Raw genomic sequence first — 56,174 nt, forward strand, 5'->3', positions numbered from 1 at the left:
CATTCCGGCCAGAAAGTGCAAATACTTGGTGATTACTTGCCGATTGAATTGCAGGGAATCGTAGATCGCAAAGGCTTGCAAGTGCGACGGCAGAATGTTATTAACACAGATCCCGTCAGCAATATCGACAACAGAGTAGTAGAAGTCCATATCCGGCTAGATGAAACCTCCAGCCGAAAAGCTGCCACCTTAACCAATATGCAAGTTAAGGCAGTAATTGAATTGTAAAAAATCAGCGATTAGGGACTGGGGACTAGGAAAAAGTTTTCCAATCCCCAATCCCCAATCCCCATTCCCCAGTACCTAATTATGGGATTGATTAAACAACTGTTACGGCGAACACCTCTTGGATGGCTGCAACTCAATCATGAAAAAAGCCGTCTCTTGGTAGCATTATCAGGCATTGCTTTTGCGGATCTTCTCATGTTTATGCAGTTGGGCTTTCAAACTGCGCTGTACGACAGCAACACCAGATTACACCGCAGTTTGCAAGCAGATATTGTTTTAACCAGTCCCCAAGCCCGTAACTTGCCAAGCTTGTCTACATTTTCTCGGCGGCGACTTTACCAAGCAATGGATATACCAGGGGTGAAGTCAGCAGAACCAATGTATTTCAATAACACAATCTGGAAAAATCCCCAAACACACCGTGAGACGGGGGTGTTAGTTATCGGCTTCAACCCAGACAAGCCAGCTTTTGATTTACCAGATGTTAACCAGCAATTGCAGACAATTAAGCTACCAGATACCGTCTTATTCGACCGTGGTGCAAGAGGAGATTATCAAAAAGCGATCGCTCAAATTGACCAAGGTAAAACCCTAACGACTGAAATAGAACGGCGCACAATTACCATTAGTGGCTTATTTCAAGTCGGGGCTTCTTTTGGTTCTGATGGCAATTTGATTACCAGCGATCAAAACTTTTTGCGGCTATTTTCTGGGCGACAGTCCAGCAGTGTCAGTCTAGGTTTGATTGTTCTTAAACCAGGCTATGACCCGAAAAAAGTAGCAGCAATGCTTAAAGCCTATCTGAGAGATGATGTCAAAGTCTTAACCCACGCCGAATTTATTGAATTTGAAAACAACTTTTGGAGAACAAATTCCCCAATTGGGTTTATTTTCAGCCTGGGTGTATCGATGGGCTTTGTGGTAGGCGTGATTATCGTCTATCAAGTCCTTTCCACTGATGTTAATGCCCATGTTCGAGAATACGCCACCTTCAAAGCAATGGGATATCGCAATTATTACCTGCTAGGTGTGGTACTTGAAGAATCGTTGATCTTGGCAGCACTGGGTTTCTTCCCCGGATTGGGAGTATCCTTAGCACTTTACCAACTGACTCGCAGCGTCACAAATTTACCCATGTACATGACTGCGATTCGGGCATTGCAGGTATTAGTACTGACTATCATTATGTGTACAATTTCTGGTGCGATCGCTACCCGCAAACTCCAAGCCACCGATCCTGCTGATATGTTCTAAATTTGTCATTTGTCATTTGTGATTGGCAAATGACAATTGTTATGAGTAATCGAGCTATTTATGACTAGTCAAACTGTCATCTCTATTAAAAATCTCGACCACCATTTTGGTCATAGTTCACTCCGTAAACAAGTTCTATTTAATATCAACTTAGAGATTAACGCTGGTGAAATTATTATTATGAGCGGGCCATCTGGTTCTGGAAAGACTACTTTACTAACCTTAGTGGGTGGATTGCGTTCTGCTCAATCTGGTAGTTTGCAGGTGTTGGGGCGAGAACTTTGTGGCGCTAGTGCTGAACAATTAGTGCAGGCGCGACGGCATAACGGTTATATTTTCCAAGCACATAACTTGCATGGTAGTTTAACGGCACTCCAAAACGTCAAAATGGCTTTGGAATTGCACAAATATCTTGGGTTAAAAAACATGCTAGTGAGGTCAGCCCAGATGCTAGAGCAGGTAGGATTAGGAAATCATTTGGATTACTATCCTGATAAACTATCTGGGGGACAAAAACAAAGAGTAGCGATCGCTCGTGCCTTAGTCAGTCATCCTCAAATAATCTTAGCAGATGAACCCACCGCCGCTCTTGACAGCCAATCGGGACGAGATGTAGTTAATCTCATGCAAAAACTGGCAAAAGAACAAGGCTGTACAATCTTGATGGTGACTCATGACAACCGCATCCTAGACATTGCCGATCGCATCGTTCAGATGGAAGATGGCAAACTCAAGTCAAAATTAAAACTATCAGCTTAGAGTTGATGCTTTGTACTAGCTCAACCAAAACGAACTTACCTCAAGAATAAGCCCCATGTATCAACTGCTAAGATTATAAACCAGAAAAAGCTGCACTAATTGAGAATTTGACCAAAGAGGCAGGGGAGCAGGGAGTAAGGGAGAAAGATACTGGAGTTCCCCTGCTACAAGGGTTTCAAGCCCCTAAATTTATTTATGCTCAAAGTAAAAACATTTATTTCGAGACGCGAAGCGCGAGAAATAATACGTCCTTGTTCCAAGCTCCTAAATTTATTTATGGGGTTCTCCCCCCTGCCCCTTCTCTTCGCTGACACTGTTAGGACTTAAGCAAAACTACACGCGGTAGGGGCAATTCATGAATTGCCCCTACATGAAAATTAGGGTTTCGACTAAAGTTTTGCGTACTGTTACTACAGCTTTTAAGCTATTGAACAGTAGAGGGGCAAGTGCAGCGCCCTTTGGACTACCTGCAACGCTGTGCCTTCCAGAGATTGTGGAATTAGCCCGGATTTCTCACACAGACTGAGAAAAAAGGGGTCAAAAACTGCTAAAAGCTATAGAAGCTTTACGGAAATATATTGATCTAAATCTAAATAAATCAGTAATTTTCATGAAGCTTCAAAGATAAACTTTAACTATAATCTCCTGTAAATACGCTCAAGCTTTTATTTAGATTAAGCAACTTTTTAGTTACCGATCAATTGTTTATAATCAATTGTTGGTTAACATCACTTTATCTACTGATGAACAAACTGAATAACCAAATACTAAATCTTCATCGGTTGCGTCTGTTTCCATACATAGCAATTGGTTGCCTAATTTTTTATTTCAATTCCAACCTAGATTTTAACTACATAATCAAAGGATACTTAGTCTTAATGGAATCTCAGTTATGTATAATTATTATTTATTTTGTAACAACAAAAATCACTAGAAAATCACATAAATAATTAGAGAAAAAAACAATTGTTTGTATTGTATGCCAATAGATATTTATTAGAGTTAATTAAGGAAGGAAATGTCATGAAGACTAAATCTACAGCTATTATACTTTGCTTTTTTGGCGGGTGGCTGGGAGTTCACAAATTTTATCTAGGACAAAATCTTGAAGGTGTTTTGTACTTATTGTTTTTCTGGACTTGTATCCCATCTTTAATAGCCTTTGTTGAGTTCTTTGTACTAGTTCTCATGTCAGATACCGAATTCAATACAAAGTATAATCAAAGTATTGCAAGCGCAAGTGGGCCAATATCTGCTAAAGATGCAACTAGTGCGCTAGCTGATTTGAAAAATCTTTTTGATTCTGGTGTAATTACCGCAGAAGAGTATGAAGAAAAGCGGCAAAATCTTCTGAAATCTTTGTAAATCTAAATCATTGGTTGATTTCCTGTGTCACAATCTAAATCTTGGTTTCAACAAACTCCTGTTTGGGTGTGGTTATCATTAATTCCGACATTTGGGGGATTTGCTATTGCCTATGCAGGTTATAAATCCAAGACTAATACTTGGATTGTATTAGGGATTAGCATCTCTATTTTAGCTTTAGCTTTATCTGCAAACGGTTTAGCTGTTGTGATTTGGATGGCTCAGATTGGCATTGCTTTGTACCTCAAAAAAGCTTTCTTAGTCAAAATTTATCCGAAGAGTTTACCAATTCCTGAAGAACAAGAGTTAGCAAACTTAGTTGCCAATACTCGTGATAAAATAGATATTAATGAATGCTCTAAAAATGAACTAGTTAACTATTTAGGGCTGCCCATAGTTTATGCAAATAACATTGAATCTCTGATGAATGAGGGATATGTTTTCACTCATGTTGAAGAATTAATAGAAATAGCCGGAATTCCAGAAAAGCAGGTAGCTCGGATTACACCGCTAATTACTTTTAGCTACAACTATAAAAAAGAAGCTGACTATTCTTGGAAACGATTAAACACATATTCAACTCCAGAATTAATTACTTGTGGACTTGATGGAGCGATCGCAGAACAAATCGTTGCAGAAAGGCAACAACGAGGTGAGTATAAATCCTTAATTGATGTCAAACAGCGCACTGGATTACCGTTTGCTACTTATCGTCACATAGCTTAGATATCGTCAGGGCAATAAATTAATAATTAATTCTCACTTTCTCCTCTCAAACCTTTTTCCACGGAAGTTTGACTGTAAATCGACTACCTTTGCCTAACTGACTTTCGGCGTGGACAGTCCCACCGTGCAACTCAACAATTTTTTGCACCATTACTAATCCCAAACCAGTACCTGTGGAACGACGATTAGAAGCATTTTCAACCTGCATAAAAGGTTGAAATAACTGAAAAAGATCATCGGAAAGCATACCAATACCTGTATCTACCACACTAAAAAAGATATACTCATTTGTAGAAGTTGGCTGAACTTCAATCCAAACTTTTCCTCCGTCGTGAGTAAACTTGATAGCATTGTTCAACAGGTTGATAAATACTTGACGAATGCGACGCTCATCAACTTCGATAGGTTCGAGTTCTTCAGGGATTTGTACACTCAGTTGGATATTTTTCTGTAACGCTAAATTCTTCACAAAACTAAGACTAGAGTCACATAATCCTGGAATGGAAGTTGCAGCTAATTGCAGTTCTATTTTGCTAGATTCTATGTCGGTAAGTTCAAGGATTTGGTTAATTAATTCTAGTAAATTCTTACCGCTAGATTCGAGGGTATTTAGGAACTGGCGTTGTTCTGCGGTTAGAGTCCCGTACACTTCATTTTGGAGTGCTTCTGCGATCGCAAGAATAGAACTTAAGGGAGTCGTCAGTTCATGGCTCATATTTCCTAAAAAGGTTTTTTTGGCACGATTTGCGACTTCGGCAGCTTCTTCAGCCTCACGCAGGGCGGATTCTGCACTTTTGCAATCGCACACTTCTATACTCAAAGTGACAAATTCCGCGATTGAGGTAACAAAGTTTTGCTCGCTCAATTCCCATATCCGAGGAATATCAATCTGTTCGTACAAAACTGTTCCCACCACTTCGCCCCCAACCCAAATGGAGGTATTAATTAGGGATACAATATTCTTTGCTTCTAGCAGTTCATCCCATAATTCTTGTATCCGTAAATCGGTGCGAGTATCGGTGACAGCGATGATGCGGGCAGATGTCAGGGATTTAAAGTAGATGGGATAATCTGCGCGATCGCGTTCTACACCCGCCGAATGTTTCTGATTGCTACGTTCGTAGAGGCTTATACATTGTAGTTTGGTGCGTTCTCTATTAAATAACCACACACCCACTCGCTCTACTTCTAAAGCATTTGCGGTTTTCTCGGTGATGACTTTAAATGCTGTTTCTAGATTTCCTTCTGAAATTGCCTTGTGATTTGCCAGTTCCGCCAAGGCTTGATTATGCTGAACTAGCTTTTGCTCACTGTTAATACTTTTTTGAATCTCTTGCTGCAACTCTTGAGTTTGCTGTTTAACTTGCAATTCTAACTCTTCATTTTTAGTAATCAGTGCAGTAAAGGTTTTACGTAACTGCTGCATCATCTCGTTAAAAGATTCACCCAGCACCTCTACCTCTTTAATGCCTTGGATCGCCATTGAGTTTTCGCTGTTGGTGAAATCGGCTAAATATTTTGTCGCCGTGCTGAAGTAGAGAATTGGCTGAGTTATCCAACGAGCGGTAACAATTCCTAGTAAAGTAGCTAGGATGAATGCCCCCAGACAGAGAAAAATTGTAGTTTGAGTGTTGCGATCGATTTGTCCCATAAAGTCTGCTTCTGGGACAGCTACTACAATTAACCAGTTGACATTTTGTTCGCCTTGTAACGGTCTAATTTCTAAAAATTGTCGTTTGCCGTCAAAAGAGAAATCTAGTTGCTGTAAACTCTGAATCTTGTCAAAGTTACTAAATTTAGTTTCTAAATATTTAGCGCTGGCTTGAGTGAAAGCATTCCCGCTTTGGGAAGCTGCTAACCGAATCGGTTTACTATTTTGGAGGCGGAATGGTTCTTCCGTTGTGGAACTTGCGACCAATAGCCCCGATCGCTCGATAATAAAAACTTGCCCAGACTTGCCAACTTTAATATTTTGTAGCAAATCCCCAATTTGTGATAAATGAGTTAGAGTGCTGTTGACTCCGAGTAACTCACCTTGGGAGTCATATATAGGTTGAGATGCACTAATTAGAAGCGTTGGTTCGGTGATGGAAGTAAAAATTGGACTAAAGCTGAATTTTTTGGCAGTAACAGCTGCTTGATAATTAGGACGCGATCGCGCATCATAGTTTTTGATTACCTCTGGTAGTTGAGTCCGTTGACCTTTAGAGTCAATTTGGTAGGTGTAGAGGTCGTAACCAGTTGACTTATCGGCTTTTCTGAGTAAATATTGGCGATCGTTGAGCTTTTCTACCCCTAAGTGTTCTTGCTGTTCGTTAGTTGCCGTTAAAACAACAGCATCAGGAAAAATCTCTAACTGCTTGATTAAATATGACTCCCAAGTTGCCAGATTCTCCATCTTCAGCAACCCGATGTCAATAACATTTTGATTACCGCGCAGTACTTGACGCGACGTTGAGAGATAAGCCTGTAAATTTTGCTCTACTCGATTAGCGACTTCATAACGCAACTCGCTAGCTACCTCATTGACAGCGTTCTGCCCATTGCGGATTGATAAGTATGCAGTAAATCCCACAGCTAGGAAGATTTGCAGCACAAACAACACTACGAGGATGCGACGTAGGGGTACACCTTTAAACAGAGAAAAAACACCACTTTGCCCAGTATTTTTGTTCATAAGCCCACTCTCCCTTCCTGTCCTTTAGTAAACTGGGGTCGGTTTGACTTTGTGCGTCTACTAACGATTTAATATCCGCCAGTAAGTTGGGTAATTTTGCTTCAACTCCTTTGCGTCCACTACGTTCAAAACCATCAATCCTAACTCCTGCACAGACGCGATTAATCGCGTCTGTATTCCTAATTCAGCACTATCCTATTCCCAAACGCCCAGCCAAGCCGGGAGTTAAGGGTAGAAGTGTGGTAATCATCAAGAATAGAGCCAAAAGACCCAAAGCGGCTCTAGCATCATCAGGTTCAGTGACTTCATTCAAGCTGGGGCGTTCTTGATCCCGTTGCAAGAAGAAAATCACGATCGCCCAGTACATGGCAATCATATTACCGAGAGACACTACTGCCAGTAAAATTAAAGTTGTGATCGTTGCCCGCCCTGCGGTTTTGCGTCCATAAATCGCCTGAACAATCCGCCCACCATCTAGTTGTCCTGCGGGCATTAAGTTCAAAGCGGTGATAATTAACCCCAACCAACCAATTACCACTAGGGGATGAATACTTACCAAAGGCGATTGCAACGCCGAACCAAGGACAACTCGCGCCAAACTTCCCACCAAAATTGACCCTTGGAAAAACTGGTTGGGCAATTGGAATAAACTACCTGGTTGGGAAAGTAGTAAGCCTGTCACCAGCATTAGCAAAGAGACAATACCACCTGCGGCTGGCCCTGCCAAGGCAATATCAAATAATACCTTGCGGTTGGGTAACAGAGATTCAAAGCGGGTAATTGCCCCAAAGGAACCAATTTGCACAGCAGGCAAAAAGAAGGGCCAGCTAAGGCGAATTTGGTGACGCTGTGCAAGTAACCAATGACCGATTTCGTGAGATACTAAAATCGAAAATATTCCAGCACCTATGGGCAAAGCTTCTTGAAACCGCCCTGGGTTGCCAAAAAAATCAAAATTCAGCAATAAGCCCGCAGCTTCTAAATTAGTCGCAATGGTTGCGATCAACAGAATACCTGCAAAAGCCTTTTGCGATCGCAACATCGGCTTAGGATCGTTGCGACTTGGCAGGACAATCACCACTGGTCTACCGTCTGTATTTTCCACTAAAAACAGACGATAGCGATCGCTAAGGCGTTGCTGTAAACTTGCAGTTAGACGGTTGTGAGTCTCTTCTGGTTCTCCCCGTAAATTACCTTTGAAAATAGCTCCATCTTGGTAAGCGATGGTTTCTGTGGCAAAAAATGTATCGATACCAAAAATGCCTTTAATTGCATTCAAGTCATCTTCCGGTATTGGTGGGATTTCCGCTTTCAGTTCTGCGACTGCTAATTGTGGGGAATTTGCTTCAAGAGAGGAAGCAGCTGCGAGTCTTTCGGTTGCGCGTTGTTTGAGGATGGCATCTTGCCCAGCTGCGCGTAACTGTCTGCCCAAATAAACATACAATCCGGCGGAAGTCACTACTAAGAACAATATACCCGCTATATTGATATAAATACCTACGGCAAACAATCCAAAAAACAGCAGCCAGGGAGTCATCAACACCACCGACTGTAACCAGGCTAAGATTCCCAGCTTACCAAAAGGTCTGGCGCGATAAAAGCCCCAGCCCAAAATGCCTAAAGCTACCAGTAGGATTGCCGCCAGGATAGAAGTTTCTGATAAAGTAAACATCTCCAAACCTTTGCTATTGAGACTAAGCCAGAACAAGTCCGGTATTGCAGATACACTTATTAATGTATAACGCCGCCTGTAATCTGCCCAAATTATCCGGCTTCGAGTGGGCTAGGAAAAAGCGTAGGTATTGTACGTTGTGTTCTCACCATAAATAGTTACATTTAGCTGTTGATGGCTTAGTAGTTGCTCTAATCATCCGAACCCTAAACAAAGACAAGTAAATTATCTGTTTTTTACGCCTCTGCTAACAAGCGTTCGTCAAAGACGTTGGCGTAGCCATCGCTTGTTTTTTCTGTTTTCTATGCACTTATTATCCTTTTTGTCAATTCGTAAGTTCTAGTGGGTTAAGTGGGAAAGGTGGGGAATTTGGTATAACAAGTTGACTAGGCTGTTAATAAGTTGTAAGCTAGCGCGTGTTAGATGCTTTATGCAAAATTACGCGTTTTTTAAAACCAATGAAAACAACATTACTATCAGGGTTAGCTGTAGCGATAACTGCTGCATCTGCTGCCCCCAATCCTCATCTAGGGCAGCAGGTGTAAACAGTACCCGTTCAGGTATCCACAATCTTGGCGATTTTGTTTGTGTATCTGATACTGAAACTTGGTCTGTAGTTGTATTCAGCAATATCTTTCTCCGTTATTTCGTTTGCTGATTTCTGCAATTAATTTTCAAGGACTTGCTTAATTCGTCGCTCTAACAAATCAAGATCCAAACTGCCTTCATCACGATTAATTCGGCGCACAGTCGAATTAACATTAGCTAAATTAACCAATAAATCTTGAAGAATTTCCTGCTGCTGTCGGGCTTGAGTAACTTCGCGTGGTTCCTGTACCAAATCACGCACGATGGTATCTTCAGCGCGAGAGGCGATAATTGGATCGCTTTGCCCTTGAATGTGAACAAAGGTTCGTCGGCCTGGGCCTCGCTCCTCTTCTATTGGTATAACTGCTGTTACTTGGTCAGAACGCACATATTTGCCAAATCCTAAATGGACTAGCTCTGATGAGAGTATTTTCATATAATTGAAGCGTTATTTTTAAGTCTTACTTATATTGTAAAATATAGAAAAGTGGCTGAAAACCATAGACTATACGGGTTATACCCAATTGAAAGTAGTAGTTTCCTTTCGCAATTGCTGCTTAATATCTCTATGTCAGTCACACTATTTCTACCAGCTTTTGGGCTTGTTCTGGGGTTTCACTAAGCTCAATAAACTCAAGTTTTAGGTTGCACTTTTAACCTTGGCTTGTTAAGTAGGTTGTACTATTTATATCCAATAGATACTAAGTAATTGCGTTGATGCAACATCATCTTTTGTAGTGACTTCTTCAAAAACACCTCTGGAAATTCCAACTCCCAATCAAACGGACGCAACTTTTCAAAATCAGGTAAAGCCTTACCCATCCCATCAGGAATATCTGCACCATACCGAAAAGTAGTTAACAAAGTCTTCCTTAAACCTTCCCTTTCCTTCTTTGACCAATCATTAAAATAACTCCCAACCAATAAATCGCAACCTCTGCGTAAATCAAAACTTCTCGCATTCGTTCCGTCAATAAATACACCTTGCGATTTTGGTCTTCCCTCGTCAACACCGGAAGCGATGCAATCTCTCGCCGTAACTCAATCACCTTATCAACTTCCCGCCGAATCTCCTCAGCAAATAACTCCGGTGTGCCAGTTGTGTCTAAATTCCAATTTTGGCAAAATTTAAAATCTAAAATTCGTTGGTGAGAAAATCAAATAACTGATGGGCCATTTCTAATTTAGAACAAGGTGCGATCGCTACTTGCCGTCCTTGATTATCTAAAAATATCGCTTGATTATTATCGCTCCCAAAACCACTATCAGGTTGATCGATAGGATTGGCAACAATAGCATCAAGTTTTTTATTCTGTAATTTTTCTAATGCAGGATTGACAATATCACCAGTTTGTGCTGCAAATCCAATTAATATCTGATGCGGCTGCTTAAGTTGTGCTAATTGGGTGACTATATCCGGTACTGGTTCCAGGGGTAAAGCTTGGGGGAGCGATCGCTTGGGCAATTTCTCTGTACTATAATATTTTGGCTTCACATCTGCCACGGCTGCTGACATGACAATTACATCAGCGTTGGGTAAACATTCCACCATGACGTGCTGCATTTGCTCGGCACTAATGACAGGAATCCCTTGCACTCCTAATGGTACATCCCAATTCGCAGGGCCATGTACTAGGGTGACACTTGCCCCTCGGTGAAGTGCGGCTTGTGCTAAAGCTAATCCCATTTTACCTGTGGAAGGATTGCCAATAAACCTAACTGGGTCAAGATACTCTCGCGTTCCCCCAGCGCTAATTAAGACTTGTTTACCTGCTAAATCTCGTTTACCTTGAGTGTGTAATAACGATTGGATGTGAGCGAATATTTCTGGAGGTTCTGCTAATCTACCAGCACCGATGCGATCGCACGCCAATAATCCTGATGCTGTATTCATCCCATGATATCGGCTATCGATCAATAGCTGTTGCCAATTTCGCTGCACTGATAGCTGTTCCCACATATCCGTATTCATTGCGGGTGCTAACAACACAGGATTTGTAGAAGCTAGCACAGTATTTGTGAGTAAATTATCAGCCATCCCGTAGGCTAACTTGGCTAATGTATTAGCTGTCAAGGGGGCAATTACCATGACATCTGCCCATTCACCCAAATCAATATGCAACGGGCGAGAGTGAGTAGCTTGCCAAAAATCATCATCTGTGTAGGCTCGATGACGAGATAGGGTGGCTATTGTCAGAGGCGTGATAAATTCTTGCGCCGAACGGGTGAGGATAACTCGCACTTCCACCCCAGTTTTAAACAGCGTCGAAACCAACTCACAAATTTTGTAGGCGGCGATACCGCCGCCTACACCTATTAGAACCCTGTTTAATGTTGGATTAGTCATGGTAAAAAGTTAGGAGTAAGTAGTAATTTAGGAGCAAGTAGTTACTAATATTAATTTCCAACTCCTAACTCCTAGCTCCTAACTCTCAACTATGCTTCATCGTAAGGTTCCAAGTCTAAGAGGTAGATATAGGGTTCAACTAACTCTGGACGCTGAAATGCGATCGCTCGCAATAGATGCCAATCATTTAAACCATCAAAAGCATTATTGTAATTATCCAGATCCAGACGTGTAGCCAGTTCTTCTACTTCTGCCGCAGTTATGGCAGCAATTTCTTTTCTGGAAATGCTTAGAGTTGTCATAATGCTAGCCCCTCCCTTATGCAGCACTGCCTTCAGCATGGGTTAAGTTGCGCCGAACGCAGCCACCCTATATATATTACTCATTAGAAGACATAGATTTCGTGAAAATTTTCAGCATTTATACCAGAATTTATAAAAAATTCGTAATTCTGACTAGCCAATTACATTTACAACGAATTTCCGTAGCACTTTTAACGTTTCTGGATTTATTTCATGCCCCATATCAAATTCGTGATATTCTACCGGCACTCCCAGAGACTCTAAAGTTTTGTGTGCCTTCAAAGCGGCTTGTAGTGGCACAACTTCATCATATCTCCCGTGGCTGATTAAGGTCGGCGGAATCCCTTTTTGATCTGCCCTTAATGCATCAGGATGTAAATACCCACTCATGACAGCTAAACCTGCTAGGGGCAATTTTGAGCCGACATCTAAAGTCATTGCCCCGCCTTGAGAAAATCCACTTAAGATGGTGCGTGACAAAGGTACACCAGTGCTACTTTCTAAAGATTGTAAAAAATCTATTAGCAGTTGCCGACTTTCGGCCAATCCTTCATACATATTCTCCACCCGCAAGTCATACCATGCCCTCCCTGTAGGGGAATAGGGATAAGGATAAGGTGCATTGGGTAATATAAATTGGTAATCAGGTAAGTTGAGCAAGGGTAACAAAGATGCTACATCCTCAGCATTAGCACCCCAACCATGCAAAGTAACAATTAAGCCTGCGGCGGGTTGAGAAGTTCTAGGGGGAACGGTAATAAATTGTAAAGACAGAGGTTTACTCCTAAAATTTAACTTTTCTAATAGATCCTATCTGATACTTTTAACCCCGACATTTTCCGACATCTAAGATATCTTGAATATCCAGGACAATATTACCAATTCTGTTGGTAATATTGTCCCTTGAGAGAGAACTAACCCTGATATGGATTACCGATTCTGTCTACGGAGACGTTGGAGGAGAATGGTAAACGACCTGGATTTAAACGTGGTTCGGCTGCATAGCCAACAGGAACAACAACAGCGATCGCTAAATCTGGATTATCCCCAGCACCAATCACTTCCTTGACCTTATCCTCAATCCAACCATTCATAAAACAAGTGGATAATCCCAAACTTTCTGCTGCTAACACCAAATGGGTAGCGGCGATGATGGCATCTTTGATGGCATATTCGCGTCGTTTGTCGCCTAATCCAGCTTGAAATTGCGGGATGGCGGTTTTAAAGTAATTTACCGTGCCTTCATTCCATGCTCCAGCTTGGGCTGCCTGCTCTATAATTGGGGTCAAGTTTTGTTCGCTTGCGTTAGGATCGGCAGCAAACACAAAGGTTACAGGTGCTTGGACAATTTGCTGTTGATTCCACGAGGCTGCTGATAATGCTGCTTTTTGCGCTTCATCTTGTACAAGAATAATTTGCCAGGACTGGATGTTATAGCTGCTGGGCGCTGCTACGGTCAACTCTACCAGTTGCTTGAGTAGTTCTGGGGTAATGGGGTCTAGTTTAAAAGTTTTGATTGAACGGCGTTGAGCGATCGCACTGGGTACATCTAAAGGTTGGGTTTGGATGATGGAACTCATGAGTTTCTCCTGATGGTTGGGTTATGACGCTGCTGTAACGATTTTTAGGATTGGACGAAATACTCTAGTAGTGTGAAAAGTTGCTTGACAGACCACTAGCAAAATTATGCCTTAGCTACCGGCTCATTAGCAGCCGACCAAAATGGATAGTCTGTATATCCCTTTTCGTCGCCGCCATAAAAGCTTGCTTGATCTGCTTCATTTAGTGGTGCATTCAAAGCCAAGCGTCGGGGTAAATCGGGATTTGATATAAATAATGTGCCAAAGGCAACTAAATCTGCTGCTTTCTTTGCCAGTACAGCATCGCCTTTTTCACGAGTATAACCACCATTGACGATGAGAGTACCTCTAAAGCGATCGCGGATATGACTGGTGGGTACAATTATCCCGCCATGTCTAATATCTGCCTCTGTTGCCTCATAAATATGCAGATATGCCAAATTAAATCGGTTCAACGCTTGAGCCGCGTAACCGAATGTTTCCAGGGGATTGGAATCACCTATATCATTAAAAGTCCCACTAGGAGAAAAACGTACCCCAACTCGGTTAGAATCCCATACACTAGTTACCGCCTCAGTCACCTCCAACAGGAATCGGGCGCGATTTTCAATGGAACCGCCATATTTATCTGTCCGTTGATTGGTGCGATCGCGGAGAAATTGATCTATTAAATAACCATTAGCTGAGTGAATTTCTACCCCATCAAACCCAGCCGCTAGAGCATTTGCCGCTCCCTGACGGTACTGTTCTATTATTTGTGGTATTTCTGAAGTTTCTAAAGCACGGGGAGTAACATAGGGTTTTGGCCCCTCATAAGTTGCAGCCTCACCTTTAGGAGCAATGGCAGAAGGTGCCACAGGTAAAGCTCCATTTGGTTGTAAGTCAGGATGGGAAATTCTGCCTACATGCCATAGTTGCAGAAAAATTCTTCCTCCCGCCTGATGTACAGCATCGGTTACTAACTTCCATCCTTCTACCTGTTCTGACGAATGAATTCCTGGTGTCGCGGGATAACCCTGTCCTTCAGGAGTTACCTGTGTTGCTTCAGTAATAATCAGTCCGGCGGAAGCACGTTGGACGTAGTAGGTAACATTCAGTTGGTATGGTACATTTCCCTCACCTGCCCGGTTTCGGGTTAAGGGAGCCATCACTATCCGGTTAGGTAGTTCCAGATTTCCTAATTGGTAAGGAGAAAATAAGTTGATATCAGTAGTCATGTCGTTTTACTCCAATTCAAAATGACGCTCTCTACGTTCGCGCAGTGTGTCGCAGACAGACGCTAAAAGAGTAGCTTGCAACTCTTACAGAGTATGCGGACTCGCTAACAAAATTTGGAACCCCACATCTGCGAGATCGGGAGAACAAGGAAAGAGTTTTCCCCATACCCAATTTTGCGTGCAGCGCATTACAGCTATTTCAAGTAAATAGACTATGCAATTGTGGTTCAAATACTAAACAATCGACCGAATAACGCCACCATCTACCCGCACAGCTGCACCATTAGTTGCTGAAGCTACGGGACTAGAAAGATAAACTACGATCGCTGCTACTTCTTCATTAGTTGCAAAGCGTTTGATTAAGGAACTTGGGCGGACATTTTCAAAAAACTCCGCCTCAACTCGATCGGGACTAATACCACGTTCCTGTGCCAGGTTGGTGATAAATTCTTCAACTCCCTCTGAACGAGTTGGCCCTGGGAGGACGGAGTTTACTGTAACTCCAGTCCCCACAGTCATTTCTGCTAAACCTCTGGCAATAGCTAGCTGCGCCGTCTTAGTTGTGCCGTAGTGAATCATTTCCACTGGGATCTGAATAGCAGATTCGCTGGAGATAAAAATTATCCGCCCCCAGTTTTGCTCTAGCTGCTTTTGCAGATATTGCCGACTCAAACGGACTCCACTGAGAACGTTAACCTCAAATATTTTTAACCAGTCATCATCTGTAATATCAAAGAAGGTTTTTGGCTCATAAATACCCACATTGTTTATGAGTATATCAACATGAGGAACCTCTTGAAAGAGCTTCTCTAACCCTGATGCAGTGCCTGCGTCAGCAACAACACCAGAAACTTTCGCGTCCGGTGTAGAATGCTTAATTTTAGCGATCGCTTGAGCTACTCGTTCTTCAGACCGACCGTTGACAATCACTGATGCACCTTCTTGAGCTAGCCCAAGAGCGATCGCCAAACCGATACCTGCGGTTGAGCCACTCACCAGCGCGGATTTACCATGCAATTTCAAGTCCATTTCGCTATTTCCCCGTTAGTTGAAACAGAATGCTCTGGGATTGGTGACTGGGGACTGGAGATTAGGAACTGGAGAGCAGGGGAGCAGAGGGGAAATAACCAATGTCCGATGCCCCATGCCCCATGCCCCATGCCCAATCCCCAATGCCCAATTCCCCATACCCTTAACTTAGATTAAAGATGCTGTGCTAAGGTTTTATTCAAGGTAGTTTTTGGAACTGCCCCTACAACAGTATCGACCTGCCTACCTCCCTTAAAAACCATCAGCGTCGGAATGCTGCGAATTCCATAATGGCTAGCTACAGTAGGATTCTGATCTGTGTTCAGTTTCACAAACTTCACCTGTCCTTCGTATTCCGCAGCAACTTCATCGACTACTGGGCCTACCATCCGGCAAGGGCCGCACCAAGGTGCCCAAAAGTCTACTAAGACCGGAATTTCACTTTCTAAAACTTCTTGCTTGAATGTGGCTTCCGTGACATTTGTAATGGATGACATAAATTGCCTTCCTAATTAATTCTATAATTCGATAATATCGAATAATCAAAATATATGCCACTTGATGAGATAATGCAACTATGAGATTTCTTTATCATCCAGATAGAAAAAATATTTCTTTACCAGGAGTATTGTATGCATTGGGCGATCCAGTGCGGCTAGAGATTGTGCGGCTGCTGGCGACTGAGGGGGAACAATGCTGTGCCCAGTTTGATTTTGCGATCGCTAAGTCTACGATGTCAAATCATTTTAAGATTTTGCGGGAGTCTGGGATAGTCTTTACACGGAAAGAAGGGACACATCACATTAATATTCTGCGGCGTGAAGATTTAGAGATGCTGTTTCCAGGGTTGCTGGATGCGGTATTGAAAGCGGCTCAACCATTGCCTGTTAGTCCTGCTACTAAACAAACAGCTTCAAGGATTTAGGGGGAATGGGTACTTGTTTAAGAATCTTCTCGTTTTTCAAATTGTGTTTCTAAATCGGCAAAGATATCATGTTGTTCTCGAAAAGTCCTTGGCGTGGGAGATAAACCTAAATCTGTAGAGAGCAAATCAATCCCATCGATAATTTTGGGTATCTGATATCGATCGACTTGTAGGCTAAGAAAGCATTTCTCTCTGTAATCTGGTCTTTGTTGGAATAGTGCGATCGCTCTTTCTAAAGGGCGCATAACCTGATATGCTGCTTCAGCCTTCTCAATTGATGCTTGAGGGATTGGAGATTGCAACCTGAGAATTGCTAGATCGATTAAATCTCTTGCCTCAACACTGTCATCCGCATAACGGTCAGAATTTGACAGCAGCTTAGAGGTAAAACAATCATTGAAGCTTAAGCAGGGAACAAGCGACCACTTTGGATATCTTGGTGGATCTAGTTGAAAACGAGTTTCGGCAATGATTTCTGTTTTAATCGGCATATCATCCACAAAAACTATCATCCGAATTCCATATTGGTCAGTTGTGCTACGTCCAACTTGGATTTTACTTAAATCCCGAAATAATGCTTCATGCCCACCCTCAAATACCACTGTACGTAAATATTTATAGCCTTCTGTACCAACAGAAGAAATAAAATCAACATCCTTACTCCAGCGATATTCTTCAAACTCAAATGCCAGAAGGGTTCCGCCACCGAAGTAAGCAGAACCCTTTCTAAGTATGTCAGAATCTAAGGATTCAAGAACTGTGAGAATTTTATTATGGTGTTCAAACCTGGAATTCATAAACAAACTTGCAACCAGGATTTATAACGTTTGGCGAGTTCCCGAAGAAAATTGAGTTCTTCACCTTCAAGATTATTAAATAGGTTGCGATATTGCCAACCACGCTCGTAGCGACTGAGCATTTGTTCTAAAGTAAACCGATATACATCGGCAGTTTGCCAACAAATTGATTCCAGAAAAGGCAGCTTTTTAGGGACAATAACAGGATTAGTTGTTGATGTTGCGGTTGTCATAATTTTTTTATCCCAATTATCCCAATTATAAATTATCCGAACTGGGATAAACTCTTCCTTTCCAAGCACCGCCGCGTCCTTGCCAGTGACGGAGTGCTGAGTCTAGAGTCATTAGGGTATAGAGAAACGCGATCGCAGGTAAACTAAAGGCTAACCAGGGAGAACATTTATAAAAGCGGATCGTCGGGTAGTAAGCGAAACTCATTAACAGCCATCCTAATAAACCTGTAAGTGCGATCGCCCAACTACTCCAAACCGTACCTAGAATTACACATACAGGTGGAACTAGATAAATCAGAGGCATTCCTACCAAAGTGCCTAATAGTAGTAATGGAGAATAATTCAGTTGAGTATAAGCACTACGAGCAACCATATCCCAAATCGTCGCTAGCGAATCATAAGGACGAATGCTCCGAGTCAAGCTACTCAATCCTAACCAGATACGCCCTTGGCTAGGGATTGGGTATAGATCATTGTTTATCCCCCTTGTCTCCCTGTCCCCTTGTCCCCCATTCTTAACAGCCTGAGCAAGGGCACAATCATCAATTAAAGCTTGGCGAATCACTTGAATACCTCCGATTCGCTCTAAAGCTTCACGGGCGATCAGAATAGATCCCCCGGCTGCTGCGGCTGTGGGATTGTTGGGATTATTAACCCAGCGAAAGGGATAGAGTTTTTGGAAGAAAAAGACGAAAGCCGGAATCAAAAGTTTTTCCCAAAAGCTCTCACACCTAAGTCGCACCATTACCGAAACCATGTCTAAATCTTCTTGGACGGCTTTAGCAACGAGGCGGCGAAGATTACCAGGATCGTGTTCGATATCTGCGTCAGTCAGTAAAAAATAGTCAGGTGCGAATTTACTAGCGCTTTTTATACCTTGTTCAACTGCCCAAAGTTTACCCGACCAACCAGAAGGCAGTAATTCGCCTGAGATAATATGTAATTGTTGAGGTTTCCCGACAGCGTGTGCAACTCCTTCGGCAAAATTTGCTGTCCTGTCTGTACTGCGATCGTCTACCAAAAACACGTTGAAAGAACCAGGATAATCTTGGAGTAGGAGCGATCGCAAGGTAGTTGGTAGTAATTCAGCTTCGTTACGGGCTGGAACTACTGCACAAACCACAGGTAAAGATTGTAGCTGAATTTCTGTAACCTCTAATTGCTGGTCTGTCCGCCAAAATTGTCCCCAAAAACACAGTAATCCTAACCAAATTGTCAAGGATAACAGCATCAATCCTAATACAATTACATCCATGATCTATTGCAAATTCTCAGTGACTCAGACACAATACTATGTCTACCAATAAAGGAAAAATTTTTTCATCGTATTACCGTATTCATAACTAGTGTTGAGTGTGAGGTTAGATAGGATTTGATGCAAACACAAGACAGGGTAAAAGTCAATCAAATTGCCGAAGCGATCGCAGCCAGCCAAGAATATCTGCTTTCGATTCAAAATCCGGCAGGTTACTGGTGGGCAGAGTTAGAATCTAATGTCACCATCACTGCTGAAGCCGTTCTTTTGCATAAGATTTGGGGAACAGACCAAACCAGACCTTTACACAAAATTGCAGCATATCTGCGTCAAGAGCAACGACAGCATGGCGGCTGGGAACTTTTCTACGGTGATGGCGGAGAACTTAGCACTTCAGTTGAAGCTTACATGGCGCTGAGGCTGCTAGGTGTACCAGCAAACGATCCGGCGATGATTCGGGCGCAAGCTTTTATTCTCAAACGGGGCGGTGTTAGCAAAACTCGAATTTTTACTAAGTTGCACCTAGCTTTGATTGGCTGCTACAACTGGCGCGGTATTCCCTCGCTACCGCCTTGGATCATGCTGTTGCCCGAAGCTTTCCCAGTTAATATCTACGAGATGTCTAGTTGGGCACGTTCCAGTACAGTACCGTTGTTGATTGTATGCGATCGCAAACCTGTTTTTATCACTAACCCAACTATCAACCTAGATGAGCTATACGCTGAAGGTGTCGATCGCGTCCGGTGGGAATTACCCGAAAGTGGCGATTGGACAGATTTATTCCTCACCCTAGATCGTGGTTTCAAGTTTGCAGAAAGCCTAAATTTAGTACCTTTTCGTGAAGAAGGCATCAAAGCCGCCGAAAAATGGATTTTAGAACGCCAAGAAGCTACAGGCGACTGGGGGGGCATTATTCCGGCGATGTTAAATTCAATGCTAGCTTTGCGCTGTCTGGATTATGACCGAAGCGACCCGATTGTGGAACGAGGTTTGCAAGCAATTGATAACTTTGCCATTGAAACAGAAAATAGCTATCGGGTACAGCCTTGTATTTCACCAGTTTGGGATACAGCTTGGGCGATGCGTGCTTTGGTAGAATCTGGCTTTGCACCAGATGATCCGGCTGTGGTAAAGGCGGGTGAATGGTTGTTGCAAAAACAAATTTTGGATTATGGCGATTGGGCTGTAAAAAATCGTCAGGGAAAACCAGGGGCTTGGGCTTTTGAGTTTGAGAATCGCTTTTATCCCGATGTAGACGACTCGGCGGTGGTGGTGATGGCACTACATTTAGCGAAACTTCCCAACGAAAAAATCAAACAGGCTGCGATCGCACGGGCGGTAAACTGGATTGCATCTATGCAATGTAAACCGGGTGGTTGGGCTGCCTTTGATTTGGATAACGATCGAGATTGGCTCAACTCTATTCCTTATGGCGACTTGAAAGCCATGATCGATCCAAACACCGCAGATGTTACGGCTAGAGTCATAGAAATGCTTGGTGCTTGTGACTTGACAATTGATAGTGATAATTTGGAGCGATCGCTAACTTATCTTTTGGGCGAACAAGAAACCGAAGGCTGTTGGTTTGGTCGTTGGGGTGTAAATTATATTTACGGTACGAGTAGCGTTTTGTCAGCCTTAGCGTTAATTGATCCTCAAAGGCATAAACTCAGTATAGAACGGGGAGCAGCTTGGTTAGTGGGATGTCAAAACCCCGATGGTGGTTGGGGTGAGACTTGCCGCAGCTATGACGATCCCAGTCTCAAAGGAAAAGGAAATAGTACTGCATCTCAAACAGCTTGGGCTTTAATTGGCCTCTTGGCAGCAGATGAAGCAACTGGTAAATTAGCTCTTGAGGCTATTGAGAAGGGAATTAACTATCTAGTTGCAACTCAACAGCCTGATGGTACTTGGTTTGAGGCTGATTTTACTGGGACTGGCTTTCCTTGCCATTTCTATCTCAAATATCATCTGTATCAACAATACTTTCCTTTAATCGCTCTTGGTCGCTATCAAGCAGCGATCGGTTCGACGAACCTCCCCCAATCTTGAACTTGAGATAGATGTTAACTTTCTTTAGATAGTAGGTAGAGAACTTTTTAAAAGTGATGGTGATGGCTAAATTAGATCCTCTTACAGCGAATTTTAATCAAACGTGCCACAGTTAAAAGTACTAAAACCAATATTGGACTTTGTTTTAGGATTTATTTTTGTGGTGGGTTTGATAAAAAACTGCTGTAAATCCTCCTTTTTAAGGAGGATTTTAAGAAGTAATTATTATCGCCGAGCTTGATAATCTTCTGAAGACTTTGGATCTAACTCCCAGCGATCGCCATCACGATCCTCTAAAATATCATTGGTATGGAGAAACTCAGAGTCATCCATTTCTAGCCCCACTGCTGCTTCTAGCTCTTCAGTTACATTATGATCGGGAGTGGCGGTGCTACCACCAACAGCTTCATCTCCAACTGCATCTGCATCTTGCCTATAAACATCAACATCACCAGTCATTTCAGGACTAGTTTCTGTATACTCACCTCTTTCTTCTTTCATTGAGCGCCCAGCAATATTGTATCCTGGCAATTCTTTCACACCAGTACCGTAGGATTCGGTAATTTCCTGTGGCAAATCATTGGTTTGAATTTCGTCATTATGATTATGATTTTTTTTTGCCATGATAATAGCCTTTTTCTGCATTATCACAATAACGTTTTCCGACCGAGAAGTTATCTTGCTAGAGATGTATAGCTTTAGAAATAAAAGAATCTATCCCCTTGGAACGAAGCTAAAGGAGCGATCGCACCAGTAAGATTGGAAATATGAAATCATGGTCAAGCAACTTGTAGTTGAAATTTTTAGTTATGAGTTAGGAGTTTTAAACCGAAATTATTCATTAGTTAACTTCTCACTCATAGCTATTTTTTATTAGGAAAAAAACAGAATTTGAGTGGTTCTATTCCGTTAAAAACCCAGACACTTTAACTGTCCTTGATGAATATTGTAGCTAGTTAAAAACTAGAAATAAACAGGCAATGCAATCTATGACTGACTATAACAATCATTCCGAGAATAAAAAAGTTGCCATCCTCATTGAACAGGCAGTAGAGGATGCCGAATTTACAGTTCCTTATAATGGACTAAAACAAGCTGGAATAGAGGTAGTAGTCCTTGGTTCCCGAATGAATGAAAAATATAAGGGTAAACACGGCAAACTTAGTATTCAAGCTGATGGTACTACAACAGAAGCGATCGCAGCCCAATTTGATGCGGTGATAATTCCTGGTGGGATGGCTCCCGATAAAATGCGGCGGAATACCAATACAGTACGTTTTGTCCAAGAAGCTGTACAACAAGGAAAATTAGTAGCTGCGGTTTGTCATGGCCCACAAGTTTTGATTGATGGCGATTTACTCAAAGGCAAACAAGCCACTGGTTTTAGTGCTATTGCCAAGGATATGATTAACGCTGGCGCAAATTATCTAGATGAGCCGGTGGTAGTTGACGGGAATTTGATTACATCTCGTGAACCTGGAGATTTGCCAATTTTCACCACAGCTATATTAAGCCGTTTGGGTTATGGTGGCAAAGATGCGGCATTACCAGATGAGAAAGACACAAGTGCTGAATGGTGGAAACTAGCTGATGCTTGGGGTGGCTCAACTAAAGGTGATATCAGCAGAGGTTTAAATAATGCCCTTGCTGGTGAACGTTATTCTCTAGAAGCATTTGAGAAATACTTAGAAAAGGAATCAGATAACGAAGTAAACTCAGTCTTTCAAGAAATAATTGCTAATAAACAGCGCCACATTGAAAAACTGGAAATCTATCTTCATCATTTGGGTGAAAAACCTTCTTTAGGGGCAAACATTGCTAATCAGTATGCCAAGGTGAAAACTGCCTTGACAGGAAGTGATGACATATATCAGTTACGTTCTGCTTTAGGGGATGTGCAAACTGGTATAGGCGATATTGGTAATTTGTGTGCAATGTTAACTGACCCAGTAGCGACTGCTATTTTCAAAGAAATTTACCACGATTTATTGAAATCCGAACAGCGATTAGCAGAACTATATCGGGCGCGGATAGCTGTTCAAGTTCAAGCTCCTAAGCCGACTACAGGGGTGGCGGTGTCAATATAATTCCTAATTCGTAATGACGTTCTCTACGAGACGCTAAAAGCGAACGCAAACTCGCTACCGGGGGTTGTGCCCATAGGAGCCAGCCACACATACAACATCTTGGAACCATTCACAGATGTTGAAGCAACTAGTCCACCGGCTCAAGTCCACGGGTGTGATGAAAATTAAACCATAGAGAACAAGCTGTTTTCAATTGCGTGTAGTTTAGGGGCGCACAGCTAGCTGTGCGCCCCTACCGCGTATTGCTTTGAGAATTGCACAATAAAAATGTGAGGCGATCGCCTTTCACCAATTTCTCAATAAACCTCGCCAGCATTTCCTATTGCATCGATCGCAGCCTCTAAGGCGATCGCTACATGAGTCCAATGAGTTCCCCCCTGGCAATAAACCACATAAGGCGATCGCATTGGCCCATCAGCCGATAATTCCAAAGTACTCCCCTCAATAAATGTCCCTCCAGCCATGACTACTTTGCTCTCATACCCCGGCATTTCATCTGGGATAGGATCTAAGTAAGAACCAATGGGAGAATGCTGTTGGATGGCTTTACAGAAAGCAATTAGCTTTTCGGCTGAACCAAGTTTAATTGCTTGAATTACATCACCACGGGGAGCCAAGGGTGCGGGATTCACTGGATAACCGAGTTTATCAAATACATAACCAGTTAAATATGTCCCTTTCATAGCCTCCCCGACCATTTGCGGCGCTAGAAATAAACCTTGGAACAGCAGGCGATTTTGGTCAAAAGTAGCACCACCATAACTACCGATACCGGGAGCAGTGAGGCGACAAGCTGATGCTTCTACTAAGTCGGCGCGACCGGCGACATAACCACCAGCGCTGACAATGGTTCCACCAGGATTTTTAATTAGCGATCCCGCCATTAAATCAGCACCTACACCTGTAGGTTCCTTTGTTTCAATAAATTCGCCGTAGCAGTTATCCACAAAGCAAACGGTGTTCGGGTTTTGCTGTTTGACTAAGTGGACAATTTTTTCAATATCGGCAATTGATAAACTAGGTCGCCAAGAATAGCCACAAGAGCGCTGAATTAACACTAAACGAGTATTTTCAGTCACATTAGTACTTAAAGCTGGCCAATCTATAGTTCCTTCGGGGGTTAGCTCCAATTGGCGGTAATTTATGCCAAACTCGATCAGGGAGCCTTGACCTTGACCCCGTAAACCAATGACTTCTTCAAGCGTATCGTAGGGAGAACCGACCACTGCTAACATTTCATCTCCGGGACGGAGAACACCAAACAAAGCACAGGCAATCGCATGAGTTCCAGAAACGAACTGCACCCGCACAGCCGCAGCTTCAGCACCCATAACTTCGGCAAAAACTTTATCTAAAGTTTCTCGTCCTAAATCATCGTGACCATAGCCACTTACACCAGCAAAGTGGTGTGCGCCCACACGGTGATTACGAAAGGCATCCAGCACTCGTTTTAGATTATGCTTGACCTGAGTGTCAATTCCAGAAAAAATTTCTAATAGTGCCTGTTCTGCTTGCCGCAGCTGTTCTAAGCTGTTCATCAGTTCCTCGTTCAAAAAAAATTAAATTATAGATATGCGGATTTTAAAATCGCACAGACTAGGCAGGAAAATTCAAATTCAGGTTATCGCATGACAATTGCTACTTCAACCAAACCTCAAATTAACTGGGTTAACACCCTGTTTTTCATTGGACTGCACATCGGCGCTTTATTTGCCTTTGTTCCTGGTAACTTTAGCTGGACGGCAGTTGGTGTGGGTTTCTTGCTGTACTGGGTGACTGGCGGTTTAGGCGTTACTCTAGGATTTCACCGCCTTGTTACCCACCGCAGTTTTCAAACTCCCAAGTGGCTAGAATATCTTCTGGTTTTCTTTGGGACACTCTCCTGTCAAGGAGGCCCAATTGAGTGGATCGGGACACATCGGATTCATCATTTAAATTCTGATACGGATACCGATCCCCATGATTCTAATAAAGGCTTTTGGTGGAGCCACATGGGTTGGCTGACTCATTATTGTCCCGCTCACGCTGATGTTCCTCGTTTCACCAAAGATATTGCCGAAGACCCAGTTTATCAGTTTTTAGAAAAATATTTCATTTTGATCCAGATTGCCTTGGGTGTATTGCTTTTGCTTCTGGGTGGCTGGCCCTTTGTTATTTGGGGAGTTTTTGTTCGCATTGTCTGGGTTTATCACTGCACTTGGTTGGTAAACAGTGCGACTCATAAATTTGGCTATCAGAGCTATGATTCTGGCGATCGCTCGACTAATTGCTGGTGGGTAGCTGTACTGGTATTCGGTGAAGGCTGGCACAATAACCATCATGCCTTTCAATACTCGGCTCGTCATGGGCTGGAATGGTGGGAAATCGATTTAACTTGGATGACAGTTCAATTGCTACAAGCGGTTGGCCTGGCTAGTAATGTGAAGTTGGCCCCAACAAAGCAGTAAGTCAATTTTGGATTTTGGATTGCCCATAGCGTAGTGTAAAGCCTGCGTCTTTTGAATTGAAAGAGACCACAAGGATACTTGGCATCGGGACATGAACCGAAATAATCTAAAATCCAAAATCTAAAATTATTAGTCAAAATTCTGTACTTTTGACTCCTGACTAATAATACTTACTGGTGCGCTTGTGTCTATTAGGTTGCTATAATCCGAAGCGCTAATGTGAAGAATTTGTGCGACAAGTTGCTTTTTTGTGACTTGGTGGAGGAGTTTTTTGTTTTTCAGGTGTTCATGACTACATCAATAATTAACAGCCAAAAACTAAGTGACGAGCCTGGTAATTCCGACTTCCGGCTCAAAGATATTATCAAAACCCTGCCACGGGAATGTTTTCAGCAGAACCGTCGCAAAGCTTGGACACAAGTAATACTAAGTGTCTTGGCAGTTGCCTTGGGTTATTACAGCCTGATTATCACTCCTTGGTTTCTTTTGCCCCTAGCTTGGATTTTTACGGGTACTGCTTTAACAGGTTTTTTTGTAATTGGTCATGATTGTGGTCATAGGTCTTTTGCCAAACGCCGTTGGGTAAATGATTTGGTGGGGCATTTCTTCATGATGCCTTTAATTTATCCTTTTCATAGTTGGCGCATTAAGCATAATTATCACCATACTCATACCAATAAACTGGATGAGGATAACGCTTGGCATCCAATCAGACCAGAAGTGTTTGAAAATTGGGATACAACCCGTCAGTCTGCTTTCAAGCTGTTCATGCGTAAACGCCTCTGGTGGGTAGGTTCTATCGGACATTGGGCTGTTGTGCATTTTGATTGGCGGAACTTCAAAACTAAAGACCAATCCAGCATCAAGCTTTCTGTGGCTGTAGTGGTTGTATTTGCTGCGATCGCTTTTCCGCTTCTCATCGCCACAACTGGTATCTGGGGATTTGTCAAGTTCTGGCTAGTACCCTGGATGATTTACCATTTTTGGATGAGTACTTTTACTATTGTTCACCATACAGCCGCAGATGTTCCTTTTGCGACAGCAAATAAGTGGAATGAGGCTCTAGCACAGTTATCTGGCACTATTCATTGCGATTATCCGCGTTGGGTAGAAATCTTGTGCCACGATATCAATGTTCATGTCCCTCATCATATTTCCACTGCGATTCCTTCTTATAATTTGCGGTTAGCTTACAGCAGCATCAAAGAAAATTGGGGGCCTTATCTCCATGATGAGTGTCAGTTTTCTTGGCCTTTAATGAAGCAGATTACAGACGAGTGTCAACTGTACACAACTGATGTTGGCTATAAGACTTTCAACGAACATTACACACAGCAATAAATAGCGCCGTGATTACACTCACGCTCTTTAATTAACGAGAGCTTTGATCGGGCTGTGTTTTAATAGAATCTGGCAATTGTTTAATGAATAAAATTTTAGATAAATTGCCAGAAATTATCCTCTTGTGTGTTAGCGATCGCTAGGATCGTGGGCATTCTAGAGTTGAGATGATCTTGTCTCAATTAAAGTTCCGATTTATATCCAATCAAAAGAATCCAGTGTCATCAAATATCATCACGTTCAACGATTCTACTGGCTGTGAAAAGTCTGAAGATACGACTAAATTGCCTTTCACTCTTCAGGATTTAAAAGTTGCAATTCCTGCTGAATGCTTTCAGCCCAATGTGACAAAATCACTTTTTTACTTCTTTCGTGACATCCTGATTATCGGTCTGCTTTATGCAGTTGCTTCTTCCCTGGATTCTTGGCTTTTCTTTCCGATTTTCTGGCTAATGCAAGGAACGATGTTTTGGGCTTTGTTTGTAGTCGGACATGACTGCGGACACCAATCTTTTTCTAAGCATAAATGGCTCAATGATTTGATTGGACATCTTTCTCACACACCAATACTTGTTCCTTATCATGGTTGGCGGATTAGCCACAGAACCCATCACAAAAATACTGGCAACATCGATAACGATGAAAGCTGGTATCCGGTAAGCGAATCGCAATATAAGGAGATGCCTTTAGCACAAAAGATAGGCAGATACTATGTTTTTCTATTGGCTTATCCTGTGTATCTGTTTAAGCGTTCTCCTAATAAGGAAGGCTCCCACTTTTTGCCCAGTAGTTCGCTTTTCAAACCATCGGAAAAATGGGATGTTATTACTAGTACTGTGCTTTTGATTGGGATGGTAGGTTTGCTGGGTTTCCTCACCTACCAATGGGGCTGGATGTGGTTGCTGAAATATTACGCTGTCCCCTACCTTGTGTTCATTGTTTGGCTAGATTTGGTGACATTCTTACACCACACTGAGCCTGAGCTTCCCTGGTATCGTGGAGAAGATTGGACTTTCCTAAAAGGCGCAATTTCTAGTATTGACCGTGATTATGGTTTAGTTAATCATATCCATCACGATATCGGTACTCATGTTGCTCACCATATATTCCTTAACATTCCTCACTACAATTTGCTGAAGGCAACTGAGGCAATCAAACCAGTGATGGGTGAGTATTTCCACAAATCAGAAGAACCAATTTGGAAGTCATTATGGAATTCATGTATCAGCTGCCATTTTGTCCCTGATACTGGTAGTAAGGTTTACTACACATCCAAGAATAAGTTGGTTAAAGACTAAGATTCAGATTCCCGACTTCTTAAAAGAAGTCGGGAATCTTGTATTTTCGTCAGTGTTTTATGAATATTGACCGTTTAACACTTTCTCATTCACATAAACTTTTATAAGAATTGAATTTAAGATTACCTCAATACGTTCAGAAAACTTACCTTTTGAGGAGTTTGAGGAGCGATCGCATATAGGATTACTATTTGATTTTTTAACGAAATTAGTAGAGTGTGTTAGAACGGAGTTCGTAACGCACTATTATCAAGGGTTTGATGCCGTACTCTCCGTGCTAACACATCCTACGGATATTTTCAGAAATCAAACCGGATTCCTATATTACATTATTAGTTCGTCAGTATTTGAGCGTCCTTAGACTGCGGTAACTCTCAACTTCCTGGCTGTAAGCTTACTAAATCAAGAGCTAAAATAAAATAGATAGATTAAATTTGCTGATTCTTGCCTCTACTCTTACAGTAAGATTTATTTTTTCCAAACTCTTGCTGTATCGGTAGGTAAAGATTAACATATCTGTGGACAGAAGCAATATTTCGTCAAACCAACCCTAACTAATGTGACAAACTCTTGATCTGCCTACTTTGAATCCTGTTTAGCACCAGTTAACTTTATCTAGTATGTAGTGCTTTAAGACCATTAGCTGCTAGGGTTATAAATTAGCACAGACTATACTATAGACAATTTACCCAAAACTTTTTTCATCTTTAAAATCAGAGGTATCAATGATTATAACTAATTTTAGCAAACATAGAAATGAATTTAAAGAACCTAAAGTACTCAAGGCTAAACCGCATTGGCAAGGACAAAATTTGACTGATACTACGGTCAAAGGTAAAGATCCCAAAGTACAAGATACAGTAAATGATAGTTCGATTGTCAATAACTTGAATCGTGGTCGAGTTGCTATTTTTATTGATGGCTTAAACCTATTTCATACAGCTTTACAACTTGGTATAGAAATTGACTACGTTAAATTGCTTTGTCATTTAACTAATGGTTCAAGACTGTTGCGTGCTTTCTTCTATACTGGGGTTGATATCAGCAATGAAAAGCAACAGGGTTTTTTATTGTGGATGCGTCGTAATGGCTATCGTGTAGTGGCTAAAGATATCATGCAACCAGCAGAGAATTTCAAAAAATCAAATCTGAACGTAGAAATTGCTGTAGATATGATCACTTTAGCTCCCTATTATGATACTGCGGTCTTAGTTAGTGGGGATGGCGATCTAGCTTATGCTGTGAATGCTGTCAGCAGAATGGGGGTTCGAGTGGAAGTGGTGAGTCTACAAACTAGTACTAGTGAAAGCTTGATTGATGTTGCTGACTGCTTCATTGACCTCGACAGTATTAAAACACACATTCAGAAAGATTCTAATCTTGGCTATAGTTATCGCACGCCTTCAAATTCAAACCTTTAATCCACTCTGGCGGAAGTTTGTCTACTTTTAACAAGGGGATTTTGCCCCTTGTTTGCCCTTTATTTGCTCCAAGTCTGATTATTAATTGAAATGGATATTTTAATAGTTGAAGATGAACCAGAAATTGCTCATTTAATTGAACTATCTTTAGAAAAAGAAGGTTTTTTTTGTCGCACTAGCCGCGATGGAATGAATGCTTTGCGGATGTTTCAGGAGCAACCACCCGATCTAATCATTCTAGATTTAATGATTCCTGGTTTGGATGGATTGGAAGTTTGTGCCAGAATTCGCCAGAAACCAGGTGCAAAAGATCCTTACATTTTAATGCTTACGGCTAAGGGTGAGGAAATCGATCGCGTGATTGGTTTATCTACTGGTGCTGATGATTACATGGTAAAACCCTTTAGCCCTAGAGAATTGGTAGCTAGGGTACGGGCATTATTGCGGCGTAGTCTCCGCCAAGGGGGACAACATCAAGTAAATCGTACCCAACACTTTATCGTCGATGTAGACCAGCGCACTGCTAGCCGTCAGATGAATTCTCAGCAACCAGAAATTTTGGACTTAACTACCCTAGAATTTAATTTGCTAACCACCTTTGTTAGCAATCCCGGTCGAGTTTGGAACCGTACTCAACTAATTGATAAACTTTGGGGAGATAACTTTTTTGGCGATGAACGAGTGGTTGATACTCATGTAGCTCGGTTGCGAAAAAAGATTGAGCCTGATTCGGCAAATCCTACTTTTATTAAAACTGTTGTTGGTGTGGGCTATAAATTTGAAGATCCTCCGATAGCGTAAGGGGCTTCCAACTAAAAAAATATCCCATTGCTTTGCTTTGGGGGTAGGGAGCAGGGGGAGCAATAATCGTGTTAAGTCTAGAATTTGGGATAATTTATTTTTTGGAGTTCCCTAAATATTATGAAAATGGGGCTGAGAACGCGCCTATTTTTCTCCCACTTAGTAGTAATGATTGTGGGGGTAGCTAGTCTGGTGAGTATTAGTAAAATCTCTTCCCCCCACTTATTTGTCCTGCATTTGGAACGATTAGAAAATGAGGGGTTTGACTTAATTGATGTTCGGACTGAATTGGTTACAGGATTTGAACTTGCTTGGCAACGAAGCACTATTTGGTCAGTCTTAGTCGGCACTACCGCCGCCGGAGGGTTGAGTTATTGGGTGTCCAGACGGATTATGCAGCGCTTGACAGAAATGGAACAAATCACCCAAAAATTTGCTGCTGGGCAGATGGATGCACGATTACCGATGTCTGATATTCCAGAACTGAATGGACTGGGTGCAAGTTTTAACCGGATGGCAGCCAGTCTAGAAGGGGTGGAAGCGCGGCGGCGAGAGGTGATTGGAGATATGACCCATGAATTACGAACACCGTTAACAGTTGTGCGTGGTTACTTAGAAGAACTGGCTGATGGAGAAATTGAAGCATCTCCTGAAATTTATCGACGTTTAGCTAAAGAAACTAGGCGCTTAGAGCGGTTGGTGAACGATTTACAAGAACTGTCTAAGGCAGAAGCTGGTTATCTACCAATTAATATCCAACGGGTAAATCTGCGTCCGTTGTTGGAGTCATTAGTGGAAAAATTCACCGATCAACTGTTAGAAGACGGGCCAGTTTTGCTCTTACAATGTCCATCTGTGCTACCTCTTGTATTGGCGGATATTGACCGCACAGAACAGGTGTTGGTTAATTTGCTTGGTAATGCGGTGCGTTACACTAACGAAGGTTCAATTACGATTCGTGTTGGAACTGAAGCTTCTCAACTCTCGATTGCGGTTATAGATACAGGCATTGGTATCGCTCCAGAAAATTTGCCTCATGTGTTTGAGCGTTTCTGGCGAGCCGACCAATCGCGCGATCGCCATTCGGGAGGGACAGGTATTGGCTTAACTATTTCCCATCGTTTGATTGAACTACAAGGCGGTCAAACTCAGGTAGAAAGCGAGTTGGGAGTTGGCAGTACATTTAGATTTTTTCTACCTTTGGCTTAAATTTGAGTCAAAACCCTTGAGATACAAGGTATTGACACAAGGTAGTCACGGTTGTGTCATACCCAATTGTTAACTTAAAAATATACAAAATTTAATCCGCTTGGCGTTAGTAATCTTTTGCGCCGCTTGCTGCCCCCAAACCCCCCTTTTCTAGGGGGCTTTATTCCCTCCTTAAAAAGGGGGGTAGAGAGGATGAAGCCTTAACTAAAGCGGATTAATCCAAAATCTGGTTTTTTTGATGGGTGTCGAGATTTTGGAATTGTATAGAATATAAAGTTTATTTGGCATTTGGGTAGAAGTGTGTATGTCTACTTTTGTTTTGGCTGCTTTTTTGGTTAGTTTACTCAGCGTTTCGGGTTACGTTGCGATCGCCTACTTGTTCCCTCAAAATCGCTCCCAAGACTGACCAAATAACGATCTCAGCGTGTTTTGGGTCAGCTTCCAGCGTCATCGAAGTGTCGGAAATTGCTTCATTGGAGAGGATTGTAATGATTTTATCCAAAGGGCGATCGCATTACAGTCAACATAAATAATCTGTTTACCAACATTGCCGATCGCCTCAGCTACTTGCTTTGCCGCTTCTGTCGCTAAATTTCAAGTTGGTGAGTAAAAAAAGTACCCAACCCTCCCCAAAGAATTGGGTAGAGTTGGGGAGGAGCGTACTTTATTTAGTTGCAAACTGCTATATATTACTTATGCTGTAGCCGAAAGCTATATTTTCAATCAAATGTGTCAAAAATTTGGACACTATTTTGGTAGTTATCTTAAGCTCAAAAACCAATGGTAAACGTGTCAGTTCACGGGGATCGCTTTTATCTATTGGCTAATCAAAGTAATAATGTTTTTTCACGTCGCTTGTGATTTCCCAGATGCAGGACATACCAATCACCAAATCACCTTTACCCATTTGCACTGGCTGTCCACCATCAGGAGTAACAACTAGATTACCTTCCAAAAAGTAGCAAGTTTCTTGAGAATCATAAGTCCAAGAGAATTTTGAGACTTCCTTTTTCCAAATTTCCCATTTATAGACACCCAGTTCATTGAGGCGTTCTTGTCTGGGTTGATGCTCAATTTTAATTTCCATATTGTGTTTTTTCTAGTTATGTTCAGCAGTAAGATTGAATATCTTCTCCACACTGATCTACTAGGTAACACAAAGCGCGAAAACGTAAATACACAAGTTCGTTATAAAGCGGATTTAGCTTGCACATTGGTGGAATGTGGGCTATTTTGCGACCAAAAAGCATGATATCACGCTCGAATGGACACTGGGCGGGAATCAGTTTAGCAATAAATTTGGCTAATTTCCGATTTTGAATCTCAATTGTGTCTAGCCATTGACGTAATGGTTGCAATAAATCTAATTTGGGTTGAGCTAATTGGCTTTCACTATCCGCTTGATGATTTTGTCCTAAAGGTGGAATAAAAGCAGATAGAAAAATACGCCGATTATTTGTTTTAAGCATGGTTTTAGGCAAGGTTTTCCTTGTGTAGATGAACTATTTGCCGATTGGGAGTATTACCATCTAATTTCTCTAGTCAATTTGCATTTTGCTTGTTTGTAAGGAAAGAAGCAAAATAAGCTCAACTCAAAGAATTTACATGCATCTTTGGAGATAAATGGTTTAACTAATTGTTATTTAAACCCACCAAATCAGGAAGAACTGTCCCGTTAAATACAAAATAACAAAGAAAATATAAAAATGGCATTTCTTTAACTTATGGATTGCTAATCTCGTAAATAGCAAATTTATATATTACATATAAATGTCTAGTTCTGAAACTGACTAGTATCTAGAGATGGATTTTCGGGGATAAAAAAACAGTCTACTTCTGACTCCATATAGGCTTCGCTAGGATTAGTCTGCAATATCTAGCGATTTTAGAACATAAAACATATAATAGTCTGTGCAATATGTTACATTACCTAACCTAGACATTATCTAATAAGTAGCAAGGAATTGTTTGATAAGTCCAAGCTAATACACTTACGACTTATAGCATTTACAAGAATATTTGCAGTAGGTGTAAAGACGTACAGCAGTTAATGGTGTTAACTTAACAAAAAGGCGGTTAGAAACTGCATCAATACAAACAAAACCCACACAGGAAGATTTTAAAACCTTAATTTTCCCTTAGTCCTCTGAAGTAGACGAGAGTTTATGCAGTCGTGAATTCTATTTTTGGGGCTTATATCGATACCAGTATACAGAAGTATGCCCCTGCTAATATATCAGGTATTTTGTGAAATGGTATAATAATCAAAAGCTTATTTCTTAAAATATCTCACGCGGGAACGATTTTGATATTTGTCGATATAATCTACATTCTTTTGCTCTAATTTTGACAGCGAATTAGTTGGAAATTCTTTTGGTGAATATATAGGGTTATACCAAGGTTGCTTGTCAAAGTAATCTTGCAATCCAGGAGTCTCAAAACGACGACCGTGATGGGCAAAAATCGAATTTCGCATAATATCTAGTTCCAAGCCCTCTTTACCCTCCAAATCTGCATCAGTTACAAGTTTTTGGGAAAGCCATAAATAATTGTTGACGGTCGTGGTAGCTACTGGCGATATTGATGTAGCTGGGGAAGGTGTAGATTGAGTAGGAACAGATGGGTTAGTTGGTATAATCGGAGTTTCTATCACCGGGCTTGCGATCGCTGACGGTGTTTCTGAAGGTAATACCGTTTTATCTGCTGTAGATTGAGTAGGTTTTGTTAAGACTTGACTAATAATCACAGATGCACCAATCAACCCACCTGCGATTAAACTGCCGATCAGGATATTATTCTGACTATTACTTTGAGCGATAGGCTGTGGTTTAACAGGTACTGTCTGAGGTGGCGGTGCAGAGACTATAGTCGGTTGAGTCAAGAGGGGTTGCGTCGCTGGAATGGGATTTGCTATGTTCTGCAAAGTATCCAGCATTGCTCTGGCTGTTGGGTAGCGATCGCGCGGATGATATGCGATCGCTCTGTCGATCGCTCCTGCTACGATTGGGCTAATATGACTCGCATATTGTCGCCAGACAATTTCACCCGTCTGGGAATCGGTTTCTAGTTGTTGCGCCTGTTTACCAGTCAGCAAATAAATTACCGTCATTCCTAAACTGTATAAATCACTCGAATAAACAGGTCTACCTGCGGCTTGTTCGCTGGGCATATAGCCAGGTGTACCAATTACAATGGAACTGGTAGGATTGCCTTGAGAATTCACTACTGTTCCCATTGATTCCCGGATAGCGCCAAAATCAATTAGCACTGGTTTACCATCGCGATCGCGCACAATGATGTTATCCGGTTTAATATCGCGGTGAACGATATGCTTAGAGTGAACGTAATCCAGGACGGGTAATAAATTCATAAATAATTCCTGGACAGCGCTTTCACTAAATAGCCCTTGCTTTTGAATTTTTCCAGTTAGGGTATCGCCTTCAATCCACTCCTGAACTAAGTAAAATTGTCCGCCAGAAGAGAAGTAGGCATATAATGCCGGAATTTGGTCATTTGCGCCACCGAGTTGTTCCAAAATTGCTGCTTCGCGTTGAAACCTCTCTTGCACTAACTGGTAAATTTGGGGATTGTTGTGAATCGGTCTTAGTTGTTTAACCACACAACGGCGCTTTGAGGGCATATAGGTATCCTCTGCTAGATAGGTTTCACCAAACCCACCAGCGCCCAGTGTGCGGATAACTTGATAGCGATCGTTCAGCAGCTGTATTGTCATGGGAGATTATAAGCGATATTCATGTCTATAGTTTTCCCCAAAACAACCTTCATTTCAAATCCAGCAAACCTTCTTCTTTCAATTTAGGATTAAAGCGAATTTGCATTTGCAAACCCCGCACTTCTAGCAATTGTGTTGAAATTTCTGCTTCTACTCTCCGCGCCACATTTTTAAGAATTTTTATTTGTGCTAATTCATCATTAGCTGGATTTTGATATTTCGCTTGTTCTTCAGGTGTCATGATAACTTTTACATCAATGGGATGCGTCCATTTTTCCTTGTTATCCCCATTTCCCCAAGGCACACTGCCATTTTCAGCAATCCAAGCATTTTCAGTATTTTCTAAAATTGTGCGACTAGGGCGTTCAATAGTTTGAACCTTGACCCAATAGCAATGCTGTGGCTGACGGACTAAATGCTGTTTCAGGCTGAGATAAACATCACGAGAATAGCCCACAAATTGCAGCACTTTTTCTCGATCAAAGATAGCATATACCCCAATTTTACTCTGAAATTGTTCGGGTAATTGCCCGCGATCGTCAATGTAAGGAATATATTCCAAGGTTGCTAAAGAAGAAAGATTCGTTTCAAGAGCCATACATCAAATATCAAACTTACTATTTGCCTATTAGGAAAAAATTATCTTCAAAATTAACTATTACCAATTTTTTGGTAAATTGCACAAAGGCGACTTGGTTTAAAAACCTTAGCACTAAACATGTAATTTGGCGGTACATTGATGATGGCATATTCATCAGATTCATGATATTTCTCAAACTCGGCTGGCATTCCTTTAGTGGTAGTTAAGCTGTAAGGAACTGGTTGGAAAAGTAATTCAGTAAATTTAACTTGCTCACACTGCAACTGTTGACTAATTTGATTTAAGAAAGCAACGCTTGTCAATAAATTGAATAGAGTTTCTTGAGCTTGTGTTTCAAGAGTAAAACTGCTATCAAAGTTCTGGACGATTTTCAGAGGCATTATCTGTATGGGTAGTTATTAACGACTAAGTGAAAAATTACCACTTTAAGATCAGCCTATGGGATTGTGGGACTTCTGTCAGCCACAAGAGGAAGCTAAATTATTAAGAATTATGAAGTTTAGCCGATTTCAGGGATAGATGATTTTTATTCAAGGCTGTGCTGATAAACTTCAGATATTATACTTAGAAATATAAATATCAAATTCATAATTAAAATTAAATAATTAGCTGTAGTATAACAATTACTACAAAAGGCCATGATCCGAAAGTGATACCTACGGTGGGCTACGCCTACGCACTTTACCACATCAGCCTCCATCCTCCCTGAAAACGATTCTCACACAATAAAAATGAGTGGATAATCGTGATATAAACCACAACTGTCCACTCAAACTTTGCTAAATGCGCGTTAGTAGAAACAACCCAATTAGACTATTGAAACTTGGGAAAGTCCAAACCAATCTAACGTGACTCGGTTCCCTGATTGGGGCTACCTGCTACAGAATCCTCTCCTGGTGCTTCTGGTGTAGCACTGGGTTTAGCATCACTCTTTTCAGCATCGCCAGTTTTGCGGATACCTTCCTCAATGGGGGTCTGGTAGCCACCAGAAGCCGTAGGCGTACCTTCTTTATTATCAGATTTTTGTTTTTCTTGTTCAGCCATGACTACATTCCTAATCATTTATTCTTGGGATCATCTTAAATAAATTAGTGATGTGAGTGTATCTATCCAGAATCTAGTTATTGCTGATTCGCCCCTCTATCGAAAGTATTGTTTAGTACTACTTATGTATGCTGACAAAATCCAGAAATGTAGAATTTGTTAACCTTAGCACTCTTACTATCGTTAAAGTAGAACTTGGAAAGGGCTTGATGTCCAAGATGCTTTTGAAATTGCTTTATTGATAGTTGACAGGTGCGTTGATGCTCACACGGGTCAAATCAGCGTCACAAGTCAAGTTGGAGTCGGCACGACATTTACTGTAATTTTGCCCTTAAATTCTGAATTATAAAAATCTAGCTTGAAAACCCCAAAGTTTACTCCTCAAAAACCCCAAGTGTTGAGGAGTAAACTTTTTTATCTCGGTTATGAAAAGTAGTTATAGGTTACTAACATCCCGATTTTTAGAATTAGCAACTTGGGTTTGGTAGTGCCGCCATTTTGTCTGTTGACGTACTCTTTTTTCTTCGGTGAGGCTATCAAAACAATAAGCACAGGAGATACCTTCCTCATACTTATCAGATGCCTTATCTTCCTCAGAAATTGCATACCCACAACTGAAGCACCGCTCAGAACTCCCTTTCTCCAGCCCATGACTAACGGCTACCCGCTCGTCAAAGACAAAACATTCTCCTTCCCATAAACTTTTCTCTGCTGGAACTTCTTCCAAATACTTGAGAACTCCGCCCTTGAGATGATAGACCTCTGCAAAGCCTTGGGCAAGCATGAAGGATGAAGCTTTTTCACAGCGAATGCCACCTGTGCAAAACAGAGCAACCTTTTTGTGTTTAGTTGGGTCGAGGTGACGTAGCACATAATCGGGAAATTCTCGGAATGAGCCAGTTTGAGGATTTTCTGCTCGTTGAAAAGTACCGATATTCACCTCATAATCATTGCGGGTGTCAATCACAGTTACTTCAGGATCGCTAATCAAGTCATTCCATTCTTGGGGACTGACATAAGTGCCAACTTGCTCATTTGGATCGATTTCAGGCAATCCCAAAGTGACAATTTCTGGTTTCAACCGCACCTTCATCCGCTCAAAGGGCGTGGTTTCGGTATGGGACTCTTTATATTCTAGGTCTGCTAAACGGGGGTCAGAACGCAGAAACCAGAGAACAGAATCAATCGCCTGACGCGAACCCGCAATTGTACCGTTAATGCCTTCTTGTGCCAACAAAATTGTCCCCTTGACACCTTGTGCTTGGCAGTAAGACAGTAGGGGATCTCGTTTCTCGGCAAAATCTGGCAGCTTGACAAATTTATACAGTGCTGCGACAACTTGGATATTTTCTGGCTTCATCCCTTTAGTAATGGAACAATAGTAAGTTGGAATAGCAACGGCAACCAAAGTTACCGACTATTTTAATTTTATGGGGGTTTAGCTCAGTTGGTAGAGCGCCTGCTTTGCAAGCAGGATGTCAGCGGTTCGAGTCCGCTAACCTCCATTGGATATAATTTTGATAAATTTGCGATCGCTAGGAATATCCCAAAGCAAACACACCTAAATCAAAATCCCATTCTTTACTACTACAGTATTGGCAGTAACACATGCTAGGGAATTAGTCAAGGGATAGATAAGTTGGTGTTGCATCCAATTGCCCTAATATTCAAAGTCGTACTTAGTTAGATAAATCTTCGGGCGAAGATAGTCCGATAAAGTACTGCTACAATAGGCATCTTAGTTGGCATCATTAAGAGCCAGTTAATCAAAATTTGACTTATATATATTTAGGGGGTTATTTGAAAAAGCGTCCATTGGGGTTAGTGGCAATTGTTCTGTACAAATCATTTACCGCCTTGCTGCTTATGGTTACTTCAATCGCTTTATTATTGACGTTAAAAAATTATCAAAATTTAGAGGCTTTTTCAGACGATTATGTTTTAGAAGGTAAATCGATAATCATTGATTGGGTTTTACAAAAAGTTATCAACTTAAATCCCAGAACTCTGGCATTTAGCGGCATTGGCGCAGGAATATATGCTATTGTTACTAGTATTGAAGCTGTTGGGTTGTGGTACGAAAAACGTTGGGCACATATCTTAGTATTGGTACTTGTTGGTGTCAGTATTCCACCAGAAGTTTATGAATTAATTCGGGGAATATCTCCTATAAAAATATTAGTGTTTTTGCTGAATTTAGCAGTGTTTAGTTATTTATTACGAAATTTTCCTAAACATTCCACTTAATTTTTTACTCGGTTATGTAGTGCTGAGTTCTGAGTAAGAAGTAGTACTTATCAATCTTTTCACCCAGCACATTGTACAATCGTTAGAAATCCAATCTGGAGAGCGACTTGCCTAAAACGATTCACTCTACTCAACCACCACTGAAATTTATTCCCCAACGCCTTAATCTGCCAATCCTCCAGATTGTTCGGTGGTTATTGCCGATCGCACTACGGTTTCGCACTCAGCCTTGGCTATTGGCTGGTATTGTCAGGGTTGAAGCCAAGAATGTTGAGGTATTAGCTGAACTTTATCAGCAATTCCAGGCTGGAAAAATTCGCTTTTTGTTGGCATTTCGTCACCCAGAGGTAGAAGATCCCCTCTGTATGTTGTATTTGCTTTCTCACATTGTGCCACGGGTAGCTCGTCAGAAAGGTATTACACTGCGATCGCTTGTTCATAGCTATTTTCTCTACGATCGCGGGATGACGGTTTGGGCTGGAAATTGGCTAGGTTGGCTGTTTTCACGACTCGGAGGTGTGCCGGTTCATCGCGGAAGGCGACTAGATCGGCAAGCTATTCAAACAGCACGAGAATTGTTTGCTAATGGGAAAGTACCGATCGCAGTCGCACCCGAAGGAGGTACTAATGGTCATAGTGGCATTGTTAGCCCACTGGAACCTGGTGTTGCTCAAATAAGTTTCTGGTGTGCAGAAGACTTACATAAAGCCAACCGGACTGAGACTGTGATCGTTGTGCCGATCGCCATCCAGTACCGTTACCTTGAGCCACCTTGGTCTAAACTGGATTGGCTCTTGAGTAAGTTGGAAGCTGATAGCGGCTTGGCAGTTAAAGAAATTGATTCGGGCGATCAAAAAGAAATTTACTATCAACGCCTCTGTAGATTAGCTGAATATCTCATTACCGAGATGGAAGAGTTTTATCGTCGCTTCTATCATCAAGACATTCCAAAAACCATCTCAAGTGATGAATCTGCTAGTCCTAATCAGGTGTTGATTGCCCGACTTCATCGCTTACTGGATAAGGCTTTAGAAGTTACCGAGCAGTATTTTGGAGTTCAAGCGCAGGGTAATTTTATTGACCGATGTCGCCGCTTAGAAGAGGCTGGCTGGAATTACATTTATCGAGAAGATTTGCCAGATATCAATGCTTTACCAGCGTTTAAACGTGGTTTGGCAGACTGGATTGCAGAAGAAGCAGACTTGCGAATGCGGCACATGCGGATGGTGGAAAGTTTTGTTGCAGTCACAGCGACTTATATTCAAGAACAACCAACGGCGGAACGCTTTGCAGAAACAGCTTTACTTGTATTCGATATGCTTTCTAGAATTCAGGATACAACACTCCCAGGACGACCCCGCTTAGGTTTGCGACAAGCACAAATTACAGTGGGAGAGCCAATTTCAGTTACAGAACGTTGGTCAAATTCTCAGGGCGATCGTCACGCATCTAAACAAGCGGTAAGCGATTTAACAAAAGATTTGCAAATCGCTTTAGAGAAGATGATTGACTAAATTTATATGAAAAAAAGGAGCCTGAATCAGACTCCTTAATAAAAAACTAGTAATCAAATTGTGATTACTTGATAGTTACCTTACCGCCAGCTTCCTCGATGCGCTTCTTGGCATCTTCAGCAGCATCCTTAGTAATACCTTCTTTAACTGCCTTGGGCGCAGCTTCTACCAAGTCTTTCGCTTCTTTCAGACCCAAACCGGTCAATTCGCGGACAATTTTCAGTACGGCAATCTTCTTATCAGCTGCGACTGAATCGAGAATCACTTCAAACTCGGTTTGCTCAACAACTTCCTCAGCAGCAGCAGGGCCACCAGGTCCAGCCATCATCATCATACCGCCAACGGGTGCAGCAGCACTCACGCCAAAAGCTTCTTCAATTTGCTTCACTAGCTCAGAAGCTTCCAACAAAGAAAGGGTTTTTAGTTGTTCTAAAATTTGATCGGTTGCAGCAGACATTGATATAACTCCTGTAATTTTGATTATTTATTAGTCATTAGTCATTAGTCATTAGTCATTAACTCATTGGTCATTAGCTTTTGACTTTTGACTGACGAACTACGAAGTCTATTCAGCAGCAGTTTCAGTGCTGCTATCAGGTTCAGCAGCAGTTTCAGTGCTACCACCACTTTGCTCTTGCTCGGACACAGCTTGCAAAGCACGAGCTAGTGAACCAGGAATTTCGTTGATACCCACAGCAATCTTGGTAGCCAAGGCGTTGATAGCCCCAGCAATTTGTGCAATGAGTTGTTCCTTAGATGGCAAGTCTCCCAGTACCTTGACATCAGGTTCTTTGAGTAGGCGACCTTCCAGGACACCACCACGAAGTTCTGTCTTCTTGGTGACTTTTTGGAATTCTTGGTATGCCTTAATTGCCGATGAAAAATCTTCTTTTACCAACAAAAAGGCGGAAGAGCCATTGAGCAATTCCGACAAAGGCTGCCATTTTTCATCATCTTTAATAGCAATGCCCATCAGGGTGTTCTTCGTCACCTTACAAACAGTGCCACTAGGACGTAGCCGCCGCCGTAAGTCTGTGATTTCCGAAACTGTTAGCCCCTGATAGTCAATTACCAGTGCCAGAGTTGACTTACTCAAAGTTTCTTTGAGGTCAGCTACTATTTCTTTTTTATTTTCTAGTGTTCTACCCATTCCAATCTCACCTCCTTAAAACAATCGGTGATTGCCCTACTTGTAAATTTCTTCTAAACCTGAACCCAAACAACAAACCCCGACTAATTTAGCCGGGGTTGAGTATTAAGACTCGTGATGCCATAGTTATCACGCCTTTCGGGGTGGTAATTTTGACAATTAGAGTTTTAACCTCGGCAGGATATTTAAGCTATTAGCACCTGCTGTCTCCGGCTTTGCCTATTTAATTTTGTCATTAGTCATTTGTCCTTTGTCTTTCGTCCTTTGCTTTTACAAATGACCAATGACTAATGACTAATGACTAATAAATTAACCAGCTTCGCTCAGTTTTAAATCTCGTAGGGCGGTGACATCAATTTTAATTGATGGCCCCATTGTGGCTGACACATAAAATGTGCGCCAATAACGACCTTTAGCTCCTGAAGGACGGTTACGGTCAATCGTCTCCTGCAATGCCTTCAGGTTGACTAATAAATCTTCAGGCGAGAAGGTTGTCTTACCAAACATAACATGGACAATACCAGTTCGGTCGGCTCGGAATTCTAGTTTACCAGCTTTGAATTCTGCGATCGCACCTGCTAAATCAAATGTTACGGTTCCACCTTTGGGCGATGGCATCAAACCACGCGGCCCAAGCAACTTACCCAGCTTTGCCACTTGTGGCATCACATCGGGCGTAGCAATCAGTTTGTCAAAATCCATTCTACCTTTCTGGATCTCGTCAATCAGTTCTTCTGAACCGACTATATCAGCACCGGCGTTGCTGGCTTCGTTTACCTTTTCGCCTCTGGCTATCACCGCCACCCGAACGATTTGTCCTGTACCTTTGGGCAGTGCTACCGTTGTCCGCAACTGTTGGTCTGTATACTTGGGGTCAATTCCTAACCGGATATGGGCTTCGGCAGCTTCAACAAATTTAGCTGTTGCTGTGTCTTTGAGAAGGGCTAAAGCCTCCAAAGGATGATAATCCTTATCTTCTACTTTTGCTTGGAGCGTCTGCAAACGACGCGATATTTTTGCCATTTTTTTCTCCTGGGGTAATTCCGAAGCTTCGCCTCTCCCCCGATAATTTTTAGTTATTTGTCCCTTGTCCTTTGTCTTTCGTCAGTTACCAATGACTAATGACCAATGACCAATGACTAATCCGTGATTGTTATACCCATATTCTTAGCCGTTCCCGCCACAATCTTCATTGCCGCGTCGATGTCGTTGGCATTGAGGTCGGGGAGTTTCGTTTGGGCTATTTCTTGCAATTGTGCTTTGCTAATTGACCCAACCTTCTTTTTGTTGGGTTCATTCGAGCCTTTTTCAACCTTCGCCGCCTTCCGAATCAGCACTGATGCTGGTGGCGTTTTGAGTACAAAGGTAAAACTCCGGTCTTCAAAAACCGAAATTTCTACAGGTATTACCATTCCAGCTTGGTCTGCTGTTTTGGCGTTGTACTCTTTGCAAAACATCATGATGTTAACACCATGTTGACCCAAGGCGGGCCCGACTGGTGGTGCTGGGTTGGCTTTTCCAGCATTCAGGGCCAGTTTAATGACCGCCACTACTTTCTTCGCCATTTGTATTTAACTCTGTTTCTCTACCTGATTAAATTCCAGTTCTACTGGTGTATCCCTGCCGAAAATTGAGAGCAAGGCTTTAAGTTTACTCCGTTCTGGAGACACTTCAATTACCTCGCCTTCAAAGTCTTTAAATGGCCCAGAAAGCACCATTATCTTATCACCAGTAGCCATGTCAATTTTGACAACAGCTTCCTGTTCGCTGGTTTGTTTGAATATACGTTCAACTTCTGAAGCACTCAGTGGTATGGGGTGGACATGACCGCGACCCTTGCTGCTACCACGTTTTTGTTCTGAACCGACAAAGTTAATTACATGAGAGGTGTTTCGTACCACCTGCCAGGTATCATCATCCATCATCATCCGCACCAGCACATAGCCAGGAAAAACTTTTTCTTCTGTATGCTGGCGACTGCCATCTTTGCGGATTTTCACCGCCGGCGTTTGCGGAATTTCTACTTGGATAATTTTGTCAGCTACATCAAAAGTTTGAATGCGTTGCTCCAAGTTAGTCTTTACACGCTTTTCACAGCCTGAAGCTACTTGCACAGCATACCAGCGTGCTTCTTTTGACGCTGCTTCTGCTGTTTCTCCTGTTTCCTCCGACTGCAACGTGGAGTTGCGAGGTTCGTCTGTTGCAAAAGTCATCAGAACACCTGTTTTGCTGCCCAACCAAACAATCCATCGACCAAGTATATCAAAGATGCGGAGAGTGCCACCATTAACAACACAGCAGCTGATTCGCTCACTATCTGTTTCCGACTGGGCCAAACTACTTTGTCAAGTTCTTCTTTGGTTCCCTGTATGAAGTTGCCTAAGCTAAACCCATTTGTAGTTTCTGGCAATTCTGCTTCACTTTTTTTAGCCACGACCGTTTATCCCTCGGTTTCTTAGTCAATTTTGGATTTTGGATTTTAGATTTACCCCGTGCTTTCAGTCCAAAGTAATCAATTTGAGATTTTGGATTGAGAAGAAATCTAAAATTCGGTTATCCAGTTTTGCAGTTTCGACTCTATTTTACTTAGTTAACTGAAAGCAAAACAACTGCAAATACAATAAGTTTACCCGAAATTATTATCGCTAGCTGCTAAATTAGCAACTGCGTAATTATTTCGGGCTTTGTTTTTTGCTCTTGAGCGCGCCCTGGAGGACTTGAACCCCCGACATCAGGTTTTGGAGACCTGCGTTCTACCAACTGAACTAAGAGCGCACAAGCTGTTTTTGATTCAGTACATTGCGCTGAACTAAAATTTTAGTTTAACGCAACACGCGATTTCCATCATACTTCAATTTCGTCGAGAAAACAAGTTAGCGGCAGATGCCGCTTGAGATTTCTCCCATACTTTTGAAGAACGGATCACAAAGGGCGGTCAAACCGTTGCTTAATCCTGGTTGCCTTACCTACGCGATCGCGGAGATAATACAGTTTAGCACGGCGTACCTTACCGCGACGTAACACCTTAATGCTGTCAATTCGAGGAGAATGCAACAGAAATACGCGCTCAACACCTACACCTTGAAAAACCTTACGGACTGTAATAGTTTCGTTGATGCCACCATTGCGTTTGGCAATCACGACTCCCTCGTATGGTTGTACCCGATATTTTTCGCCTTCTTTAATTTTCACTCCTACTTTTACGGTATCGCCCACATAAATGTCGGGCAAACTTGATTTTAACTGTTCCGCTTCAATGGAGCGGATAATCTCTTGAGCGCTCATAGTCTTTCTGTCTACTTAAAAAAAACCCACGATCATCAATCATAAATCGATAATCCTATTTCAGTCTACTTCTACTTATTGGAGATTGATAATTTTACTGAGACAAGACTTGGTAGATCGAAGCTATATTGCAAAATACTGTACCACAGGTGTCAATTTATGAAATTTAGCGTCGTCATCAGTACTTATAATCGCTTAAACTTGCTGCAAAGAGCAATTGAGTCGGCTCGGAACCAAACGATTGAGTGTGAGGTGGTTGTTGCGGATGACTGTTCTTCTGATGATACCCAAACATACCTCAAAAGCTTAGGAGATAAGGTGGTTTACCATCGAAATGAAGTGAACCAAGGTCATGCAGCAACGGTAAATGCTGGAGTTGCCAAAGCTAGCGGCGACTGGATTAAGTTTTTAGATGATGACGACTATTTAGCGCCTAACTGCATAGAAGAGATGGCTAAGGCGATCGCACTTCGTCCTGATGCTGTAATCTGCTCTTGTGTGGCGGCTCAGGTGGATGGTAATGAAGTTGAACTCAGTCGCACTCCACAAGTTGGCCCCGGTTTAGCTTTTTATATCCCACAAGCCGATATTCATTACGGTATGCTCTTAGAGCTTGTACCCTTTGGTACACCTGTACAAGTAGCTTGCCGACGTGATGCTTTCCTGCAAACTGGTGGTTGGGATTCCACACTGGATGCTAACTGTGATGACATCGATTCGTGGATTCGGATTGCTCAGTTTGGCGATGCTATTTTCTTTAATCAGTGTCTTGCTTACCGCACTATTTGGCCCGGTGCGTATAATCAAAAGTTTTCTTTATCTCGGCGGTTGGCGACAAATATTCTGATGAAAGAAAAAATTTACACTTTGGTAAATGACCAACATCGCTCAAAGATTCCTGTATTTCAAGACATCAAAAATTACCTCAAACTCCACTGGATTTTAGTAGCACTGAAGCAAAAAAATCTCAAGAGTTTCCTTTCAATGATAGATCCTTCTATACTTTCTCCTCGGTCTTGGAAGTTTTTGCTAGCTGCGGCCTCATCACGCCGTTCTCAGGGAAACAATTCTCAGGTTCGTAAACTTGTATTGATTGAGTCCTAGCTTTTTAAGCATTGACCATCGTTTGATTATGAGAGAACGTTATACCTGAAGAAAAAACATATTTAGAGCTTTCAGAAGTGGATGGAGGCTCTTATAAACTCTATGAAGTTATAGTTAATGACTCCCATTCACTCATTTTTTTATAGAACCGCAAAGCTTGACTAGAGAAAGGTTCCCAATCTTTCCTTTGGCTTTAGTATCAATAGACACTCTCAACAATTTGGGATTCTCATCTGATGCCTGATTCTCCCGAAACATATTCTCAAATATGGCATCTGTTTGGGGAATATTTTTTCGCAAGTCCCTAACCGTACACAGTCAATAAGTCTCTAATATTACGATATTAATTTGTGAACGGTTATCTCGAATGAGCTACGACACAAATTAGTTAAAGAGCGGCATTAATGTATAAAGAACGACACTAATTTGTGAACGGCGACATCTAAATTTGTGAATGTATAACTAGAAGCCGAAACTCTTATATTATCGTTATTCTTAAAGTGGCTCAGGTCGGAGTTGAACCAACGACCCCAGGCTTATGAGTCCCGTGCTCTAACCAACTGAGCTACTGAGCCATATTTACTCAAAGTTATTCTTTAGTTTAGCATATAAATTTGCTTAAGAATAGCCCCTGTTGCAATTTTCTTACAGCTTTCACCTCTCTTTCACCTCTGTTGAGGTCATAGAAAGCAAAAGAGGGAGTTTACTGGTAACAGCGAGGAGTCCTCCACCATACATAAAAGTTGGTGGGGGAGGAATGCCTCTGGGGAACTGGGAACTGGGAAAAATTTTTTAAAATTTGATGGTGGGTAAAAGCCCCACCATAATTTTTCGATTTTACACCCAGTCCCCAATCCCTAATCCCCAGTGAAGAGTCCCTTGACAGTCAAAAATTACACGCGATTGGGTGGTAAGAAGGCTATTGGGTTAACAGCACCCTTACCTGCTGGATGGATTTCAAAGTGGCTGTGTGGCCCAGTGCTGTGACCAGTAGTGCCCATTAAAGCAATTGTTTCTCCTTGATGCACCTGTTGACCAGGTTGCACCAGAATTTTACTGTTATGAGCATAGCGAGTCGAGCTGCCATCAGGATGGCGGATTTCAACAAGGTTGCCGTAGCCACCGTTGTTCCAGCCAGCTTTTTCAATAGTCCCCTCAGCTGAAGCAACTACTGGCGTACCAGTAGAGTTAGCAACATCAATTCCCTTGTGCGGTCTTCCCCAGCGCATACCAAAGCCAGAAGTTAGCGTACCTTTTGCTGGCCAAATGTAAGCTAAGGTAGAAGTAGATGGAGGAGGTGTCAGTTCGTCAATGGGTCTTGGCAAATATTGATCCACTGCTGCCAAAGGTGGTATTACCTGTGGAGAAACTGTCCTTCCCCGCATCATTCCTAATGATTCAGAGGCATTTGCTCTTCCAGAAGGCGTTGCAACTCTTGTGGCAGATTGAGTGCCAGATGGAGTCCACTTACTAGCAGAACCGAGATTAGGCAAGAACTCTGGGTTTACTGGTTCGGTAGAACGGACAGCAGTACTGAATTGGGGTTTAACTGGCTGAACGCTATAGTTAGACCTAATTGGTGTAGGAACTGGAATTGGTATTGCTACACTATTCGGTCGAACTGCAAAATTTGGTACTGTGAAATTATTGGGGGTGGAAACAGGAGTGAGCATTGCAGCATTCTTAGTTTCGCTCGCTGCTGGTGCAACTAAGTTACCAGACTGTTGGGCGCGATATTTCTGCTGTAATCTCTGAATTTCCGCTTGCAAGCCCTGCAAACGATCGCTATTATTTCCCCTTGCGACCTTATTTACTGGTGTTTTAGGCTGTCGCATTTGGGCAAAAGCTGTTGGCACTGGATCTTCACCACCGACACCATAAGACCTAGTAGTGGTAGGGGCTACTTCTAAATCGGTGGCATTATTTGTCTGAACTGGATTATTCGCAACTACCAATGTCGGGACGGCAACGCTGCTGTTGTCGGCAATAGATGGTAATTGTGAAGTCGATGGTAAATAGGAGTTAGCATTACCAATGTTTACAGGGGAGGTGGCTACCTTTGGAGTTTTCTTGGACTCTACAAAAGTAGGTTTACTCGCTACTGTGGGTTTACTTGCTACAGTTGCCTCAACTTGAACAGCAGGAATAATTAGTTGTTGACTAATTTTCAGTTCATTGGGGTTATTGAGGTTATTTGCCTTAACTATTTCTGATACTGAAGTATTGTATTTGCTGGCGATCGCTGCTAGTGTATCTCCAGGCTTAACTTCATAAGATGTTCGAGCCGAGGACGCAATAACTGTTGGTGTAGATGGTACTGGTACAATCGCACTAGTCTGTGTCTTCTGTTTTAACTTCGATATCAAGTTCGCTTTGCTTGCATCGCCAGAAGTGTCCGACTGGGCTACTACAGTTTTCTCAACTACAGTCGTCGGTTGCGCCAAAGCAGTATCAGATGGTGATGAGTTTGCAATTTCCCCAGACTGCAACTGTGCCAGACTGTTTCTTAACCGATTAGATTTTTCTTGTAAGCGATTCAGTGCAAACTCTTGTTGCGCTTTAAGTTGTGCATTTATTTCACTGTTGACTACACCAGATGTTGCCACTGTTTGTGGCTGCCCATTTAGTGATACACTTGTACTAATAACTCTATTGGCACTAGGGTCAGACAGATTATTGACTGTTGGGAAACTAGTCTCGGCTAATGTGTTGTTCAATCCCTGTGCCACTTGCGGCTTCAGGTTAGTGGAATTTTTATAACTGGCTATTGCTGGGGATAATGTTTCTGATGCAGGAAGCTGCAAAGACATTTTATTTGTAGCGACTTGCCATTTAGCTTCAAGCCCAGGCACTTGTGAGACTGCCGTTGGTTCCACGATAACAGGATTTTCCGGCACGCTCGCTGATGAGACTGCATGGGATTCCAGCTTTGTGGAGGCAAATTTCACCTCGGTGTCAGGAACAGCTGAGGTTGCCTTTTGGCTGCCTACTGGCACAGCTGCTTGGGCTTGATCGCTTTGTCGAGTCACCAAAAGGCTGGTTGCTCCCATAGAGATTGCCAAGCCAATCATGGCAGCTTTTGTCCGCACCCGGCGGTTCACTTTTGGATTCATCACATTTAGCACTTCTACCGGGGCATCATCGCTGCTGGGGTTATTGTTCAACACAGCTTTTACTCTCTTTTTTAATGCTCGTTTCAAAGACGACCTCCTATGATCACTAGCGCTTAACTGACCTCGATTTTTCAGTTGGATACTAGTCAATGATTTAGATCGCAACAAATGATAGATCGAGATCACATTCACCAGAGATGCTTACGCAAGATTAACCTGCTTCTCTGATTTAGACAAGTTTACATGTATTAGCAAAACTTAAAGTTTGCTGTGTTTACTTATCCGAACCACTCCTAACACCACTTAGGACGTTTTACTCTTTACCATTATCCGCGTTTGTCTTGCGTCAATCGCGGGGACTAGACAAATCATTTGCCAAGTCCATAGTCGCTGCCGAGAATGAAATTGCTGCGACTTCTGGAAAAGTTATGCCTCCTGCTGTAGATATCTTCAAGATATTTCTACCCAATCAGTCTTCTTCAACACGAGACTTTACGTTGATTATTCCCTAAAAAACAACCGTATTAACTATCAGCTACTTTTAGGCTGCTTTCTGGCGTTCATCAAGCTAATATAGCTCAAGCGCAGTAACTCACTGGATTGTAGCGCTTTCGCTCCTCATTGAGGATGCTTCAAATTCATCAAAATCTATCATTCAAATTTGGCATTATCTCAAGTTTTATATATAAATTTCTTATAATAACCTTGCTCCCTTTGTAAGTATCTTCCACTACAATTTGCGAATAAACCTATTTTTTGGTATATTCTTTTACACATTTTACTGGAATCAAGAAAGCTTTTCCTGCCACAAGTCCCCCGTCTAATATAGATGTCTTCAGATATCATAAGTATATTTACTTATAGTGATGAAGGTAGAAAACTATTGCAGATAGCCTAACTGACGACGGGTTTCAAATAAGCCAATTGCTACACTTACTGACAGATTTAAGCTGCGAACCCCCGGTTGGCCCATAGGAATATACAGAGTGGCATCGCAATCTGACAAAATTGTTGGTGGTAAGCCCGTAGTTTCACTACCAAACAGTAGCCAATCATCGGCTTGAAATTGAAAGTTGACATAATTAAAATTTCCACCAACGGTATAACCTAACCATCTGCCTCCCCGCTCTTGACGTACTAATTTAAAGGCTTCTAGAGATTCGTGATAGTGCAGTTTGACATAAGGCCAGTAATCCAAACCGGCTCTTTTGAGGTAGCGATCGCTAATTTCAAACCCCAATGGCCCTACCAAATGCAACTCCGTACCTGTCGCTGCACAAGTACGGGCAATATTACCTGTATTAGGAGGAATTTGTGGGTTAACTAAAACTACCTGGGGCATTGTCCGTATAATCTACGTATTGTATAAAACAATTTATTGTCAATGTTAAATCTACCAAAGGGTAGAGGCTATTCATAGGTTTTGTTAATAATAATCAAGCATCTTCCATCGATTAAATTTTTAAAACAATAGCATAAATCCTCCCAAAGCAATGCCTGAGAGGATATTTGGCTAAAATCAGTAAATATTAAGTTTTATGTCGAGAAAATAAGTGCTTGTGTCTTTTGGGGCTAGTGTCTCCCAGAAAATCTACCGTTGGTCTAAAGACACGAAATGCTGACAGTACTAAGGAAGAGGCAGAAAGGATGGAAATAAAAAGGGGAAAGACTTACTGCAACTTCTCACCTACTCCTCTGTCCTTACCTCCCTGCTACCATTGCAGGCATTAACACTGCATCAATGATATGGATCACGCCATTGTCTGTCAGAATGTCTGTTTTGAGGATATTGGCGCTATTCACTTTAATTTTGCCGTCGGCAGATTCAATCGCTACAATTGACCCCTCAAGCGTCTCTGCCTCATTAATCTCTAGCAAATCATCAGACCGAACATCACCACTAGCGATATGATACGCCACAACTTTCTGAAGCTTAGGGATATCTTTTAGTAGCGAATCTAAAGTTCCTTCTGGTAGATTGGCAAAGGCTTCGTCAGTTGGTGCAAATAGTGTGAAAGAACCAGGACTCTTGAGAATTTCTATAAGATTTGCAGATGTAGCAGCCTTAACCAGGGTATTGAAGTTTCCCGCGTTGATAGCAGTTTCCACAAGATCAGCCATAAGGATGTGTGACTTTAGTCAGGAGTATATAAGTAACTTATAAATTGATTAGAAGGCTTTTAGCCTCTATCAACAGAGAGGTTGCTGGCGATTAAATACACAGCAGCAGATTTATCAGTGCTGCTACACTGGTGAATGACCCCCAGAACCACTGAATTATGCTAAAGCGTTCTAAGTTCGAGACAACTCAGTCTCAGATTATGCATCGGGCTGAGGATCTGATTAGTGCAGCCTCAAATCGTTACCGCATTACGGTTCAGGTGGCAAATCGTGCTAAACGTCGGCGTTATGAAGATTTTGAAAATAACGAAGATGCGATGATGAAGCCAGTTCTAAGAGCAATTATCGAAATGTCTGATGAATTGACTCAGCCAGAGATTATTGGCGAATTATAAAAACAGTAATGGGTTGAGAGTGCTGTTAGCGTTAGCGGGGCGTTTAGCCCATGCTGAGTGAAAATGCAGTGTGATAGCACTCTCATTTCAAGATATCGTTACTATGAGCAAAAAAAAAATTCTACCTAGATCAATCCTCTCAAAACTCGTGACTCAGCACGGGCTAAAAGCTTCGCTAACGCTCACACCACTACTACTTGCCTTAATGGTAATGAGTGTAACTATTTTGGGTTCAGGGGTGGGTAAATCACTACATCGAAATTTATTTAGTATCCAACCTGCTTATGCTCAGAGAATCACTCCTGGCGATGTTTGGCAGCTAGTTTATCAGCAATTGCCAGATTTACCACGGGAAAACAAGTATATCAGCAAAGAAAATGGGAAAGTTGCCGAAACCAACACCCTAGTAAATCGCTTGATTAGATATCACGTTTATACCAAAGGGCGTGCCCCAATTTATCGCTTGGATTGGAAGCTGACTTTAGCTGATTACCTAGGTGCGAATGAAATTATGTATGATGCTACCTATCCAGGGAATGATTCACTACGAGAAAATCCTATTGATGGCGATAAAGCTGCGATCGCACGTCTTACTCACAGTCAGCGAGATGCCCTAGTGCAAGTCTTAGTAAATATATTTAACCCCACTTCCCAAAATACCCCATCCCCCAGTCCTGACACCACAGCTACTCCTAGTAAATCAACTACTCCACAGTCACCCCAACGAGGAGGTGCTGAACTACTGAGATAGGGGGAAAGTTAGGAATTATGAGTTGTAAATTCCTAACTCCTAACTAATTATGGAACGTGTTATCAAAACCGGATCTGGCTGGCGGATTGGCTGGAATCCCGATGCACCTGAATTTAAAGGTTTAGTCGGTACAGATAATTGGGCGATTGAGTTAACTGAAGCCGAGTTGAATGATTTTTGCCGTCTACTAGCACAGTTAGCAGACACCATGAAGCAACTTGCAACTGAATTAATGGAAGAGGAAAAAATTGCTTGTGAAGCCGAAAGCGATTTGTTATGGATGGAAGTGGAAGGCTATCCTCATGATTACAGTCTGCGCTTCATCTTGAATACAGGGCGATGTGTAGAGGGTAAATGGGATGCTTCTGCTGTTCCAGATTTACTGCAAGCTACTGGGATGCTTAAAGTTTTTTAAATTTGCCTCTTGATTATCCTAAAGCTTTGCTATATGATAGTAATTCTGACCGGGGCGTAGCGCAGCTTGGTAGCGCGCCACTTTGGGGTAGTGGAGGTCGTGGGTTCGAATCCCGCCGCTCCGATTGATGATAAGCCATGCCTGCTAGTCTTTTCAAAAGATTGGCAGGTTTTTCAATAGCTTTCTATCCGAAAAACTCAACCGAATACCAATTACATACCACACAGAGTATAACCATTTACTGCTTAATTTTGGGGGTTGTTTTTGTGTTCTTTACACCCCCTGAACGCTCACCAAAATTACAGACATAATTCATAATTTATCCCTGCTTTTTGTCAGCATCTCCTGTAATCTGAACAAGTTGATGGAGGTTATCACCACTGATGTGATATGCTCCCCCAAAACCAACTACAAAACGACCTTCACTAGGAGTTAGCTGGAAAATCCGAAAGTCAGACAAGCCCCGCAAAACCTCGATAATTTGACCAAACCGCCCTTGAAATTGCTCAACAATTTGATTCCATTTATCAGTTTCACGCTCGATCAAAGTTGCAGTACAATCAAAACTCAAACGACGACGGGCAAAAATTAGATTACTCTTGGCTTCATCCTCGATAAACAAGACACTAACATGAGGATTAGCATAGAGATTTTTGGTATGAGTTGAAAGACCACTAACATAAATGTAGATATTCTTGGAATCATCCATTAGCAAGGGAGCATAACTAGCATTGGGTATTGCCTGGGCGCTAACGGTGCTAATGATTACACTCTCAAATTCTTCGGGAAACTTTTCGTACTCAGCTTGAATGTCTTCAAGTTGGCTCATAAGTAAATTACCGTTTGATTGGGAACACCTAATTAAGTATCCTACGTGATTGAGCGATATTTCTGACGGACTATGACGCTCAAATACTCACTATCGGCATTGCATGGAATACCAAATTATTTGGTTTAATTGTAGCTAGTCTCCATCATTGGAGGGAATAGCTTAAACTATCTCCTTTCCATTGTCCTCTAATCAAGCAAATTTCTGAGTACCGGAGGATTTTGAGAAACAGACATTGAGCTAGACTTAAGAAAGTTATGAGGACGCAAATATGACTGACAAAAATCGTTCTCAATGGGATTTAGGTAGGTTTGTCGAAACCCTAACTTACTTTGAGGTAATTCCTTTCCTTAACTGGGTACAGCAGTTAATCCAAGGTCGTTATAAGGATAATCAAGATAGACCCAATGGAGGGAGAAACGTGGGTGTAATACTAGTAGCAGGTGCAACAGGTGGTGTAGGTAAAAGAGTGGTGCAGCGATCGCTCCAACAGGGTTATAAAGTTCGCGCCTTAGTTCGAGACATTGACAAAGCGCGGTCAATTCTTGGTAATGATATAGACTTGGTTGTTGCGGATATCACACAACCAGAAACCTTAACTTCTTTAGTAATGGCTGATATTCAAGCTGTTGTTTGTTGTACAGCAGTGCGCGTACAACCAGTTGAGGGAGACACAGCAGATAGAGCAAAATATTATCAAGGTGTTAAATTTTACCAGCCAGAAATTGTTGGCGACACCCCAGAAAATGTAGAATATCAAGGTGTTAAAAACTTAATCCAAGCGGCTGCAAAATATCTACCCCAAGCAAACGAAAAAATAATATTTGATTTCACAAAGCCATCAGCAGAATTAAAAGATAACTGGGGGGCGCTGGATGATGTTGTCATGGGTGGTGTGAGTGCTAGTAATATCCAATTAGTAGAAAATACAGCTTTATTTACTGGTAATGTCTCCACCGCTAACTCTGGCGGATTTGCTTCTGTCAGAACTAAGAATTTTGACCCACCCTTCAATTTATCTGGTAATAAAGGTGTGAAATTGCGTGTCAAAGGTGACGGTCAGCGTTATAAAATCTTCTTACGGACAGATACAAAATGGGATGGCATAGGCTATAGCTATTCTTTTGACACTGTAGCTAATACCTGGATAGATGTTCACATTCCCTTTGCAGATTTAATTCCCGTCTTTCGGGCAAAAGTTGTCAAAGATGCGCCGCCAATTGAGCAGAGGAGAATTTGTTCGTTCCAACTGATGTTGAGCAAATTTGAATATGATGGGGCTTTGAATCCTAAGTTTTCCCCCGGTGGTTTTAGTTTACAGGTGGAATCAATTAAAGCTTACGGCGGGACAACTTTACCACAATTTATTTTAGTCAGTTCAGCAGGCGTGACTCGTCCCGGTCGCCCTGGTATTAATTTAGATGAAGAACCGCCAGCAGTGAAATTAAATGACCAATTGGGAGGAATTTTAACTTGGAAGTTGAAGGGAGAAGATAGTTTAAGAGAAAGTGGAATTCCTTATACGATTATTAGACCTTGTGCTTTAACTGAGGAATTAGGGGGTAAGGAATTAATATTCGAGCAAGGTGATAATATTAAGGGCAAAATCAGCCGTGAAGATGTGGCAGAACTTTGCGTACAAGCGCTAAAAATAGCGACAGCTTGTAATGTTACTTTTGAGGTAAAACAGGGAGACAATAGTGTGAACTCTATCGATTGGCAGAGGCTATTTTCTAACTTAGAACAGGATAAATAAATTAGGACTAGTATTTGATTTGGAGAAAAGATACGTAGGGCAGACAGTCGTGTGGGCGGGTTTCCCGACTTGAGCGTTCGCGACTGTGCGTAGCGTTACTGGCGTTGTGTTAGCACGGAGAGTACGGCACTAAAACCTTGATGATGGTGCGTTAGGAACTGCGTTCTAACACACCCTACAATATCTAATTTTGTTCAAAAATTAAATATTATTTCTATATAGTGGAAGCTGGTTTCAATTTCCGCAGGAAGTTAAGCATGGCTGAAATCACATTGTCCGGCGACTCAACTAAGAAACCATGACCACCACTGTCGAGGACTACAAGTTCAGCGTTGGGAATGCCTTGGACAAGTTGCTGAGAAAACTTCAGTGGGGTAAGAATGTCTTGTTTACCAACTAGAACTAGGGTAGGACAATGAATTTGTTGAAGGCGGTCTGTTGTGTCAAAGTCAAGCATAGCTCGACTGTGATGATGGAGTGAATGAGTCGCTGGTGGGAAAGGATAT

General features: G+C 42.0%; 61 protein-coding genes, 4 tRNA genes, 1 pseudogene and 1 other annotated feature (2 of these 67 running past the window's edge). Of the genes and pseudogenes, 27 read left to right on the plus strand and 39 right to left on the minus strand.

Annotated elements, in window-relative coordinates; all coding sequences use genetic code 11:
* The 6 genes from V7K55_RS25765 to V7K55_RS25790 form a co-directional block, all read left to right on the plus strand.
* Nucleotides 1-228, plus strand: the 3' end of a protein-coding gene (locus V7K55_RS25765; protein ID WP_334835924.1) for an ABC exporter membrane fusion protein. 972 nt of this gene lie to the left of the window's left edge; only the last 228 of its 1,200 coding nucleotides appear in the window; the start codon falls outside the window, past its left edge; it ends in the stop codon at nt 226-228.
* 81 nt (nt 229-309) lie between these two features.
* Nucleotides 310-1,482 carry an ABC transporter permease DevC gene (gene devC, locus V7K55_RS25770; protein WP_334835927.1) on the plus strand — a complete coding sequence of 391 codons (1,173 nt, stop codon included), beginning with the start codon at nt 310-312 and terminating at the stop codon, nt 1,480-1,482.
* Between the two features lie 60 nt (nt 1,483-1,542).
* On the plus strand, nt 1,543-2,241 hold the full coding sequence (locus V7K55_RS25775; protein WP_334835928.1) for a DevA family ABC transporter ATP-binding protein: 699 nt from the start codon (nt 1,543-1,545) through the stop codon (nt 2,239-2,241).
* Between the two features lie 370 nt (nt 2,242-2,611).
* The gene (locus V7K55_RS25780; protein ID WP_334835931.1) at nt 2,612-2,767 is read left to right on the plus strand and encodes a hypothetical protein; all 156 of its coding nucleotides are present in this window, start codon (nt 2,612-2,614) and stop codon (nt 2,765-2,767) included.
* 497 nt (nt 2,768-3,264) lie between these two features.
* The gene (locus V7K55_RS25785; protein ID WP_334835934.1) at nt 3,265-3,606 is read left to right on the plus strand and encodes an NINE protein; all 342 of its coding nucleotides are present in this window, start codon (nt 3,265-3,267) and stop codon (nt 3,604-3,606) included.
* Between the two features lie 24 nt (nt 3,607-3,630).
* Nucleotides 3,631-4,332, plus strand: a complete 702-nt coding sequence (locus tag V7K55_RS25790) for a helix-hairpin-helix domain-containing protein (RefSeq protein ID WP_334835936.1) — start codon at nt 3,631-3,633, stop codon at nt 4,330-4,332.
* A 46-nt stretch (nt 4,333-4,378) separates the two neighbouring features.
* Here V7K55_RS25790 and V7K55_RS25795 read toward each other — a convergent pair whose 3' ends face one another.
* From V7K55_RS25795 to trxA, 12 genes are all read right to left on the minus strand, one after another.
* Nucleotides 4,379-7,009 carry an ATP-binding protein gene (locus tag V7K55_RS25795; RefSeq protein WP_334835938.1) on the minus strand — a complete coding sequence of 877 codons (2,631 nt, stop codon included), beginning with the start codon at nt 7,007-7,009 and terminating at the stop codon, nt 4,379-4,381.
* A 190-nt stretch (nt 7,010-7,199) separates the two neighbouring features.
* Nucleotides 7,200-8,681 (minus strand): site-2 protease family protein, encoded by a 1,482-nt coding sequence (locus V7K55_RS25800; RefSeq protein WP_334835940.1) that lies wholly within the window; start codon nt 8,679-8,681, stop codon nt 7,200-7,202.
* A 438-nt stretch (nt 8,682-9,119) separates the two neighbouring features.
* A complete protein-coding gene (locus V7K55_RS25805; RefSeq protein WP_334835943.1) occupies nt 9,120-9,311 on the minus strand; it encodes a hypothetical protein in 192 nt (63 codons plus the stop codon).
* Nucleotides 9,312-9,348: 37 nt separating this feature from the next.
* Entirely contained in the window at nt 9,349-9,657 is a 309-nt protein-coding gene (locus tag V7K55_RS25810) for a hypothetical protein (RefSeq protein WP_442949116.1), read from the minus strand.
* Nucleotides 9,658-9,950: 293 nt separating this feature from the next.
* Entirely contained in the window at nt 9,951-10,133 is a 183-nt protein-coding gene (locus V7K55_RS25815) for a hypothetical protein (RefSeq protein WP_334835947.1), read from the minus strand.
* Between the two features lie 271 nt (nt 10,134-10,404).
* Nucleotides 10,405-11,616 carry a bifunctional phosphopantothenoylcysteine decarboxylase/phosphopantothenate--cysteine ligase CoaBC gene (gene coaBC, locus V7K55_RS25820; protein WP_334835949.1) on the minus strand — a complete coding sequence of 404 codons (1,212 nt, stop codon included), beginning with the start codon at nt 11,614-11,616 and terminating at the stop codon, nt 10,405-10,407.
* An 89-nt stretch (nt 11,617-11,705) separates the two neighbouring features.
* The gene (gene isiD / locus V7K55_RS25825) at nt 11,706-11,918 is read right to left on the minus strand and encodes a protein IsiD (protein WP_094330458.1); all 213 of its coding nucleotides are present in this window, start codon (nt 11,916-11,918) and stop codon (nt 11,706-11,708) included.
* 153 nt (nt 11,919-12,071) lie between these two features.
* On the minus strand, nt 12,072-12,677 hold the full coding sequence (locus V7K55_RS25830) for an alpha/beta hydrolase (RefSeq protein ID WP_334836048.1): 606 nt from the start codon (nt 12,675-12,677) through the stop codon (nt 12,072-12,074).
* 155 nt (nt 12,678-12,832) lie between these two features.
* Entirely contained in the window at nt 12,833-13,498 is a 666-nt protein-coding gene (locus V7K55_RS25835; RefSeq protein WP_334835951.1) for a nitroreductase family protein, read from the minus strand.
* Between the two features lie 104 nt (nt 13,499-13,602).
* Nucleotides 13,603-14,715: an alkene reductase gene (locus V7K55_RS25840; protein ID WP_334835953.1), complete on the minus strand. Its 1,113-nt coding sequence runs from the start codon at nt 14,713-14,715 to the stop codon at nt 13,603-13,605.
* Nucleotides 14,716-14,949: 234 nt separating this feature from the next.
* A complete protein-coding gene (locus V7K55_RS25845) occupies nt 14,950-15,744 on the minus strand; it encodes an SDR family NAD(P)-dependent oxidoreductase (protein ID WP_334835955.1) in 795 nt (264 codons plus the stop codon).
* Nucleotides 15,745-15,917: 173 nt separating this feature from the next.
* Nucleotides 15,918-16,241 (minus strand): thioredoxin, encoded by a 324-nt coding sequence (gene trxA, locus V7K55_RS25850; RefSeq protein ID WP_012412473.1) that lies wholly within the window; start codon nt 16,239-16,241, stop codon nt 15,918-15,920.
* An 80-nt stretch (nt 16,242-16,321) separates the two neighbouring features.
* Here trxA and V7K55_RS25855 point away from each other — a divergent pair, with 80 nt between their 5' ends.
* Nucleotides 16,322-16,669, plus strand: coding sequence for an ArsR/SmtB family transcription factor (locus tag V7K55_RS25855; protein WP_334835957.1), 348 nt, complete (start codon nt 16,322-16,324; stop codon nt 16,667-16,669).
* A 17-nt stretch (nt 16,670-16,686) separates the two neighbouring features.
* Here V7K55_RS25855 and V7K55_RS25860 read toward each other — a convergent pair whose 3' ends face one another.
* The 3 genes from V7K55_RS25860 to V7K55_RS25870 are packed head-to-tail and all read right to left on the minus strand — an operon-like array spanning nt 16,687 to nt 18,954.
* Complete coding sequence (locus V7K55_RS25860; protein ID WP_334835959.1) at nt 16,687-17,466, minus strand: nucleotidyl transferase AbiEii/AbiGii toxin family protein; 780 nt, start codon at nt 17,464-17,466, stop codon at nt 16,687-16,689.
* Nucleotides 17,463-17,699 carry a hypothetical protein gene (locus tag V7K55_RS25865; RefSeq protein WP_334835961.1) on the minus strand — a complete coding sequence of 79 codons (237 nt, stop codon included), beginning with the start codon at nt 17,697-17,699 and terminating at the stop codon, nt 17,463-17,465. The genes V7K55_RS25860 and V7K55_RS25865 overlap by 4 nt, the downstream gene beginning before the upstream one ends.
* A 25-nt stretch (nt 17,700-17,724) precedes the next feature.
* On the minus strand, nt 17,725-18,954 hold the full coding sequence (locus V7K55_RS25870) for a glycosyltransferase (protein ID WP_334835963.1): 1,230 nt from the start codon (nt 18,952-18,954) through the stop codon (nt 17,725-17,727).
* Between the two features lie 120 nt (nt 18,955-19,074).
* Between V7K55_RS25870 and shc the strand changes: the two genes are divergently transcribed.
* Complete coding sequence (shc, locus tag V7K55_RS25875; protein WP_334835965.1) at nt 19,075-21,006, plus strand: squalene--hopene cyclase; 1,932 nt, start codon at nt 19,075-19,077, stop codon at nt 21,004-21,006.
* Between the two features lie 225 nt (nt 21,007-21,231).
* On the opposite strand, the gene V7K55_RS25880 is transcribed toward shc, so the two are convergent.
* Nucleotides 21,232-21,630 carry a DUF6335 family protein gene (locus V7K55_RS25880; RefSeq protein ID WP_334835967.1) on the minus strand — a complete coding sequence of 133 codons (399 nt, stop codon included), beginning with the start codon at nt 21,628-21,630 and terminating at the stop codon, nt 21,232-21,234.
* A gap of 365 nt (nt 21,631-21,995) precedes the next feature.
* Here V7K55_RS25880 and V7K55_RS25885 point away from each other — a divergent pair, with 365 nt between their 5' ends.
* Nucleotides 21,996-23,093, plus strand: coding sequence for a DJ-1/PfpI/YhbO family deglycase/protease (locus V7K55_RS25885; RefSeq protein ID WP_334835968.1), 1,098 nt, complete (start codon nt 21,996-21,998; stop codon nt 23,091-23,093).
* A gap of 63 nt (nt 23,094-23,156) precedes the next feature.
* Nucleotides 23,157-23,261, plus strand: a pseudogene (locus V7K55_RS25890) (cupin domain-containing protein); the annotation flags it as partial.
* 128 nt (nt 23,262-23,389) lie between these two features.
* Here V7K55_RS25890 and V7K55_RS25895 read toward each other — a convergent pair.
* A complete protein-coding gene (locus V7K55_RS25895) occupies nt 23,390-24,631 on the minus strand; it encodes a methionine gamma-lyase family protein (RefSeq protein WP_334835970.1) in 1,242 nt (413 codons plus the stop codon).
* A 90-nt stretch (nt 24,632-24,721) separates the two neighbouring features.
* On the opposite strand from V7K55_RS25895, the gene V7K55_RS25900 reads away from it, so the two are divergent.
* The 6 genes from V7K55_RS25900 to V7K55_RS25925 all read left to right on the plus strand — a co-directional run bounded on the left by V7K55_RS25900 (nt 24,722) and on the right by V7K55_RS25925 (nt 31,610).
* On the plus strand, nt 24,722-25,540 hold the full coding sequence (locus V7K55_RS25900; RefSeq protein WP_334835971.1) for an acyl-CoA desaturase: 819 nt from the start codon (nt 24,722-24,724) through the stop codon (nt 25,538-25,540).
* Between the two features lie 288 nt (nt 25,541-25,828).
* Nucleotides 25,829-26,881: a fatty acid desaturase gene (locus V7K55_RS25905; protein ID WP_334835974.1), complete on the plus strand. Its 1,053-nt coding sequence runs from the start codon at nt 25,829-25,831 to the stop codon at nt 26,879-26,881.
* A gap of 218 nt (nt 26,882-27,099) precedes the next feature.
* On the plus strand, nt 27,100-28,179 hold the full coding sequence (locus V7K55_RS25910) for a fatty acid desaturase (RefSeq protein ID WP_334835976.1): 1,080 nt from the start codon (nt 27,100-27,102) through the stop codon (nt 28,177-28,179).
* Between the two features lie 725 nt (nt 28,180-28,904).
* Nucleotides 28,905-29,600 (plus strand): LabA-like NYN domain-containing protein, encoded by a 696-nt coding sequence (locus tag V7K55_RS25915; protein ID WP_334835978.1) that lies wholly within the window; start codon nt 28,905-28,907, stop codon nt 29,598-29,600.
* Nucleotides 29,601-29,690: 90 nt separating this feature from the next.
* Nucleotides 29,691-30,401 (plus strand): response regulator transcription factor, encoded by a 711-nt coding sequence (locus V7K55_RS25920; protein WP_334835980.1) that lies wholly within the window; start codon nt 29,691-29,693, stop codon nt 30,399-30,401.
* Nucleotides 30,402-30,521: 120 nt separating this feature from the next.
* Nucleotides 30,522-31,610, plus strand: coding sequence for a sensor histidine kinase (locus V7K55_RS25925; protein WP_334835982.1), 1,089 nt, complete (start codon nt 30,522-30,524; stop codon nt 31,608-31,610).
* A 340-nt stretch (nt 31,611-31,950) separates the two neighbouring features.
* Here V7K55_RS25925 and V7K55_RS25930 read toward each other — a convergent pair whose 3' ends face one another.
* From V7K55_RS25930 to V7K55_RS25960, 7 genes are all read right to left on the minus strand, one after another.
* Nucleotides 31,951-32,112, minus strand: a complete 162-nt coding sequence (locus tag V7K55_RS25930) for a hypothetical protein (protein WP_334835984.1) — start codon at nt 32,110-32,112, stop codon at nt 31,951-31,953.
* 321 nt (nt 32,113-32,433) lie between these two features.
* Nucleotides 32,434-32,697, minus strand: a complete 264-nt coding sequence (locus V7K55_RS25935) for a cupin domain-containing protein (protein WP_334835986.1) — start codon at nt 32,695-32,697, stop codon at nt 32,434-32,436.
* A 22-nt stretch (nt 32,698-32,719) separates the two neighbouring features.
* Nucleotides 32,720-33,079: a Mo-dependent nitrogenase C-terminal domain-containing protein gene (locus V7K55_RS25940; protein WP_334713515.1), complete on the minus strand. Its 360-nt coding sequence runs from the start codon at nt 33,077-33,079 to the stop codon at nt 32,720-32,722.
* Between the two features lie 803 nt (nt 33,080-33,882).
* Nucleotides 33,883-35,343, minus strand: a complete 1,461-nt coding sequence (locus V7K55_RS25945; RefSeq protein WP_334835988.1) for a protein kinase domain-containing protein — start codon at nt 35,341-35,343, stop codon at nt 33,883-33,885.
* A 49-nt stretch (nt 35,344-35,392) separates the two neighbouring features.
* On the minus strand, nt 35,393-35,941 hold the full coding sequence (locus V7K55_RS25950) for a GIY-YIG nuclease family protein (RefSeq protein ID WP_094344819.1): 549 nt from the start codon (nt 35,939-35,941) through the stop codon (nt 35,393-35,395).
* A gap of 53 nt (nt 35,942-35,994) precedes the next feature.
* Nucleotides 35,995-36,324 carry a hypothetical protein gene (locus V7K55_RS25955; protein ID WP_334835990.1) on the minus strand — a complete coding sequence of 110 codons (330 nt, stop codon included), beginning with the start codon at nt 36,322-36,324 and terminating at the stop codon, nt 35,995-35,997.
* A 463-nt stretch (nt 36,325-36,787) separates the two neighbouring features.
* Nucleotides 36,788-36,988 carry a hypothetical protein gene (locus V7K55_RS25960; protein WP_094331830.1) on the minus strand — a complete coding sequence of 67 codons (201 nt, stop codon included), beginning with the start codon at nt 36,986-36,988 and terminating at the stop codon, nt 36,788-36,790.
* A 238-nt stretch (nt 36,989-37,226) separates the two neighbouring features.
* Between V7K55_RS25960 and V7K55_RS25965 the strand changes: the two genes are divergently transcribed.
* Nucleotides 37,227-37,337, plus strand: coding sequence for a hypothetical protein (locus V7K55_RS25965; RefSeq protein ID WP_442949117.1), 111 nt, complete (start codon nt 37,227-37,229; stop codon nt 37,335-37,337).
* A gap of 87 nt (nt 37,338-37,424) precedes the next feature.
* Here V7K55_RS25965 and trhO read toward each other — a convergent pair whose 3' ends face one another.
* Nucleotides 37,425-38,348: an oxygen-dependent tRNA uridine(34) hydroxylase TrhO gene (gene trhO, locus V7K55_RS25970; protein WP_334836051.1), complete on the minus strand. Its 924-nt coding sequence runs from the start codon at nt 38,346-38,348 to the stop codon at nt 37,425-37,427.
* 72 nt (nt 38,349-38,420) lie between these two features.
* On the opposite strand from trhO, the gene V7K55_RS25975 reads away from it, so the two are divergent.
* The 3 genes from V7K55_RS25975 to V7K55_RS25985 all read left to right on the plus strand — a co-directional run bounded on the left by V7K55_RS25975 (nt 38,421) and on the right by V7K55_RS25985 (nt 40,749).
* A tRNA-Ala gene (locus tag V7K55_RS25975) sits at nt 38,421-38,493 on the plus strand.
* A gap of 295 nt (nt 38,494-38,788) precedes the next feature.
* A complete protein-coding gene (locus V7K55_RS25980) occupies nt 38,789-39,235 on the plus strand; it encodes a DUF2127 domain-containing protein (RefSeq protein ID WP_334835992.1) in 447 nt (148 codons plus the stop codon).
* Nucleotides 39,236-39,342: 107 nt separating this feature from the next.
* Nucleotides 39,343-40,749 carry a lysophospholipid acyltransferase family protein gene (locus V7K55_RS25985; protein WP_334835994.1) on the plus strand — a complete coding sequence of 469 codons (1,407 nt, stop codon included), beginning with the start codon at nt 39,343-39,345 and terminating at the stop codon, nt 40,747-40,749.
* 64 nt (nt 40,750-40,813) lie between these two features.
* Here V7K55_RS25985 and rplL read toward each other — a convergent pair whose 3' ends face one another.
* The 8 genes from rplL to rplS all read right to left on the minus strand — a co-directional run bounded on the left by rplL (nt 40,814) and on the right by rplS (nt 45,184).
* Nucleotides 40,814-41,206: a 50S ribosomal protein L7/L12 gene (rplL, locus tag V7K55_RS25990; RefSeq protein ID WP_334835997.1), complete on the minus strand. Its 393-nt coding sequence runs from the start codon at nt 41,204-41,206 to the stop codon at nt 40,814-40,816.
* Between the two features lie 108 nt (nt 41,207-41,314).
* Complete coding sequence (gene rplJ, locus V7K55_RS25995) at nt 41,315-41,899, minus strand: 50S ribosomal protein L10 (RefSeq protein ID WP_334835999.1); 585 nt, start codon at nt 41,897-41,899, stop codon at nt 41,315-41,317.
* Between the two features lie 62 nt (nt 41,900-41,961).
* Nucleotides 41,962-42,130: a sequence feature (ribosomal protein L10 leader region), on the minus strand.
* Between the two features lie 78 nt (nt 42,131-42,208).
* Complete coding sequence (gene rplA, locus V7K55_RS26000) at nt 42,209-42,922, minus strand: 50S ribosomal protein L1 (protein WP_094344810.1); 714 nt, start codon at nt 42,920-42,922, stop codon at nt 42,209-42,211.
* A gap of 116 nt (nt 42,923-43,038) precedes the next feature.
* Nucleotides 43,039-43,464: a 50S ribosomal protein L11 gene (gene rplK / locus V7K55_RS26005; protein ID WP_334836001.1), complete on the minus strand. Its 426-nt coding sequence runs from the start codon at nt 43,462-43,464 to the stop codon at nt 43,039-43,041.
* A 6-nt stretch (nt 43,465-43,470) separates the two neighbouring features.
* The gene (gene nusG, locus V7K55_RS26010) at nt 43,471-44,112 is read right to left on the minus strand and encodes a transcription termination/antitermination protein NusG (protein WP_094331820.1); all 642 of its coding nucleotides are present in this window, start codon (nt 44,110-44,112) and stop codon (nt 43,471-43,473) included.
* Nucleotides 44,112-44,333, minus strand: coding sequence for a preprotein translocase subunit SecE (gene secE / locus V7K55_RS26015; RefSeq protein WP_094331819.1), 222 nt, complete (start codon nt 44,331-44,333; stop codon nt 44,112-44,114). Before secE ends, nusG begins: the two co-directional genes overlap by 1 nt.
* Before the next feature lie 268 nt (nt 44,334-44,601).
* Nucleotides 44,602-44,674 (minus strand) — tRNA-Trp (locus tag V7K55_RS26020).
* Between the two features lie 147 nt (nt 44,675-44,821).
* On the minus strand, nt 44,822-45,184 hold the full coding sequence (gene rplS / locus V7K55_RS26025; RefSeq protein WP_334836003.1) for a 50S ribosomal protein L19: 363 nt from the start codon (nt 45,182-45,184) through the stop codon (nt 44,822-44,824).
* Between the two features lie 159 nt (nt 45,185-45,343).
* On the opposite strand from rplS, the gene V7K55_RS26030 reads away from it, so the two are divergent.
* Complete coding sequence (locus V7K55_RS26030) at nt 45,344-46,288, plus strand: glycosyltransferase family 2 protein (RefSeq protein ID WP_334836005.1); 945 nt, start codon at nt 45,344-45,346, stop codon at nt 46,286-46,288.
* A 501-nt stretch (nt 46,289-46,789) separates the two neighbouring features.
* Here V7K55_RS26030 and V7K55_RS26035 read toward each other — a convergent pair.
* Both V7K55_RS26035 and V7K55_RS26040 read right to left on the minus strand, forming a co-directional pair.
* Nucleotides 46,790-46,863 (minus strand) — tRNA-Met (locus V7K55_RS26035).
* A gap of 318 nt (nt 46,864-47,181) precedes the next feature.
* Nucleotides 47,182-49,488, minus strand: a complete 2,307-nt coding sequence (locus tag V7K55_RS26040) for a peptidoglycan DD-metalloendopeptidase family protein (protein WP_334836006.1) — start codon at nt 49,486-49,488, stop codon at nt 47,182-47,184.
* Nucleotides 49,489-49,742: 254 nt separating this feature from the next.
* Between V7K55_RS26040 and V7K55_RS26045 the strand changes: the two genes are divergently transcribed.
* Nucleotides 49,743-49,913: a hypothetical protein gene (locus V7K55_RS26045; RefSeq protein WP_334836008.1), complete on the plus strand. Its 171-nt coding sequence runs from the start codon at nt 49,743-49,745 to the stop codon at nt 49,911-49,913.
* 368 nt (nt 49,914-50,281) lie between these two features.
* On the opposite strand, the gene V7K55_RS26050 is transcribed toward V7K55_RS26045, so the two are convergent.
* Nucleotides 50,282-50,743: a tRNA (cytidine(34)-2'-O)-methyltransferase gene (locus V7K55_RS26050; protein WP_334836010.1), complete on the minus strand. Its 462-nt coding sequence runs from the start codon at nt 50,741-50,743 to the stop codon at nt 50,282-50,284.
* A gap of 359 nt (nt 50,744-51,102) precedes the next feature.
* Nucleotides 51,103-51,522 (minus strand): fasciclin domain-containing protein, encoded by a 420-nt coding sequence (locus V7K55_RS26055; protein ID WP_334836012.1) that lies wholly within the window; start codon nt 51,520-51,522, stop codon nt 51,103-51,105.
* Nucleotides 51,523-51,680: 158 nt separating this feature from the next.
* Here V7K55_RS26055 and V7K55_RS26060 point away from each other — a divergent pair, with 158 nt between their 5' ends.
* From V7K55_RS26060 to V7K55_RS26075, 4 genes are all read left to right on the plus strand, one after another.
* On the plus strand, nt 51,681-51,917 hold the full coding sequence (locus V7K55_RS26060) for a DNA-directed RNA polymerase subunit omega (protein ID WP_073645038.1): 237 nt from the start codon (nt 51,681-51,683) through the stop codon (nt 51,915-51,917).
* A 211-nt stretch (nt 51,918-52,128) separates the two neighbouring features.
* Nucleotides 52,129-52,668, plus strand: coding sequence for a hypothetical protein (locus V7K55_RS26065; protein ID WP_334836053.1), 540 nt, complete (start codon nt 52,129-52,131; stop codon nt 52,666-52,668).
* 49 nt (nt 52,669-52,717) lie between these two features.
* A complete protein-coding gene (locus V7K55_RS26070) occupies nt 52,718-53,083 on the plus strand; it encodes a DUF1818 family protein (RefSeq protein WP_334836014.1) in 366 nt (121 codons plus the stop codon).
* A 50-nt stretch (nt 53,084-53,133) separates the two neighbouring features.
* Nucleotides 53,134-53,207, plus strand: a tRNA-Pro gene (locus V7K55_RS26075).
* 195 nt (nt 53,208-53,402) lie between these two features.
* On the opposite strand, the gene V7K55_RS26080 is transcribed toward V7K55_RS26075, so the two are convergent.
* Entirely contained in the window at nt 53,403-53,912 is a 510-nt protein-coding gene (locus V7K55_RS26080) for a HugZ family pyridoxamine 5'-phosphate oxidase (RefSeq protein WP_334836017.1), read from the minus strand.
* A gap of 271 nt (nt 53,913-54,183) precedes the next feature.
* On the opposite strand from V7K55_RS26080, the gene V7K55_RS26085 reads away from it, so the two are divergent.
* Nucleotides 54,184-55,668 (plus strand): CIA30 family protein, encoded by a 1,485-nt coding sequence (locus V7K55_RS26085; RefSeq protein ID WP_334836019.1) that lies wholly within the window; start codon nt 54,184-54,186, stop codon nt 55,666-55,668.
* 214 nt (nt 55,669-55,882) lie between these two features.
* Here the strand turns inward: V7K55_RS26085 and V7K55_RS26090 are convergent, their stop codons facing one another.
* Nucleotides 55,883-56,174: the final stretch of an alpha/beta fold hydrolase gene (locus V7K55_RS26090; RefSeq protein ID WP_334836021.1), read on the minus strand. The gene runs 521 nt beyond the window's last position; 292 of the gene's 813 nt are visible here — the last part of the coding sequence; the start codon falls outside the window, past its right edge; its stop codon occupies nt 55,883-55,885.

This window comes from Nostoc sp. (assembly GCF_036919895.1).
GTDB lineage: Bacteria > Cyanobacteriota > Cyanobacteriia > Cyanobacteriales > Nostocaceae > Nostoc.

What these genes read in the sequence shown, in the direction of transcription:
- devC (WP_334835927.1), top strand. Translation starts at nt 310, where the DNA reads ATGGGATTGATTAAACAACTGTTACGGCGAACACCTCTTGGATGGCTG.
- V7K55_RS25775 (WP_334835928.1), top strand. Translation starts at nt 1,543, where the DNA reads ATGACTAGTCAAACTGTCATCTCTATTAAAAATCTCGACCACCATTTT.
- V7K55_RS25780 (WP_334835931.1), top strand. Translation starts at nt 2,612, where the DNA reads ATGAAAATTAGGGTTTCGACTAAAGTTTTGCGTACTGTTACTACAGCT.
- V7K55_RS25785 (WP_334835934.1), top strand. Translation starts at nt 3,265, where the DNA reads ATGAAGACTAAATCTACAGCTATTATACTTTGCTTTTTTGGCGGGTGG.
- V7K55_RS25795 (WP_334835938.1), bottom strand. Translation starts at nt 7,009, where the DNA reads ATGAACAAAAATACTGGGCAAAGTGGTGTTTTTTCTCTGTTTAAAGGT.
- V7K55_RS25800 (WP_334835940.1), bottom strand. Translation starts at nt 8,681, where the DNA reads ATGTTTACTTTATCAGAAACTTCTATCCTGGCGGCAATCCTACTGGTA.
- coaBC (WP_334835949.1), bottom strand. Translation starts at nt 11,616, where the DNA reads ATGACTAATCCAACATTAAACAGGGTTCTAATAGGTGTAGGCGGCGGT.
- isiD (WP_094330458.1), bottom strand. Translation starts at nt 11,918, where the DNA reads ATGACAACTCTAAGCATTTCCAGAAAAGAAATTGCTGCCATAACTGCG.
- V7K55_RS25835 (WP_334835951.1), bottom strand. Translation starts at nt 13,498, where the DNA reads ATGAGTTCCATCATCCAAACCCAACCTTTAGATGTACCCAGTGCGATC.
- V7K55_RS25840 (WP_334835953.1), bottom strand. Translation starts at nt 14,715, where the DNA reads ATGACTACTGATATCAACTTATTTTCTCCTTACCAATTAGGAAATCTG.
- V7K55_RS25845 (WP_334835955.1), bottom strand. Translation starts at nt 15,744, where the DNA reads ATGGACTTGAAATTGCATGGTAAATCCGCGCTGGTGAGTGGCTCAACC.
- trxA (WP_012412473.1), bottom strand. Translation starts at nt 16,241, where the DNA reads ATGTCATCCATTACAAATGTCACGGAAGCCACATTCAAGCAAGAAGTT.
- V7K55_RS25855 (WP_334835957.1), top strand. Translation starts at nt 16,322, where the DNA reads ATGAGATTTCTTTATCATCCAGATAGAAAAAATATTTCTTTACCAGGA.
- V7K55_RS25860 (WP_334835959.1), bottom strand. Translation starts at nt 17,466, where the DNA reads ATGAATTCCAGGTTTGAACACCATAATAAAATTCTCACAGTTCTTGAA.
- V7K55_RS25865 (WP_334835961.1), bottom strand. Translation starts at nt 17,699, where the DNA reads ATGACAACCGCAACATCAACAACTAATCCTGTTATTGTCCCTAAAAAG.
- V7K55_RS25870 (WP_334835963.1), bottom strand. Translation starts at nt 18,954, where the DNA reads ATGGATGTAATTGTATTAGGATTGATGCTGTTATCCTTGACAATTTGG.
- shc (WP_334835965.1), top strand. Translation starts at nt 19,075, where the DNA reads ATGCAAACACAAGACAGGGTAAAAGTCAATCAAATTGCCGAAGCGATC.
- V7K55_RS25880 (WP_334835967.1), bottom strand. Translation starts at nt 21,630, where the DNA reads ATGGCAAAAAAAAATCATAATCATAATGACGAAATTCAAACCAATGAT.
- V7K55_RS25885 (WP_334835968.1), top strand. Translation starts at nt 21,996, where the DNA reads ATGACTGACTATAACAATCATTCCGAGAATAAAAAAGTTGCCATCCTC.
- V7K55_RS25895 (WP_334835970.1), bottom strand. Translation starts at nt 24,631, where the DNA reads ATGAACAGCTTAGAACAGCTGCGGCAAGCAGAACAGGCACTATTAGAA.
- V7K55_RS25900 (WP_334835971.1), top strand. Translation starts at nt 24,722, where the DNA reads ATGACAATTGCTACTTCAACCAAACCTCAAATTAACTGGGTTAACACC.
- V7K55_RS25905 (WP_334835974.1), top strand. Translation starts at nt 25,829, where the DNA reads ATGACTACATCAATAATTAACAGCCAAAAACTAAGTGACGAGCCTGGT.
- V7K55_RS25915 (WP_334835978.1), top strand. Translation starts at nt 28,905, where the DNA reads ATGATTATAACTAATTTTAGCAAACATAGAAATGAATTTAAAGAACCT.
- V7K55_RS25920 (WP_334835980.1), top strand. Translation starts at nt 29,691, where the DNA reads ATGGATATTTTAATAGTTGAAGATGAACCAGAAATTGCTCATTTAATT.
- V7K55_RS25925 (WP_334835982.1), top strand. Translation starts at nt 30,522, where the DNA reads ATGAAAATGGGGCTGAGAACGCGCCTATTTTTCTCCCACTTAGTAGTA.
- V7K55_RS25935 (WP_334835986.1), bottom strand. Translation starts at nt 32,697, where the DNA reads ATGGAAATTAAAATTGAGCATCAACCCAGACAAGAACGCCTCAATGAA.
- V7K55_RS25940 (WP_334713515.1), bottom strand. Translation starts at nt 33,079, where the DNA reads ATGCTTAAAACAAATAATCGGCGTATTTTTCTATCTGCTTTTATTCCA.
- V7K55_RS25945 (WP_334835988.1), bottom strand. Translation starts at nt 35,343, where the DNA reads ATGACAATACAGCTGCTGAACGATCGCTATCAAGTTATCCGCACACTG.
- V7K55_RS25950 (WP_094344819.1), bottom strand. Translation starts at nt 35,941, where the DNA reads ATGGCTCTTGAAACGAATCTTTCTTCTTTAGCAACCTTGGAATATATT.
- V7K55_RS25955 (WP_334835990.1), bottom strand. Translation starts at nt 36,324, where the DNA reads ATGCCTCTGAAAATCGTCCAGAACTTTGATAGCAGTTTTACTCTTGAA.
- V7K55_RS25960 (WP_094331830.1), bottom strand. Translation starts at nt 36,988, where the DNA reads ATGGCTGAACAAGAAAAACAAAAATCTGATAATAAAGAAGGTACGCCT.
- trhO (WP_334836051.1), bottom strand. Translation starts at nt 38,348, where the DNA reads ATGAAGCCAGAAAATATCCAAGTTGTCGCAGCACTGTATAAATTTGTC.
- rplL (WP_334835997.1), bottom strand. Translation starts at nt 41,206, where the DNA reads ATGTCTGCTGCAACCGATCAAATTTTAGAACAACTAAAAACCCTTTCT.
- rplJ (WP_334835999.1), bottom strand. Translation starts at nt 41,899, where the DNA reads ATGGGTAGAACACTAGAAAATAAAAAAGAAATAGTAGCTGACCTCAAA.
- rplA (WP_094344810.1), bottom strand. Translation starts at nt 42,922, where the DNA reads ATGGCAAAAATATCGCGTCGTTTGCAGACGCTCCAAGCAAAAGTAGAA.
- rplK (WP_334836001.1), bottom strand. Translation starts at nt 43,464, where the DNA reads ATGGCGAAGAAAGTAGTGGCGGTCATTAAACTGGCCCTGAATGCTGGA.
- nusG (WP_094331820.1), bottom strand. Translation starts at nt 44,112, where the DNA reads ATGACTTTTGCAACAGACGAACCTCGCAACTCCACGTTGCAGTCGGAG.
- rplS (WP_334836003.1), bottom strand. Translation starts at nt 45,184, where the DNA reads ATGAGCGCTCAAGAGATTATCCGCTCCATTGAAGCGGAACAGTTAAAA.
- V7K55_RS26030 (WP_334836005.1), top strand. Translation starts at nt 45,344, where the DNA reads ATGAAATTTAGCGTCGTCATCAGTACTTATAATCGCTTAAACTTGCTG.
- V7K55_RS26050 (WP_334836010.1), bottom strand. Translation starts at nt 50,743, where the DNA reads ATGCCCCAGGTAGTTTTAGTTAACCCACAAATTCCTCCTAATACAGGT.
- V7K55_RS26055 (WP_334836012.1), bottom strand. Translation starts at nt 51,522, where the DNA reads ATGGCTGATCTTGTGGAAACTGCTATCAACGCGGGAAACTTCAATACC.
- V7K55_RS26060 (WP_073645038.1), top strand. Translation starts at nt 51,681, where the DNA reads ATGCTAAAGCGTTCTAAGTTCGAGACAACTCAGTCTCAGATTATGCAT.
- V7K55_RS26065 (WP_334836053.1), top strand. Translation starts at nt 52,129, where the DNA reads ATGAGTGTAACTATTTTGGGTTCAGGGGTGGGTAAATCACTACATCGA.
- V7K55_RS26070 (WP_334836014.1), top strand. Translation starts at nt 52,718, where the DNA reads ATGGAACGTGTTATCAAAACCGGATCTGGCTGGCGGATTGGCTGGAAT.
- V7K55_RS26080 (WP_334836017.1), bottom strand. Translation starts at nt 53,912, where the DNA reads ATGAGCCAACTTGAAGACATTCAAGCTGAGTACGAAAAGTTTCCCGAA.
- V7K55_RS26085 (WP_334836019.1), top strand. Translation starts at nt 54,184, where the DNA reads ATGACTGACAAAAATCGTTCTCAATGGGATTTAGGTAGGTTTGTCGAA.